54 protein-coding genes and 1 tRNA gene (2 of these 55 running past the window's edge) are annotated in these 55,448 nt (G+C 66.6%); 32 read left to right on the top strand and 23 right to left on the bottom strand.

Features of this window, described 5'->3' with window-relative positions:
- The 4 genes in view from ACZ1I5_RS14940 to ACZ1I5_RS14925 are tightly spaced (each overlapping or abutting the next) and all read left to right on the top strand, a layout consistent with a single transcriptional unit that may run on beyond the window.
- A protein-coding gene (locus ACZ1I5_RS14940) for an endonuclease domain-containing protein (RefSeq protein WP_465170030.1) crosses the window boundary here: on the top strand, positions 1-279 show its 3' portion. It extends 138 nt beyond the left edge of the window; the window shows 279 of its 417 coding nt (coding positions 139-417); its start codon lies off the left edge, out of view; the stop codon is at positions 277-279.
- Positions 264-1,178 (top strand): ABC transporter permease, encoded by a 915-nt coding sequence (locus ACZ1I5_RS14935; protein WP_465170029.1) that lies wholly within the window; start codon positions 264-266, stop codon positions 1,176-1,178. The genes ACZ1I5_RS14940 and ACZ1I5_RS14935 overlap by 16 nt, the downstream gene beginning before the upstream one ends.
- A complete protein-coding gene (locus tag ACZ1I5_RS14930; RefSeq protein ID WP_465170028.1) occupies positions 1,175-1,957 on the top strand; it encodes an ABC transporter permease in 783 nt (260 codons plus the stop codon). The genes ACZ1I5_RS14935 and ACZ1I5_RS14930 overlap by 4 nt, the downstream gene beginning before the upstream one ends.
- A complete protein-coding gene (locus tag ACZ1I5_RS14925) occupies positions 1,954-3,549 on the top strand; it encodes an ATP-binding cassette domain-containing protein (protein WP_465170027.1) in 1,596 nt (531 codons plus the stop codon). The genes ACZ1I5_RS14930 and ACZ1I5_RS14925 overlap by 4 nt, the downstream gene beginning before the upstream one ends.
- Here the strand turns inward: ACZ1I5_RS14925 and ACZ1I5_RS14920 are convergent.
- From ACZ1I5_RS14920 to sseA, 3 genes are all read right to left on the bottom strand, one after another.
- Positions 3,546-4,289 (bottom strand): TorF family putative porin, encoded by a 744-nt coding sequence (locus ACZ1I5_RS14920; protein ID WP_465170026.1) that lies wholly within the window; start codon positions 4,287-4,289, stop codon positions 3,546-3,548. The genes ACZ1I5_RS14925 and ACZ1I5_RS14920 overlap by 4 nt on opposite strands.
- Positions 4,290-4,740: 451 nt before the next feature.
- The gene (metC, locus tag ACZ1I5_RS14915) at positions 4,741-5,940 is read right to left on the bottom strand and encodes a cystathionine beta-lyase (protein ID WP_465170025.1); all 1,200 of its coding nucleotides are present in this window, start codon (positions 5,938-5,940) and stop codon (positions 4,741-4,743) included.
- Positions 5,941-5,949: 9 nt separating this feature from the next.
- Positions 5,950-6,798 (bottom strand): 3-mercaptopyruvate sulfurtransferase, encoded by an 849-nt coding sequence (gene sseA / locus ACZ1I5_RS14910; protein ID WP_465170024.1) that lies wholly within the window; start codon positions 6,796-6,798, stop codon positions 5,950-5,952.
- Positions 6,799-7,024: 226 nt separating this feature from the next.
- On the opposite strand from sseA, the gene queF reads away from it, so the two are divergent.
- From queF to ACZ1I5_RS14895, 3 genes are all read left to right on the top strand, one after another.
- Complete coding sequence (gene queF, locus ACZ1I5_RS14905; protein WP_465170023.1) at positions 7,025-7,471, top strand: preQ(1) synthase; 447 nt, start codon at positions 7,025-7,027, stop codon at positions 7,469-7,471.
- 144 nt (positions 7,472-7,615) lie between these two features.
- Positions 7,616-9,889 (top strand): glycosyltransferase family 4 protein, encoded by a 2,274-nt coding sequence (locus ACZ1I5_RS14900; protein WP_465170022.1) that lies wholly within the window; start codon positions 7,616-7,618, stop codon positions 9,887-9,889.
- Between the two features lie 44 nt (positions 9,890-9,933).
- Positions 9,934-11,211: a glycoside hydrolase family 130 protein gene (locus tag ACZ1I5_RS14895; protein ID WP_465170021.1), complete on the top strand. Its 1,278-nt coding sequence runs from the start codon at positions 9,934-9,936 to the stop codon at positions 11,209-11,211.
- A 30-nt stretch (positions 11,212-11,241) separates the two neighbouring features.
- On the opposite strand, the gene ACZ1I5_RS14890 is transcribed toward ACZ1I5_RS14895, so the two are convergent.
- Complete coding sequence (locus ACZ1I5_RS14890) at positions 11,242-13,191, bottom strand: OPT family oligopeptide transporter (protein WP_465170020.1); 1,950 nt, start codon at positions 13,189-13,191, stop codon at positions 11,242-11,244.
- A gap of 420 nt (positions 13,192-13,611) precedes the next feature.
- Positions 13,612-14,028 (bottom strand): hypothetical protein, encoded by a 417-nt coding sequence (locus tag ACZ1I5_RS14885; RefSeq protein ID WP_465170019.1) that lies wholly within the window; start codon positions 14,026-14,028, stop codon positions 13,612-13,614.
- A 114-nt stretch (positions 14,029-14,142) separates the two neighbouring features.
- Here ACZ1I5_RS14885 and ACZ1I5_RS14880 point away from each other — a divergent pair, with 114 nt between their 5' ends.
- Together ACZ1I5_RS14880 and ACZ1I5_RS14875 are read left to right on the top strand one after the other, a co-directional pair.
- Positions 14,143-14,583 (top strand): MarR family winged helix-turn-helix transcriptional regulator, encoded by a 441-nt coding sequence (locus ACZ1I5_RS14880; RefSeq protein ID WP_465170018.1) that lies wholly within the window; start codon positions 14,143-14,145, stop codon positions 14,581-14,583.
- A gap of 16 nt (positions 14,584-14,599) precedes the next feature.
- Complete coding sequence (locus ACZ1I5_RS14875; protein ID WP_465170017.1) at positions 14,600-15,865, top strand: MFS transporter; 1,266 nt, start codon at positions 14,600-14,602, stop codon at positions 15,863-15,865.
- Positions 15,866-15,974: 109 nt separating this feature from the next.
- Here ACZ1I5_RS14875 and ACZ1I5_RS14870 read toward each other — a convergent pair whose 3' ends face one another.
- The 3 genes from ACZ1I5_RS14870 to ACZ1I5_RS14860 form a co-directional block, all read right to left on the bottom strand.
- The gene (locus ACZ1I5_RS14870; RefSeq protein WP_465170016.1) at positions 15,975-18,698 is read right to left on the bottom strand and encodes a M1 family metallopeptidase; all 2,724 of its coding nucleotides are present in this window, start codon (positions 18,696-18,698) and stop codon (positions 15,975-15,977) included.
- A 68-nt stretch (positions 18,699-18,766) separates the two neighbouring features.
- On the bottom strand, positions 18,767-19,984 hold the full coding sequence (locus ACZ1I5_RS14865; protein ID WP_465170015.1) for a M20 metallopeptidase family protein: 1,218 nt from the start codon (positions 19,982-19,984) through the stop codon (positions 18,767-18,769).
- Between the two features lie 85 nt (positions 19,985-20,069).
- Positions 20,070-21,086 carry a phytase gene (locus ACZ1I5_RS14860; RefSeq protein ID WP_465170014.1) on the bottom strand — a complete coding sequence of 339 codons (1,017 nt, stop codon included), beginning with the start codon at positions 21,084-21,086 and terminating at the stop codon, positions 20,070-20,072.
- Between the two features lie 114 nt (positions 21,087-21,200).
- Here ACZ1I5_RS14860 and ACZ1I5_RS14855 point away from each other — a divergent pair, with 114 nt between their 5' ends.
- Complete coding sequence (locus tag ACZ1I5_RS14855; protein WP_465170013.1) at positions 21,201-24,005, top strand: TonB-dependent receptor; 2,805 nt, start codon at positions 21,201-21,203, stop codon at positions 24,003-24,005.
- Between the two features lie 197 nt (positions 24,006-24,202).
- Here the strand turns inward: ACZ1I5_RS14855 and ACZ1I5_RS14850 are convergent, their stop codons facing one another.
- From ACZ1I5_RS14850 to hflK, 4 genes are all read right to left on the bottom strand, one after another.
- On the bottom strand, positions 24,203-25,867 hold the full coding sequence (locus tag ACZ1I5_RS14850) for a helicase HerA-like domain-containing protein (RefSeq protein ID WP_465170012.1): 1,665 nt from the start codon (positions 25,865-25,867) through the stop codon (positions 24,203-24,205).
- A gap of 102 nt (positions 25,868-25,969) precedes the next feature.
- The gene (locus ACZ1I5_RS14845; RefSeq protein WP_465170011.1) at positions 25,970-27,511 is read right to left on the bottom strand and encodes a Do family serine endopeptidase; all 1,542 of its coding nucleotides are present in this window, start codon (positions 27,509-27,511) and stop codon (positions 25,970-25,972) included.
- 111 nt (positions 27,512-27,622) lie between these two features.
- Positions 27,623-28,498 carry a protease modulator HflC gene (gene hflC, locus ACZ1I5_RS14840; RefSeq protein WP_465170010.1) on the bottom strand — a complete coding sequence of 292 codons (876 nt, stop codon included), beginning with the start codon at positions 28,496-28,498 and terminating at the stop codon, positions 27,623-27,625.
- A complete protein-coding gene (gene hflK, locus ACZ1I5_RS14835; protein WP_465170009.1) occupies positions 28,495-29,637 on the bottom strand; it encodes a protease modulator HflK in 1,143 nt (380 codons plus the stop codon). Before hflK ends, hflC begins: the two co-directional genes overlap by 4 nt.
- A 70-nt stretch (positions 29,638-29,707) precedes the next feature.
- Between hflK and ACZ1I5_RS14830 the strand changes: the two genes are divergently transcribed.
- The 5 genes from ACZ1I5_RS14830 to ACZ1I5_RS14810 all read left to right on the top strand — a co-directional run bounded on the left by ACZ1I5_RS14830 (position 29,708) and on the right by ACZ1I5_RS14810 (position 32,432).
- Positions 29,708-30,670 carry an Mrp/NBP35 family ATP-binding protein gene (locus tag ACZ1I5_RS14830; protein ID WP_465170008.1) on the top strand — a complete coding sequence of 321 codons (963 nt, stop codon included), beginning with the start codon at positions 29,708-29,710 and terminating at the stop codon, positions 30,668-30,670.
- A gap of 1 nt (position 30,671) precedes the next feature.
- Positions 30,672-31,103, top strand: coding sequence for a CoA-binding protein (locus ACZ1I5_RS14825; protein ID WP_465170007.1), 432 nt, complete (start codon positions 30,672-30,674; stop codon positions 31,101-31,103).
- 71 nt (positions 31,104-31,174) lie between these two features.
- Complete coding sequence (locus tag ACZ1I5_RS14820; protein WP_465170006.1) at positions 31,175-31,648, top strand: hypothetical protein; 474 nt, start codon at positions 31,175-31,177, stop codon at positions 31,646-31,648.
- On the top strand, positions 31,645-31,989 hold the full coding sequence (locus ACZ1I5_RS14815) for a hypothetical protein (protein WP_465170005.1): 345 nt from the start codon (positions 31,645-31,647) through the stop codon (positions 31,987-31,989). Before ACZ1I5_RS14820 ends, ACZ1I5_RS14815 begins: the two co-directional genes overlap by 4 nt.
- Positions 31,990-32,054: 65 nt before the next feature.
- Positions 32,055-32,432, top strand: coding sequence for a hypothetical protein (locus ACZ1I5_RS14810; RefSeq protein ID WP_465170004.1), 378 nt, complete (start codon positions 32,055-32,057; stop codon positions 32,430-32,432).
- A 7-nt stretch (positions 32,433-32,439) separates the two neighbouring features.
- Here ACZ1I5_RS14810 and ACZ1I5_RS14805 read toward each other — a convergent pair whose 3' ends face one another.
- From ACZ1I5_RS14805 to ACZ1I5_RS14795, 3 genes are all read right to left on the bottom strand, one after another.
- Positions 32,440-33,729 (bottom strand): homoserine dehydrogenase, encoded by a 1,290-nt coding sequence (locus tag ACZ1I5_RS14805; RefSeq protein WP_465170003.1) that lies wholly within the window; start codon positions 33,727-33,729, stop codon positions 32,440-32,442.
- 135 nt (positions 33,730-33,864) lie between these two features.
- Positions 33,865-34,818: an isopenicillin N synthase family dioxygenase gene (locus ACZ1I5_RS14800; protein WP_465170002.1), complete on the bottom strand. Its 954-nt coding sequence runs from the start codon at positions 34,816-34,818 to the stop codon at positions 33,865-33,867.
- Positions 34,819-34,912: 94 nt separating this feature from the next.
- Positions 34,913-35,947: an aldo/keto reductase gene (locus ACZ1I5_RS14795; RefSeq protein WP_465170001.1), complete on the bottom strand. Its 1,035-nt coding sequence runs from the start codon at positions 35,945-35,947 to the stop codon at positions 34,913-34,915.
- Between the two features lie 119 nt (positions 35,948-36,066).
- Between ACZ1I5_RS14795 and ACZ1I5_RS14790 the strand changes: the two genes are divergently transcribed.
- Positions 36,067-36,690, top strand: coding sequence for a TetR/AcrR family transcriptional regulator (locus ACZ1I5_RS14790; protein WP_465170000.1), 624 nt, complete (start codon positions 36,067-36,069; stop codon positions 36,688-36,690).
- Positions 36,691-36,779: 89 nt separating this feature from the next.
- On the opposite strand, the gene ACZ1I5_RS14785 is transcribed toward ACZ1I5_RS14790, so the two are convergent.
- Positions 36,780-37,301 carry a hypothetical protein gene (locus ACZ1I5_RS14785; RefSeq protein ID WP_465169999.1) on the bottom strand — a complete coding sequence of 174 codons (522 nt, stop codon included), beginning with the start codon at positions 37,299-37,301 and terminating at the stop codon, positions 36,780-36,782.
- Positions 37,302-37,422: 121 nt separating this feature from the next.
- Here ACZ1I5_RS14785 and ACZ1I5_RS14780 point away from each other — a divergent pair, with 121 nt between their 5' ends.
- The 6 genes from ACZ1I5_RS14780 (at position 37,423) to ACZ1I5_RS14755 (ending at position 41,703) form a co-directional block, all read left to right on the top strand.
- The gene (locus tag ACZ1I5_RS14780; RefSeq protein ID WP_465169998.1) at positions 37,423-38,649 is read left to right on the top strand and encodes a multidrug effflux MFS transporter; all 1,227 of its coding nucleotides are present in this window, start codon (positions 37,423-37,425) and stop codon (positions 38,647-38,649) included.
- Between the two features lie 92 nt (positions 38,650-38,741).
- Complete coding sequence (locus ACZ1I5_RS14775; protein WP_465173978.1) at positions 38,742-39,074, top strand: DNA primase; 333 nt, start codon at positions 38,742-38,744, stop codon at positions 39,072-39,074.
- Between the two features lie 72 nt (positions 39,075-39,146).
- Positions 39,147-39,740 carry a YdeI/OmpD-associated family protein gene (locus tag ACZ1I5_RS14770; protein ID WP_465169997.1) on the top strand — a complete coding sequence of 198 codons (594 nt, stop codon included), beginning with the start codon at positions 39,147-39,149 and terminating at the stop codon, positions 39,738-39,740.
- A gap of 129 nt (positions 39,741-39,869) precedes the next feature.
- A complete protein-coding gene (locus ACZ1I5_RS14765; protein WP_465169996.1) occupies positions 39,870-40,313 on the top strand; it encodes an ExbD/TolR family protein in 444 nt (147 codons plus the stop codon).
- 83 nt (positions 40,314-40,396) lie between these two features.
- Positions 40,397-41,332, top strand: coding sequence for an MliC family protein (locus ACZ1I5_RS14760; protein ID WP_465169995.1), 936 nt, complete (start codon positions 40,397-40,399; stop codon positions 41,330-41,332).
- Between the two features lie 35 nt (positions 41,333-41,367).
- Complete coding sequence (locus ACZ1I5_RS14755; protein WP_372849261.1) at positions 41,368-41,703, top strand: DMT family protein; 336 nt, start codon at positions 41,368-41,370, stop codon at positions 41,701-41,703.
- A gap of 272 nt (positions 41,704-41,975) precedes the next feature.
- Here ACZ1I5_RS14755 and ACZ1I5_RS14750 read toward each other — a convergent pair whose 3' ends face one another.
- Together ACZ1I5_RS14750 and ACZ1I5_RS14745 are read right to left on the bottom strand one after the other, a co-directional pair.
- The gene (locus ACZ1I5_RS14750) at positions 41,976-42,182 is read right to left on the bottom strand and encodes a hypothetical protein (RefSeq protein ID WP_465169994.1); all 207 of its coding nucleotides are present in this window, start codon (positions 42,180-42,182) and stop codon (positions 41,976-41,978) included.
- 60 nt (positions 42,183-42,242) lie between these two features.
- A complete protein-coding gene (locus ACZ1I5_RS14745) occupies positions 42,243-42,425 on the bottom strand; it encodes a hypothetical protein (protein WP_465169993.1) in 183 nt (60 codons plus the stop codon).
- A 69-nt stretch (positions 42,426-42,494) separates the two neighbouring features.
- On the opposite strand from ACZ1I5_RS14745, the gene ACZ1I5_RS14740 reads away from it, so the two are divergent.
- Positions 42,495-43,202, top strand: coding sequence for a Crp/Fnr family transcriptional regulator (locus tag ACZ1I5_RS14740; protein WP_465169992.1), 708 nt, complete (start codon positions 42,495-42,497; stop codon positions 43,200-43,202).
- 37 nt (positions 43,203-43,239) lie between these two features.
- Here ACZ1I5_RS14740 and ACZ1I5_RS14735 read toward each other — a convergent pair whose 3' ends face one another.
- Positions 43,240-43,920 (bottom strand): RBBP9/YdeN family alpha/beta hydrolase, encoded by a 681-nt coding sequence (locus ACZ1I5_RS14735; RefSeq protein ID WP_465169991.1) that lies wholly within the window; start codon positions 43,918-43,920, stop codon positions 43,240-43,242.
- A 251-nt stretch (positions 43,921-44,171) separates the two neighbouring features.
- Here ACZ1I5_RS14735 and ACZ1I5_RS14730 point away from each other — a divergent pair, with 251 nt between their 5' ends.
- From ACZ1I5_RS14730 to ACZ1I5_RS14705, 6 genes are all read left to right on the top strand, one after another.
- Complete coding sequence (locus ACZ1I5_RS14730; RefSeq protein ID WP_465169990.1) at positions 44,172-44,939, top strand: TlyA family RNA methyltransferase; 768 nt, start codon at positions 44,172-44,174, stop codon at positions 44,937-44,939.
- The gene (locus tag ACZ1I5_RS14725; RefSeq protein WP_465169989.1) at positions 44,936-45,493 is read left to right on the top strand and encodes a TspO/MBR family protein; all 558 of its coding nucleotides are present in this window, start codon (positions 44,936-44,938) and stop codon (positions 45,491-45,493) included. Before ACZ1I5_RS14730 ends, ACZ1I5_RS14725 begins: the two co-directional genes overlap by 4 nt.
- 23 nt (positions 45,494-45,516) lie before the next feature.
- Positions 45,517-45,795, top strand: coding sequence for an accessory factor UbiK family protein (locus ACZ1I5_RS14720; RefSeq protein ID WP_465169988.1), 279 nt, complete (start codon positions 45,517-45,519; stop codon positions 45,793-45,795).
- A gap of 112 nt (positions 45,796-45,907) precedes the next feature.
- Positions 45,908-46,408, top strand: coding sequence for a type III secretion system chaperone family protein (locus ACZ1I5_RS14715; RefSeq protein ID WP_301087995.1), 501 nt, complete (start codon positions 45,908-45,910; stop codon positions 46,406-46,408).
- 7 nt (positions 46,409-46,415) lie between these two features.
- Positions 46,416-47,219: a pyrroline-5-carboxylate reductase gene (gene proC / locus ACZ1I5_RS14710; protein ID WP_465169987.1), complete on the top strand. Its 804-nt coding sequence runs from the start codon at positions 46,416-46,418 to the stop codon at positions 47,217-47,219.
- 170 nt (positions 47,220-47,389) lie between these two features.
- Entirely contained in the window at positions 47,390-49,126 is a 1,737-nt protein-coding gene (locus ACZ1I5_RS14705) for a di-heme-cytochrome C peroxidase (RefSeq protein ID WP_465169986.1), read from the top strand.
- A 15-nt stretch (positions 49,127-49,141) separates the two neighbouring features.
- Here ACZ1I5_RS14705 and ACZ1I5_RS14700 read toward each other — a convergent pair whose 3' ends face one another.
- On the bottom strand, positions 49,142-49,630 hold the full coding sequence (locus tag ACZ1I5_RS14700) for a MarR family winged helix-turn-helix transcriptional regulator (protein WP_465169985.1): 489 nt from the start codon (positions 49,628-49,630) through the stop codon (positions 49,142-49,144).
- Between the two features lie 72 nt (positions 49,631-49,702).
- Between ACZ1I5_RS14700 and ACZ1I5_RS14695 the strand changes: the two genes are divergently transcribed.
- Both ACZ1I5_RS14695 and ACZ1I5_RS14690 read left to right on the top strand, forming a co-directional pair.
- A complete protein-coding gene (locus ACZ1I5_RS14695) occupies positions 49,703-50,827 on the top strand; it encodes a branched-chain amino acid aminotransferase (RefSeq protein WP_465169984.1) in 1,125 nt (374 codons plus the stop codon).
- Positions 50,828-50,913: 86 nt separating this feature from the next.
- Positions 50,914-50,988: transfer RNA gene (locus tag ACZ1I5_RS14690), tRNA-Gln, on the top strand.
- 27 nt (positions 50,989-51,015) lie between these two features.
- Here the strand turns inward: ACZ1I5_RS14690 and ACZ1I5_RS14685 are convergent.
- From ACZ1I5_RS14685 to ACZ1I5_RS14675, 3 genes are all read right to left on the bottom strand, one after another.
- Entirely contained in the window at positions 51,016-51,759 is a 744-nt protein-coding gene (locus ACZ1I5_RS14685) for a 2OG-Fe dioxygenase family protein (RefSeq protein ID WP_465169983.1), read from the bottom strand.
- Between the two features lie 161 nt (positions 51,760-51,920).
- Positions 51,921-54,122 carry an Ig-like domain-containing protein gene (locus tag ACZ1I5_RS14680; RefSeq protein ID WP_465169982.1) on the bottom strand — a complete coding sequence of 734 codons (2,202 nt, stop codon included), beginning with the start codon at positions 54,120-54,122 and terminating at the stop codon, positions 51,921-51,923.
- Positions 54,123-54,177: 55 nt separating this feature from the next.
- The gene (locus ACZ1I5_RS14675) at positions 54,178-54,927 is read right to left on the bottom strand and encodes an outer membrane protein (protein WP_465169981.1); all 750 of its coding nucleotides are present in this window, start codon (positions 54,925-54,927) and stop codon (positions 54,178-54,180) included.
- A gap of 191 nt (positions 54,928-55,118) precedes the next feature.
- Between ACZ1I5_RS14675 and ACZ1I5_RS14670 the strand changes: the two genes are divergently transcribed.
- Positions 55,119-55,448 carry the 5' end (the start) of a sensor histidine kinase gene (locus ACZ1I5_RS14670; protein WP_465169980.1) on the top strand. Its footprint extends 1,050 nt past the window's final position, so the window shows 330 of its 1,380 coding nt (coding positions 1-330); the start codon lies at positions 55,119-55,121; its stop codon lies beyond the right edge, outside the window.

The following is a 55,448-nucleotide window of genomic DNA, read 5'->3' as shown; positions in this document are numbered from 1 at the left end:
GGTACCTTCATCTGCGACTTTGTATCGCGTGCGGCCAAGCTGATCGTCGAGGTGGACGGTGGCCAGCATGATTCAAATGCGTCGGCGGATGCGGCACGAACACGATACCTTGAAGCACGGGGCTTCAGGGTGATTCGCTTCTGGAACAACGAAGTGCTGCAGCAGATCGAGGGTGTAGTAGCTGAGATCGAGCGCGCGCTTGCGGACATGCCCTCCCCCGACCCCTCCCGCGAGCGGGAGGGGAGTAGTATCGCGCCCGAACCATGCGCGCGATCCTGATCCGCAGGCTCGCGACCGCGGTTCCGACGCTGCTGGCGGTCATCCTGCTGTCGTTCGTGCTGATGCGGACCGCGCCGGGCAGTCCGTTCGATGGCGAACGGCCGCTCGATTCCGCCACCCGCGCCGCCTTCGCGGCTGCCTATGGGCTCGACAAGCCCCTGCCCGAACAGGCGGCGCGCTACCTGGGCGGCGTGCTGACCGGCGATTTCGGACCGTCTCTGGTCTATAAGGACTTCACCGTCGGTGCGCTGATCGGGCAGGGCCTGCCGGTGTCGCTCACCCTCGGCGGCCTCGCGCTGCTGCTGGCGCTGGCGCTCGGCATCGGCGCAGCGACCCTTGCCGGGACTCATGCGGGCGGCCGGATCGACCGTGTGATCATGAGCGCCGCGACGCTGCTGACGGCGATCCCGACCTTCGTGACCGGCCCGGCCCTGGTCCTGGTCTTCGCGCTTTGGTTTCAGGTGTTGCCGGTTTCCGGCCTGGACGGCGCCGGGTCACTGGTGCTCCCGGTGGTCGCGCTGGCGTTGCCGGTCGCCGGTGCGATCGCGCGGCTGGCCCGCGCGGGGCTGGCGGTGGCGCTGGCGCAGGACCATGTGCTGACCGCCCGGGCGCGCGGCCTCGCGCCGCGCACGATCCTGTGGCGCCATGCCCTCAGGCCGGCGCTGGTGCCGGTGGTGAGCTATCTCGGCCCGGCCGCGGCCGGGCTGCTGACGGGCGCGGTGGTGATCGAGACGGTGTTCGGCCTGCCCGGCCTCGGCCGCTATTTCGTGCAGGGTGCGCTCAACCGCGACTACCCGCTCGTGCTCGGGGTGGTGATCCTTTATGCGGGCCTGATCCTGCTGTTCAACCTGATCGCCGACCTTGCCTATGGCTGGCTCGACCCGCGAGTGCGCGGATGAAGGTCGCGGGGTGGACCATCGCCGCATTGGTGCTGGCGGCGTTGCTGCTGCCCTTTGCGCTGCCCTGGGGCTATGACCAGATCGACTGGCAGGGCGTTCGCGCCGCGCCCTTCACGCATGGCCATCTGCTCGGCACCGACAGCGTCGGGCGCGACCTCCTGGCCAGGACCCTGATTGGCACCCGGATCACGCTGACGGTCGCGGCGGCGGCGGCGCTGGTCGCATTGCTGATCGGCACTGCCTGGGGCGCGGTCGCCGGCTGGGTCGGCGGGCGGGTCGACGAGGCGATGATGCGCGTGGTCGACGCGCTCTATGCATTGCCCTTCATGTTCGTCGTCATCCTGCTGATGGTCGTGTTCGGCCGGTCGATCGTGCTGGTCTTTCTCGGCATCGGCGCGGTCGAGTGGCTCACCATGGCGCGGGTCGTGCGCGGGCAGGTGATGGTGCTGCGCCACCGGCCCTTCGTCCTCGCGGCGGAAGCGGCGGGCGCCCCGCCCGGCGCGATCCTGCTGCGCCATGTCCTGCCCAATGTCGCCGGCGTCGCGCTGGCCTATCTGCTGCTGACGGTGCCGCAGGTGGTGATGGTCGAGAGCTTCCTGTCCTTTCTCGGGCTCGGCGTGCAGGAACCGCTGACCTCGCTTGGCATCCTCGTCCATGACGGCGCGGAGGACATGGACGTCGCGCCGCTCGCGCTGCTGGTGCCGGGCGGTGTGCTCGTCGGTCTGATCCTTGCCCTGACCGCGCTGGGCGAGCGGCTGCGCGATCGGCTCGCGCGGTGACGCTCTACGCGGTCGAGCGGCTGGGCGTGGCGATCGGCGAGGTGCCGCTGGTCCATGACATGAGCTTCGTGGTCGAGCCCGGCAGGTGCACCGCGCTGGTCGGGGCGTCAGGGTCGGGCAAGAGCCTGTCCTGCCTTGCGCCGTTCCGCCTCAGCCCGGGCGTCGCGAGCGGATCGGCGCGGTTCGAGGGGCGCGAACTGATTGGCCTTGGCGAGGCCGATCTCCGCCCGATCCGGGCGCGGGCCGGCTTCGTGTTCCAGCATCCGCTGACTGCGCTGACACCGCATCTGACGATCGGCGCGCAGCTGACCGAAGCCGCGACGGCGCTGGGCGGGGCGCGGCCCGATCGGACAAGGCTTGCGGCGATGCTCGACCGGGTCGGGCTCGCCACGCCCGACGCGAAGCTAGACACCTATCCGCATCGCCTGTCGGGCGGCGAGCGCCAGCGCGTGCTGATCGCCGCGGCCATCGCGCACGGGCCGTCGCTGCTTGTCGCGGACGAGCCGACCAGCGCGCTCGACGCGCATCTGCGCCACGCGATCATGGCGGTATTGGCACGGCTGCGCGATGACGGGCTTGGCCTGTTGCTGGTGAGCCATGATCTCGGACTGGTCGCACACCATGCCGACACGATCGTGGTGATCGAGGCGGGGGCGGTCGCTGAAGCAGGCGCCACCGATGACGTCATGACGCACCCCAATAGCGCCGCGGCCCGCGCACTGATCGCCGCCAGCCCGAAGCTGGACGATCCGGCGCCGGATCCGCCGGCGACGGGCGGGACTCTGGTCGAGGCCCAAGGGATTCGTGTCGGCTTTCGCGCGCCGGGCTGGCGCGGCGGGCGGATCATGGCGGTCGACGGCGCGTCGTTCGCGCTCGCCGAAGGCGAGGCGCTGGCGATCTTCGGCGCCTCGGGATCGGGCAAGTCGACCCTTGCTCGGGCGGTCGGGCGGATCGGACCGTGCGACGGCGGTGGAGTGCGGTGGCGCGGCGAGGAACTGCCTCCACGTCGGGCGATGCGGCGCGAGCACCGCGCGCGGATGCAGGCGGTGTTCCAGGATCCGGCGGCGAGCCTCGATCCGCAATGGACGGTGGCACAAAGCGTCGCCGAACCATTGCGGCATCTGATGCCCGAACTGACCGCCAGCGAGCGCCGGACACGCGCGATCGAGGCACTGGAGACGGTCGACCTGGGCGCGGATTTCGCTGACCGCCGCCCGGCGGGTCTGTCCGGCGGGCAGGCGCAGCGCGTCGCGATCGCGCGGGCGCTGGTCGCGTCGCCCGATCTGCTGATCCTCGACGAGGCGACCTCGGCGCTGGACGTGCTGGTGGCCGGGCGCATCCTCGAGCTGCTCGAACGGCTGCAACGGACGCGCGGGCTCGCGATCCTGATGATCACGCATGATATCGCGGTCGCGCGCCGCCTGTGTCACCGGATTGCGGTGATGGAGGCGGGACGGATCGTCGAGGATGGGCCGGCCGATGCAATCGTCGCGGCACCGCGATCGCCGGCGGCCAAGGCGCTGATCGCGGCAAGCGGGCAAGGAAAAGGGGACGGCGCAGGCCGTCCCCTTCCGCCCGTGACGATTGCTTAGAAGGCGGCGCCGACCGAGAACACCACGCCCGATCCGCTCAGGTTGCGGTTGCCGAGATAGACGTCCTTGTTGGTGTCGACATAGCTCGCACCGAAGGTCAGGTGGTTCCAGGTGACGGTCGCGCCAAGGCCCCAATCGGTATATTCGTCGCCGATCGAGATATAGCTCGGCCCGAAGGTGTGGCCGAGATGCGCGGTGAGGCCGATCGGCGTGTTGGGAATGCCGGCCGACAGATCGCCGGCGAGATAGAGATTGTCCTCCTTGCCGTTGCCGACACTGAGCGCATCCGCCTTGGGCGCATAGTTCGCGGTCACCTTGCCGGTGACCGGTCCCGACGTTGCGGAGACCGAGATATAAGGCTCGACGAAGTCGGTCGGCGCATGGCCACCGCCCGGATAGTAATAATAGAGAACGCCGCCATCGAGCTTCACGCCATTACCGAAGGTGTGCGAATAGCCCATGATCAGGTCGAGTTCCTGGTCGCTGCCGGCAGCGACATAGTCGTCGATCGAGGAGCCCCAGACGGTCGCGTAGAGGCCCGACTCGTGGCTCACGGTGAAGGTGCCCTGCAGCGCCACCTTCTTGTCGGTCTGCGAGATGCCGCGGAAACGGTAGTCCGACACGACGGTCGCGCCGCCGGAGACGGTGAAGGCCGGCGGCGGCGCGGTTTCTTCCTGCGCGAAGGCCGGCGTGGCGGAGGCGAGCATCAGCGCGCAGAGGCTGATCGTGGAAAAGCGCATGGGTGTCCCTTTCGATTGAAAACGGGTCCCCACCTGCAGCCGACCAGACCAGGCATCTATGGAAGGTCGTGCAACGACCCGTGCCAATGTTTCCGTTCGGTAAGGAAAGATTGCCGAAACACGCTGCAGCGCACAACATAATTCTGTCACACGCCCGCCGGTTTGCGGAGCATGTTGCACCAGCGCAACAGTGTGAGGCATCAGATCACCGGTTTTGCGGGCGATGAATAGTTGCTGACATGTATCTGACGATGCGCAAACGGGATCTGGATTCCATGTTCCCTGAACAGCCGCAAGAACCGGTTGAGCACGTCGGAGCGGACCCTGCCGATCCCGCTTTTCGGGCTCGCTGATCCAGGCGAGGACGATGCGTGCAACCTGTCATTCACGCCCGGAGCTCATTTGCCGGATTCTCGCCAGCCCTGCGCATTCGACCAGGCCGCGGCAGGATTTATGCGAGCGCGGCCCGGAAGCGTTCGAGCCCGGCGGCGAGATCATGGATCAGGTCGTCGGGATCCTCGATGCCGATCTGCAGCCGCACCAGCAGCCCCGGATCGCGGCGCTTGGTCGCGGTCCGGTAGCGCGCCGGATCGACCGGCAGCGCCAGGCTTTCGAACCCGCCCCAGCTATAGCCGATGCCGAAATGCTCGAGTCCGTCGATCAGCGCGGCACGGGCCTCGTCGGTCGCGTCCCTGAGGGTGAAGGAGAACAGCCCGGTCGACCCCTTGAAGTCGCGCAGGAACAACTCGTGGCCCGGACAGTCGGGCAGGGCCGGATGGAAGACGGCGGCGACCTCGGGTTGCTCCTTCAGCCAATGGGCGATCTTCAGCGCGCTCGACTGGTGCTGGGCAAGACGGATGGCGAGCGTGCGCAGGCCGCGCGAGCCGAGCCAGCAATCGTCCGGGCTGGCGATCTGGCCGAGCTGGAAGCTCGTATCGCGCAGTTTAGTGAAATGGCCGGGTGCGGCGGTGACCGATCCGAGCATCACGTCCGAATGGCCGACGATATATTTGGTGCAGGCGAGGATCGACAGGTCGATGCCGCGTTCGATTGCCTGGAAATAGAGCGGCGTTGCCCAGGTATTGTCGAGCAACGTCACGATGCCACGCGCCTTGGCCGCGGCGACGATGGCGGGGATATCCTGCACCTCGAAGGTCAGGCTGCCCGGGCTCTCCATGAGGATCGCACGCGTCTTGTCGCCGATCAACTCGGCGATGCCGGCACCGACCATCGGATCGTAGAAGCGTGTCGCGATGCCCAGGCGCTTGAGCAAGCCGGTGCCCATCGACCGGGTCGGATCATAGGCGCTGTCGGGCAGGAGCAGCTCGTCGCCCGGCGACAGCACCGAGAGCAATGCGGCGGCGATCGCCGCGACCCCCGAGGGATAGAGGAAGGTCGCTTCGGCGCCAGGCTCCAAGTCCGTCAGCGCGTCGGCGAGCGACCATTGGGTGGGGGTGCCGCGCCGGCCGTAGAACAGGCGGTGATGCGTATCGCGCCCGCCCGCCGCGCGGAGCTCCGCGACCGAGCCGTAGAGGATCGTCGATGCGCGCCACACCGGCGCATTGACGATCCCCTGGGTCCATTCAGGCCGACGGCCAGCGGAGACGACGCGGGTCGCGTCGCCCTTGGTGTGGCCGTCCTTCTCACTCATTCGATACGCTCACGCTGTTCCCATTGCCTTGGGGGTTGACCGGTCGGCGCCCCATTCGGACCAGCTGCCGTCATAGATGGCGGCCTCGTTGCCCAGCTGGTGTGCGCCGAAGGCGAGGACAGCGGCGGTGATGCCCGATCCGCATGTCGTGACGAGGGGCCTGGCCAGATCGATACCCGCTGCGTCGAATTCAGCCTTCAGCGCCTCGCCCTGTTTCCAGGTCCCGTCAGCGTTGAACAGCTTGCCATAAGGCAGGTTCTTCGATCCCGGAATGTGTCCGGCATGGGTGGCGGCACGTGGATCGGGTTCCTCGCCGGTGAAGCGCGCCGCGGAGCGGGCGTCGAGCACCTGCTCGGCGCCACTGTCGAGATTGGCCTTCATCTGGTCGAGGTTGCGCACGCTCTTGTCGTCGGCCCAGACGGTGAAGTGGCGATGGCGCAGGCTTTCCTTGCCGGTGGCGACTTCACGCCCCTCGGCTTGCCATTTGGCGAGGCCGCCATCGAGGATCGCGACGTCGTGCGCGCCGAACAGGCGAAGCATCCACCAGGCCCGGGCGGCGGTGTGGTGCGGTGAATTGTCGTAGAGTACGACGCGGCTGCCGTCGCCCAGGCCGAGCGACTGCATGCGGCTGGCGAATTTCTCGGGCGGGGGCAGCATCGAGGGGAGCGGGTTCGACGTGTCGGAGAGGTCGGCCAGGTCCATGAACACCGCGCCGGGGATGTGCGCCGCTTCATATTCCGCCGCCGCATCGCGCGGCGCTTCGCCGGGCAGGGTGGTGAAATAGGTGGCGTCGACGATCCTGAGGTCGTTCGCGCCCATCTCGTTCGCGAGCCATTCCGTCGTAACCAGCGAGTCCATGTGTTCCTCCTAAATAGTCCGCTCGGGGCGAGCATCCGGTGACTCCCCTCCCTCCACCGTCCCGGGGAGGAAGAACGACCCAAGGCCGGAGCGCTGGGCGGAAGGAAAGGAATCTCCTGATCTCGTGTCTAGCCAGTGGCGGGGGCGGCGTCGAGCCGGAGCGCGCGATTCCGCCGTTTTCCCGCAATCGTTCCATTTTACGCGCCGGCACCCTAGATAGTCGGTCATGACTCCCAAGCATCTCGGCCAGTCCAGCGCGCTGCCCGCTTCTCCCGAAGAGGCAGTGCTCGATTATGTTCCCAATCCGCGTCCGGGGCGGCCTTATCTGGTGCGCTTCACCGTGCCCGAGTTCACCTCGCTCTGCCCGGTGACGGCGCAGCCGGATTTCGCGCATCTGGTGATCGACTATGCGCCGGGCGAGACGATCGTCGAGTCCAAGTCGCTCAAGCTGTTCCTGGGCGCGTTCCGCAACCATCAGGCGTTCCATGAGGATTGCACCGTCGGCATTGGCGAGCGGCTGACCGCGGAGATGAAGCCGATCTGGCTGCGAATCGGTGGCTATTGGTATCCGCGCGGCGGCATTCCGATCGACGTGTTCTGGCAGTCCGGGCCGCCGCCGGAGGGCCTCTGGCTACCGTTGCAGGACGTCCCGGGATATCGCGGCAGGGGGTGAGCCGTTCATTTCGGCTTAATCTTGACGTAAGTTATCGCGAATCTCTTGTTGCGTTGCAGCAATGGTGCAACCATATTGAAACTTGGCCGTTCGTGGGAGGCAATTTCGGGGCTCCCAGCCCCGTTTCACAAGAGGTTTCAATCGATGGCTCCTTCGGAAAAGGTCGTGACCCCGATCGATCACCTGGCATTGATCGGCAATTTCCTTCCCCGGAAATGCGGCCTTGCAACATATACGACTGACACGTTCACCGCGCTGAAGGGCCGATTCCCCGAGTTGAAGATCGACGTCTATGCGATGGACGACCATCCCGGGCGCTATCACTACCCCGCCGAAGTGACCGCGAGCATCCCGGACCAGGACCGGTTCGCCTATATCGATGCTGCCCGCGCGATCGAGCGCAGCGGCGCGCAGGCACTGTGGGTCCAGCACGAATATGGCATCTATGGTGGGCCGGCGGGCGAGCATCTGCTCGCCCTGCTCGACCGGGTGTCGATCCCCGTCATCGTCACGCTTCACACCATTCTCGAAAAACCCAGCGCCGATGAACGTCGGGTGATGGAAGGGCTCCTGCGCCGGGCCGCCAAAGTCATCGTGATGGCCGAGCGCGGCCGCGAGATCCTGGAGCGCGTCTACAGCGCCAATCCCCGGTCAATCGTGATGATCCCGCACGGCGTGCCGGATCGCGCGTTCGTCGATCCCGCGACGTTGAAGGAGCAGTTCGGCTGGCAGGGGCGCAAGACGCTGCTGACCTTCGGCCTGCTCGCGCCCAACAAGGGCATCGAGACGATGATCGATGCACTGCCGGCGATCGTCGCGGAGCATCCAGACGTGCTGTACGCGGTGCTTGGCGCGACTCACCCCAATCTGGTCGCCCATGAGGGCGAGGCGTATCGCGACCGGCTGAAAGCGCTAGCCGCCGAGCATGGTGTCGGCGCGCATGTCGAGTTCATCGACGCGTTCCTCGAGCATGACGACCTGATCGACTATCTCCAGGCGGCCGATATCTATGTGACGCCCTACAACAACCCGGCGCAGATCACCTCGGGTACGCTGTCCTATGCCGTCGGCGTGGGCAAGGCGGTCGTCTCGACGCCCTATGTGCACGCGACCGAAATCCTCGCGGACGGACACGGCGTGCTGGTCGATTTCGGTGACAGCGCTGCCTTTGCGCGAGAGATCAACGCGCTGCTGGGCAGCGAGGGCGACCGCACCGCCTTGTCGCAGCGCGCTTATGCGCGGGGGCAGACGATGATCTGGCCGCGCCTCGCCGAGGTGGCGATGGGCGAGATCGTCGAGATGGTCGCGACCAAGCCGCGCCGGATCGCATCCAGGGTGCGCCTGACGGTGCTCAAACCGGATATCGCCGCGGTCGAGCGGATGAGCGATTCCACCGGCATGCTCCAGCATTCGATCTATTCGGTGCCGGACCGCCGCCACGGCTATTGCATCGACGACAATGTCCGTGCGCTGATGCTGATGACCGCGATCGACACGCTCGACGAGGGCGTGCGCGACAAATGGATGACGATCTATGCGTCCTTCATCCAATATGCGTGGAATCCGGACAAGCGCCGTTTCCGCAACTTCATGAACTTCGATCGCACCTGGTGCGAGGAATATGGGTCGGAGGATTCCAACGGCCGTACGATCTGGGCGCTGGGCGTGACCGCGCGGCGTGCGACTTTGGTCAAGCATCGCGACTGGGCGGTGCGGCTGTTCGACGAGACCGCGTCGCTTGCCTTCGAGCTGCAAAGCCCGCGCGCGCAGGCCTTCGCCATGCTCGGCGCCGCCGCAATGCTCGGCGCTCATCCCGGGCATGAACTGGCGCTCAACATTCTTGAACGCTTCTCCAACGACCTGCTCGCGCTGGTCGAGGAAGCGCGGCGGCCGGAATGGGAATGGTTCGAGATCGTGCTCGCCTATGACAATGCGCGGCTGCCAGAGGCGCTCATTCGCGCCGGCATGATGCTCGGCCGCGAAGATCTGCTGAAATGCGGTCTCTCGACGCTGAGCTGGATCGTCGCACAGCAGACGTCACCCGAAGGCCGTTTCCGGGCGATCGGCACGGAGAGCTTCGGCCGCGCCTATGAAGAGCCGCTGCCGTTCGACCAGCAGCCGCTCGAAGCGCAGGCGACGATCGATGCCTGCTCTGCCGCGTTCAAGGCGACTGGTGATGCGCGCTGGGTCGAAGAGGCGATGCGTGCCTATCGCTGGTATCTCGGCCAGAACGACCTCGATCTGCCCCTTGCGTCGGCTCAGGACGGGGGCTGTTTCGATGGCCTTATGCCGACCGGTTTGAACCGCAACCAGGGCGCCGAGTCGATTCTGGCGCTTCAATTGGCATCTTGCGCCATTTCGGGGCTTTCAAAGCGGGCCGAAAGCATGGCAGGACCTGACGGACGCGCCGCCGCATAGCCTCGCTAGCGACGTCGCCAGGACGTCATTGCGCGAGGCCATACGTGATAGAACTGTTTCACCACGCACTGCGGCTGCATGCCGATCCTTCTCGTGTCGTGGTGCGTCCCTTTCATCTGGCCTGGGCCGGCAACGGCGGGAGCCGTACCGAGCGACTGGTGAAAGAGGTGATGGAACTCGACACCGCGGCGACGCGGGCCGAGCTCGAGCTGGTGCTCAAGGATTTCGAGGCGCGCCACTGGCAGACCCGGCGTGTGTTCATGACCCGCTATGACGAGATCGAGGAAATGCTCGGTCTCGACGGGACCGAGATCGGGGACGAGAAGCGCCAGCTGATCGGCGCGTATTTCTGCCACGAATACAGCTATGCCGCCGCCGCGCTGATGAACCCGAGCGCCGTGCCGCATTTCGACCAGACCGGCATGCCGGAAGGATCGCTGCGCATCCTGATGTCGCTGCGCGCGGTGGGGGAGGGCCATATCTCGTCGGTCGCCTTCCGCGAAGGCATCATCACCAGCCGGAACGAGCTGAAGCTGGCGCCCGAGCCCCCCTTCGCCACCGCGACCGATGCGGTCGGCCAGGACGAGGAGGAGCTGCCCGAGGGCGAGATCACGGTCTTTCGCCATCGCGATTCCACCCTGTCGGGCACGGTGATCTTCCCGATCACGGCGGCGCAGTCGAAGGGGCTGGAGGATCTGCGCCTCGTCAAGTTCACGCATGACGACGGCTCGGCCGAGTGGCTGGGTACCTATACCGCCTATAATGGTTCATCGATTCAATCAGAGTTGCTGCGCACCCGCGACTTCCGCGCGTTCGATCTGGTGCCGATGACCGGGCCCGCCTCGCGCAACAAGGGCATGGCGCTGTTCCCGCGCAAGATCGGCGGGCAATATATGATGATGGGGCGGCAGGACGGGGAAAACCTGTTCCTGCTCAAGTCGGACACCCTCACCCATTGGGAAGAGGGCGAGAAGCTGTTGACGCCGCATTATCCGTGGGAGCTGGTGCAGATCGGCAATTGCGGACCGCCGATCGAGCTCGACGAGGGCTGGCTGATGCTGACTCACGGCGTCGGCGCGATGCGCAAATATTCGATCGGCGCGGTCTTGCTCGACAAGGACGATCCGTCGAAGGTGCTCGGCCGCACGCGCGAGCCGATCCTGGCGGCGGCACATGAAGACCGCGAGGGTTATGTGCCGAACGTGGTCTATAGCTGCGGCGCGATCCGCCACGGCGACAAGCTGTTCGTGCCGTACGGCGTGGCGGACAGCTCCGTGGCGTTCGCGTTCATCGACATCAAGGTGCTGCTCGCGGCGATGTGAGCCCCTCCCGCGAAGGAGGGGCTTGAAGGGTCAACGCGCCATCGATTTGGTGCGGTTGTAGAGCAGCCAGATCAGACCGGCGAACACGACCGGCGCCGCGAACAGCGCTATCGTCGCGAAGCTCGCGCCGACCACCGCCAATGGCGCGTCCTTGCCCGTGGCGCCGACGATGCCGGCAAAGGCTACGCCGAACAGGCTTTCGCCGACGATCAGGCCGGTTGCCGCGAGCGTGCCCATGCGCTCGGCAAAATCGGGGTTGCTCTGGCGCCTGGCCCATTTGTCGTAGAAATGGCCGATCAGCGCGCCGACCGGGATGAGCAGGGTCAGCGCCATCGGCAGATAGATGCCCATGCCGACGCCGAGCGGGGGCAGGCGCATCTTGCCGGCGCGGCCGAGCATCTCATCGAGGAAGATCACCACCACGCCGATGCCGGCGCCGACGCCGATCAGCCGCCAGTCGAGATCGCCGCCGAGCACGCCCTTGGCGAGGGACGAGATCAGCGCCGCCTGAGGCGCGGCGAGCGCAGTCTCCTTGGCATTGGGTGCGCCCTGGAAGGTGAAGGCGGTGTTGAGCAGGTCGAGCACCGGCGGGATCACGAGCGAGCCGAAGATCACGCCGAGCACCAGCGCGAACTGCTGCTTCCACGGCGTCGCGCCGACCAGCTGGCCGGTCTTGAGATCCTGCAGATTGTCGTTGGAGATGGTCGCGACCGAGAAGACGATCGCGGTGGTGAACAGGGCATAGGCGATCAGCGCGTTGGTGCGTGCCACGTCCGTGCTGTGCCCATAGATCGCGACGAGCAGCAACGAGGCGCCGAGCACGGCGAGGATGCCGACGCCCGAAACCGGGCTGTTCGACGCGCCGATCAGGCCGGCCATGTACCCGCAGACCGCGGCGATCACGATGCCGATGACGAGGATGTAGAGGATCGTGCCGAGGATCACCGCAAAGCCGTGATCGTGGATCGGGCCACCCGCCGAGAAGCTCCACAACAGCCAGGCGATCGGGGGCAGGGTGCCGAGGATCGACAGGCCGACAATGCCGATCGGCAGGTCGCGCTCGGTCAGTTCGAGGATCGAGCCCGCCTGGCGGGCGCGCGACGCCGCCATGGCGGAGCGGATGCCGCCGATGATCGGGCCGAGGATCTTGAGCAGGGTCCAGATCGCCGCGACGCCGATCGTGCCGGCGCCGATGAAGCGCACTTCGGAGCGGAACACGGTGCTGACCACCGTGTCGAGCTCGCCCGGTACGCCGCTGGTGAGATAGGGCATCAGGCCGCCCCAGGCGATCACCATACCGAGGAACATCGCCGCGCCGACCGACAGGCCGACGAGATGGCCGACGCCGATCAGCGCCATCGAGAAGCTGGTCGACGCGCCGGTCGCGCTGCCGCCGATGCGGAAGTTCTTCACCGCTTCGCCCGCGACGAGCTTCATCGCGGCGAGCAGGGCGAAGCCGGACGAGACGAGCGAGCCGAGGATGATGACCTTCAGCCCCTTGGCATTCTCCTCGTCGCCATCTTCCGCGGCACCGACCTTGAGCACTTCGGCCGCGGCGACGCCTTCGGGATAGGGCAGGTCCGATCCGGTGACGAGCGCGCGGCGCAGCGGCACCGAGAACATCACGCCGAGGATGCCGCCGACCGCGCAGACCGCTGCGGTGGTCCAATAGGGGAAGCCGGTCCACCAGCCGACCAGGATCAGGCCAGGCAGCACGAAGATGATCGCGGCCAGGGTTCCGGCGGCGCTCGCGATCGTCTGGACGATGTTGTTCTCCAGGATATTGGCATCCTTGAAGAAGCGCAGGATCGCCATGGAGATGACCGCCGCGGGGATCGAGGTGGCGAAGGTCAGCCCGACCTTGAGGCCGAGATAGACATTGGCGGCGGTGAACAGGACGGTGATGAGCCCGCCCAGGATGATGCCGCGGATGGTCAGCTCGGCGAGCGGACGGGCGGCTGGGGTCGTGGATGCTTGCATGGCATATCGTGGCATAATCGGGCGGGTTTGGGACAGTGGTTTCTGTCGAAACCTGTCTGCCGCGCAGGATGGCCCGCCCGTAAGCGCGGGAGAGGCCGCGTCCGATTCTGGCGCCGCGCATCGCTGTTATCGACCCCATAACAGCGAAGAACAGGGAAGAATTTTATCTTTTCCGTTTTTTCGTCCGTTTTGTTGGAAATATTATCTTTATTATATAACGGCTTAATGGCCTTTATCGCTGTAATTCCATAACAGGGAAACCTGTGCGCGGAACAGCGAAAGGCCGCGACCAGAACAGGGAAAGGCGAGTCCGACGGGGTGACGACCAGGCTGACGCAGTGTTCATGCGGCGGATCGTGATCCATCGTGGGATAAAGTTGAATCGAGGTCGCCGGGGCTAACGCGCGCCATGCCGCCAGGTCAGGCCCGCGCGTATCGCCGCAGATACAGACGGCCGCCGAGCCATACCGACGGGAATGCCGTGACTGCCAGCGCAATCGGGTACCAGCGCGGGGCGAGGTTCAGGTTCCAGCTCGCCAGCACGCCGGCAATCCCGCCCAGTGTGCCGATCACTGCCAGGATGATCACGTGGCGCATCCGCGCGCGCGGGGCGAGCCAGGCAGTGACGAAGCCGCCCGCCACGCTGAAGAGGCAGCGATAGGCAAGGGCGAGGAGGTTGTGCCACGGGTTCCACATCGCGCCGCGTGGAATGATCCCGGTGGCATGCATGATCTCGTCGGTGCCGATGTGAGTCATCACGATGAGGATGAAGCCGGCCAGCACGGCGGCAACGCTGCGCAGATAGAGCCATGGCATGCTGGCTGGTCGATCGGTCATGCGCGCTCCCCCGGTAGTCCGTCGATGATGCCACAGCTCGCGGAAGCTGGACAGGCCGCCCACCCGTTCATTCCCGCCGTTGACCGGCTATCATGATGCATATACATCATGTGCGTGACCTCTCTCCCTTCCGATTCTCCGTGCGCGTGCACCTCCCTGCGCAAGGCCGCGCGCGCCGTGTCGCGCGTCTATGACGAGGCGCTGAGCGGAACGGGGATGACGATCGCGCAATTCTCGGTGCTGCGGCACGTCGCGCGCGGCGGGGAGACGCCGCTGAGCCGGCTGGCCGAGGCGCTGGTGATGGACCGGACCTCGCTGTACCGCGCGCTCGCGCCGCTCGAGCGGCAGGGCTGGATCGAGGTCGCGCAGGCAGCGAGCGGGCGTGCCCGGATCGCCTCGCTCACCGACGCAGGGCGCGCCGCGATGGAGGGCGCCACCGTCCCGTGGCGCGACGCGCAGGAGCGGCTGATCGGCGCGTTCGGCGCGGACGACTGGACCCGGCTCGAAACCCTGTTGCGCGGCGTGGTCGATGTGGCCGGCCCAACTCATGACTGACCTGCGAGGAACCCGCATGCCCCTGACCCGACTGGCCGGCCGAGCGCCCTATATCGTCGTCGGCGTGACCTTCCTCGCGCTGCTCATCTCCGCCGGGCTGCGATCGGCGCCCGGCGTGATGATGGTGCCGCTCGAACTGCATTTCGGCTGGGACCGGGCGACCATTTCCTTTTCGGCGGCGGTCGGGATCTTCCTCTATGGGCTGGTCGGTCCGTTCGCCGCGGCGCTGATGATGTCGCTGGGGATCAAGCGGACCATGCTCGGCGGCCTGTTGCTGATGTCGGCCGCGACCCTGGCCAGCCTGTGGATGACCGTGCCGTGGCACTATGTGCTGACCTGGGGCGTGCTCTCGGGCGTGGGCAGCGGCGCCGTCGCCTCCGTGCTCGGCGCGGCGGTGGTCAATCGCTGGTTCGCGACGCGGCAGGGACTGGTGATGGGCATGCTGAGCGCGAGCACCGCGACCGGTGCGCTGGTGTTCCTGCCGCTGCTGGCCTGGCTGTCGAGCGCTGGCGCGTGGCAACCGGTGGCCGTGGCGGTCAGCGTCGCCTGCCTTGCCCTGGTTCCGCTCGTCCTGTTCTTCGTGCCCGAAAGGCCGGGCGATGTCGGCATTCGTCGTTTCGGCGAAACCGATGCGAGCGCGCCGCCGCCGCCGCTGAAACAGGCCGCGACGCCGATGCTTGCCTTCGACGCGCTGTTCCGTGCCGCGCGCACCCCGATCTTCTGGCTGTTGTTCGGCACCTTCTTCGTCTGCGGCCTGACCACCAACGGGCTGGTCGGCACGCATATGATCGCCTTTTGCGGCGATCACGGTATCGCGCCGGTCGCGGCGGCGGGGCTGTTGTCGATGATGGGGCTGTTCGACCTGGTCGGCACCACCGCCTCGGGCTGGCTGACCGACCGCTACGATCCGCGCAAGCTGCTCTGCGTCTATTACGGCCTGCGCGGCCTCTCGCTGATCGCTCTGCCCTTCATCGATTTCGGCGCCGTGAGCCTGACGGTGTTCGCGATCTTCTACGGCCTCGACTGGATCGCGACGGTACCGCCCACGGTGAAGCTGGCCAATATGTCGTTCGGCGAGCGCGATGCGCCGATCGTCTTCGGCTGGATCATGGTCGGGCACCAGATCGGCGCCGCCACCGCCGCATTCGGCGCGGGCGTGATCCGGGAGCAGACGGGCACTTATCTGCCGGCCTTCCTGATCGCGGGCGGGTTCGGGGTGGCTGCATCAGTGCTGATCGTCGCGACTGGGCTGGCGGGGCGCCGAGTCGCGCGGGCGATCTGAGGGCACATTGTTGACAGGAGGCCTTGTGTCTCCTTGTGCTCCCGCGAAGGCGGGAGCCCAGCCTGGGCTCCCGCCTTCGCGGGAGCACAAGGAGGCTGGACGGCATGGCTTATTTGGCCAGCGCCGCCGCGATCTCCGCGCCCTTTGCCGCCTTCAGGTCGCCGCAGTGGCGGATTGATTCCACGGTGCGCTCGAAGTCGAGCACGCCGGCGCCGGCTGCCTTCACCTTAGGGCCCAATATCGTCTCGATCCGATCGGCGCGATCGGCGCCGCATTGGAAGATCAGCGCCTGGGGCAGGCGGCTGGTGATGAACACGCCGTTGCCGCTGGCGAGCAGCGAGTCGTAATGGGCGAGGATCCATTCGCCGGCATGCTCGACCGTTCCCTCGGTGGTGGCGAGGGTCTGTATCACGATGAGCTTGTCATAGGCGCGCAGCCGCGTGTCGGTGAGGCCGAGCAGATAATCGGCGACGTCGGTGCGGCCGCTCGCGGCCGCGGCGCCCAGCGCCGCGCTGCGCAGGACCGGATCCTCGCTCGCCAGACCGGTCTCGACCAGTTTCCGTGCGGCGGGAACGCCGCCCTTCAACACCGTCACGGACAGCGCCGTGGCAAGATAGGCCTGGTCGAGCGCCTGTTTGTCGCCCGCCAGATATTTCTCCGCCGCGGCCTGTAGCGTCGCGGTCAGCGCCGCATCATGGCCTTCGCGCACGACATAACCGACCAGGCCCTGGCGCAATTGCTGCTTGCCGGGGCTGTCACCCTTGTGCGCGCCCGCCGACGGATCGAAGCCGATCGCGGCGAGATGCGGGGCGTAGGTCGTGGCCATCAGCCGGCGATAGGCAGCGTCGGATTCGGGGGGGATCAGGCCGCGCAGCTTGAGCCCGGCGAGGCGCGCGGCACCGTCGACGCTCACCCCGGCATCCGGGTTGGCGGCCAGGTTCCTTGCCGCGGCGATCAGCCAGTCGGCCGGGGCCTTGCCGGCACGGAACGCGGCCCAGAGGCTGTCATTGGCGGCCAGGCCTTCTGCCGGCGCGATGGTGGAGAAGGTGCCGATCAGCGCGTGCCAGTCCGCGGCCGCCAGGTTGAAGCGATAATAGCCGGTGCCGCCGACATTGGGCATGATCACGCCCTTACTGGCGGTGGCGAGCGTGGTGACGGGCTTGTCGAGCAGGGTGCAGCTCTTCGTCGTATCGACGCGCACGCACAGCGGGATGGTCCATTGCTCGGGCTTGGGCGTGCTGCCGAGGAACGCGTAGCGCGATTGGGTCGCGACCAGCTGGCCGCCCTTGTGCGCGATGTCCACGACCGGCACGCCCTGCTGATCGACGAAACTCTTCATCGCGGTCAGCACGCGCGGGTCCTTCGCGCCGTCGGCGAGCGACTGGAAGAATTGCTCCGAGGTCGCATTGCCATAGGCGTGGCGCTTCAGGTGGAGCCGCACGCCGGCCTGGAACTTTTCGTCGCCGAGATAGGCGGCGATCATCGAGATGACGTGCCCGCCCTTGCCATAGGTGATGTTGTCGAACGCGCCGTCGATCTGGCTGTTCTCGGTGATGGCCTGGTGGATCGGACGGCCGACCTCCAGCGCGTCGGTGTTCATCGCGCGGAAGCCTTCATCGAGCGCGCCGACACCGATATTGAGCTCGGGCCGCCATTCGTTGCCGATGCGATAGCCCATCCAGTTGGCGAAGCTCTCGTTCAGCCAGATATCGTCCCACCATGCCGGGGTGACGAGATCGCCGAACCATTGGTGCGACAGCTCGTGCGCGACGATCATGCCGAAATCCTGCTTCTGGCCCGTGGTCGCGCCCGCATCGAGCAGGATGATGCCGTCGCCATAGATGTCGGCCCCGGCATTCTCCATCGCGCCCGGCATCACCGGCGACGCGATCTGGTCGAGCTTGGGGAAGGGAAAGGGCTCGCCGAAATATTTCTCGAGCAGGCTGACGATGCGCGGCGTCTCCGCCATGACATAGCCGAGCTTGCCGGCATGCGCGCGGGTCGCGACGGCGCCGAGCGGCAGCGGGGTGGCGCGTTCCGGCGTCGGCGGGACCACGCCCTTTTCGTGCAGGAACGGACCAGTCACGACCGCGACGAGATAGGTCGGGAGCGGCCTGGTCGGTTCGAAATCATGCCGTGCCATGGCGGCGGGCAAGGTCGCGCCGGTCGCGCGGGCGTGCTTCGCCGCGGCGGAGTCCGGGTCGATCGCGATCGGTGTGACCCTGGTCTCGCGCGTGTTGGTGACGACCTCGTTACCCGCCGCGGTGAGGACCGATACGGTGAAGGGCGTCTTGAAGCCGGGCTCGTCGAACGACGGGAAGGCGGCGCGGGCGTCGATCGATTCGAACTGAGTCCAGCTATACCATTGGTCGGCGACCTTGATGCGATAGAGGCCCGAGGCGCCGTCGCCGAAAGTGCCGTCGTAATCGAAGCTGAGGGTCGACTTGCCGGCGGGCAGGTCGCTCGCGAAATCGAGCCGGGCGACGCCCGTGGCATCGACCTGAGTCCAGCGCGCCGGGATCTGCTTGCCGCCGACGGTCGCATAAGCGCCCTGCACGCGGAGATCGCGGCCGTGCAGGTAGAGCGTCCGGGTCGCCGCCTTCACCGTGACGTCGATCTCGTCATGGCCGGAGAAAGTCGGTTGATCGGGCAGGATGGTGAAGGTCAGGCGGTACGCGCTCGGTATCGCGGCATCGGACAGCTTGCCCTTGGGCGCGGCGGCGTCCGCGACGATCTGCGTCGCGGCAGGTGGGGCAGCGGGCGTCGCAGCGGTCTGGGCGAGCGCGCTGGTGGACAGGAGCGACAGGCAGGTCGCGGCAAAGACGGCACGCATCGGAAAATCCCCCAAAAGGTGAGGCTTGGCTAATAGAAGGTCAGCTCGGCGGCAAGCGGCCCGGCGAGTCAATCGAGCCCATTGTCGAGGAATCGTTCGGCGACGGCGCAGTGCATCGCCACACCGCGCGCCATGACCTCTTCCTCGATCGTCATGCGCGTATTGTGCAGCGGCGGGTTGGTCGGGGCATCGCTGCCTTTGGGCGCTACGCCGAGAAAGGCCATGGAGCCGGGAATTTCGCGCAGGACATAGGAGAAGTCCTCGCCGCCCATGATCGGCGCCTGCATCGTGCGCCAGGCGTCGGACCCGCCCAGCTCCTCGGCGACGCTGCGCATCAGGCCGAGCGCGCGCGGATCGTTCATGGTGACGGGATAGCCGTCGTCGATCACCACCTCGGCGGTGCAGCCATGAGCGAGCGCGATATGCTCGGCGATGCGGGCAAGGCCCTCGCGCGCCTTGGCGCGGGTGGCGTTGGACAGCGTGCGCAAGGTGCCCTTCATCTTCACCTCGTCGGGCACGATATTGTAGGCGGAGCCGGCGTTGATCTGCGTGATCGACAGCACCGCCGGATCGCTGACCGGAATGTGGCGGGCGACAAAGGCGCTGAGCGCGGTGACGATCTCGCAGGCGACGGGGATCGGATCGATCCCCTCATGCGGCATGGCGGCATGGCCGCCCTTGCCGCGGACGGTGATGTTGAGCGCATCGGTCGAGGCGAGCAGCGCGCCCGGGCGGCTCCAGAACATACCGGCCGGCGCGTTGGGCATGATGTGGAGGGCGAAGGCCGCTTCCGGCCGGGGCTCGTCGAGCAGGCCGTCCTCCATCATGTAACGGGCGCCGTGATAGCCCTCCTCGCCGGGCTGGAACATGAAGACCACCGAGCCCGACAGCCGGTCGCGCCGCGCGCAGAGCGCACGGGCGGCACCGACCAGCATGGCGCTGTGCGCGTCATGGCCGCAGGCGTGCATCGCCCCGGGCACCTGCGAGGCGAAGGCCAGGCCGGTTTCCTCCTGCATCGGCAGCGCATCCATGTCGCCGCGCAACAGCACGGTGCGGCCATTGTCGCGGCCGCCGCGCAGGATGGCGACGAAGCCGGAGGTGCTCGTGCTGTCGCGGAGTTCGAGCGGGAGGCCGGCGAGAGCGGCCTTCAGCTTCTCGGTGGTGCGGTCGCAATGCAGCCCGATCTCCGGGTCGGCATGGATCGCGCGTCGCAGCTCGACCACATCGGCCAGCTCGGCCTCGGCCGCGGCGCCCCAATCCTGATGAAGATCGAGAGTGGCGTCCATCGTACGAGTCCTTTGCTGCATTGCCGAAGGGTGAGCCTACGCCTCGGGCAGCGCCGCTTACAAGCCCAGCCCTACAAGCCCAACCCTACAAGCCCAGGGCCGCCTTGATCTGCCCCCAACGCACCAGCTTGAAGTTCTGCGCCCGGGGCGGGTTGACCCCGTCCTGCGCGATCATGATGCCGTCGGGGAAAGCCGGGCCGAAATCGCCGGTCGCGATCTCGACGCCGTCAGTCTCCTCGGTCGCGCCGAAAATGCCCGGCGCGATGCGATAGCGGCCGACATAGCTATCGTCGGCGAGGCGATAGACGGCATAGGCATTGTCGCCCTGGCTGGAGACGACGAGATAGCCGCCATCGCCTTCCTGGGCGATCGCCACGCCTTCGGCATCCGCCACGATCTGTTTACCATCGGCGGCGGCGATCTTCACTGGCTCGACCGGGCCGTCGGCGCGCGCGTCGAAACGCCAGAGACCGACATCCTCCTCGGCGACATAGAGCCGCGCGGTGCGCGGATCGACGACACAGCCTTCCGACTGAGTGGCGAGCTTCATGGTGCGGACGATCACTGCCTTTGGCGTGGGGCCGGTCACATCGAGCGCGAGCTGGCGGATCGTGCCGTCCTTCGCGACCATGAAGGCATAGAGCGCCATGGGCGCGCGATAGAGGCACATGCCGTACGCCTCGCCCGCGCCGGCCGCGACACGCCCGAGCGCGGTCAGCTTCGCGGACACGGGATCGAGCGTGAACAGCGCGACCTGCGCGTTGAGCGGATCGTTGCGGTCACTCGCCGCGACGATGATCCGGCCATCATGCTCGGCGAGCGCGACATTGTTGACCCGGCCGGCGTCGTGGAAGTCCCGGACCTTGCCGTCCAGGCCGTAGACATAGAGCCCTGCCTTCTTGTCGGTGCCGACGATCAGGCTTGCCGCCGGGGTGGCCGCATTGCGCCAGATCGCGGGGTCATCGGCCGCGTCCGCATTGGCGGTGGCGACCGCTTCGGTCTCTCCCGATGCCTGGACGGTCGCTGCGGGAAGGGCGTTCGCGATGCGCGTGGCCAGGCTCGTCTCCGTCGCCGTGCAACCAGATAGCAACAAAAGAGTCATTGAAATGTAACGGATATCGCACTTCCAGGTCATGTTCGACTCCTACCGGCGGCTTCGAGGCGCCCGTTCGCACGCGCCGCATAACCGGTCAATTCAGCACAAAGGGGGTCCGTCATGGTTCGCAGGGGAACATTTCTAGGGGGCTGCGCGCTTGCCGCGCTCCTGACACCGATCAATGTCGCGGCAGCGCAGGATGTGCCGGGCGCAGCACCGGCGCGGGGCGAACCGGCATCCGACGACACGAACGATATCGTCGTCACCGGCTCCCGCCCGATCGCGGAATCGGAAGCGTCCGCGCTCGCGGTGCAGAAGAATTCCGTATCGCTCGTCACGGTCGCCGCGGCCGACAGCGTCGGTCGCCTGCCCGACCAGAACATCGCCCAGGCGACCGGACGCCTGCCCGGCGTGGCGGTCGAGCGCGACCAGGGCCAGGCGCGTTACATCTCGCTGCGCGGCGCCCCCAATTACTGGACCACGCTATCGTTCGACGGGATCAACATCGTCAGCCCCGAAGGCCGCGATGCGCGGTTCGATTCCATCCCCTCCGCGATCGCGTCGCAGATCGTGGTATCGAAGGCGGTGACCCCGGAAATGCCGGGCGAGACGGTGGCGGGCAATGTCAACGTCATCACCCGCTCCGCCTTCGACTATTCGGGCGCGCATTTCGCGGGCAAGGCCGGGTTCGGCATCGCCGAGCTCGGCAACCGCAAGCAATATGAAGGGTCGGCCGTCGTGTCCGACCGCTTCAACCTGGGCGGCGGCGAAGTCGGCGTGCTGCTCTCGGGCAGCTATTACCAGCGCGAAATGGTCACCGACAATTTCGAGAATGATTACGAGCGTGTCGCGCAGGATACGCGGCCCGGCAATGCGACGCGTTTCTGGGCGCATGAGACGGAGAACAAGCTGTACCGCCTCACCCGCCGCAACTGGTCGGTGTCCGGCCGCGTCGACTACAAGCCCGATTCCGACAACACCATCTCGCTGCGGTCGATCTACACGATCTTCACCGACGATGAGGCGCGCGACAATTACCGTTTCGATCTCGACGACCGCCAGGGCGACCTCGTCGCGAACAGCGCCGCCTGCCCGACGACGGTGAACACGACCCCGACGACCAGCGGCTATGCCGATATCTGCATCGGCAACACGCCGCAAAAGGGCACGGTCTACGGCATCGATATCCGCCAGCGCTCGACCCTGCGCGCCTTCCGCCAGTCGATCTTCACCAACACCATCGCCGGCGATCATGATTTCGGCGACAGCTGGCACCTCGCCTGGGTGGGCAACTATACCCAGTCGAAGGACGATCGTTCGGTCGTCGGCGAAATCGCCTGGGACAGCCCCAGCACCCGCACCCTGCGCCCCACGGTCAGCTATGATTTCAGCGACCCGAATTTCTCGCGCCTGACGCTGTTCACCACCACGCAGTTGAGCGGCCCGACGCGCTATCAGGCCGGCACGCAAGTGACCGCGATCGACAGCTTCACCAAGCCGCCATCGTCCTTCACCGTGCTCGATGCGGTCGACACGACCGATGCCTATACCGGCAAGCTGGTCCTCTCGCGCGAAACCGCGTTGTTCGGCGGCGACGCCGTGTTCAAGGCGGGATTCCAGTTCGATCAGCGCACCAAGACCGCCGACGAAGAGCAGATCCTGCTCAGCACGGCGGCGCAGTTCGCCACGGTCGGGCTGCCCAACGACTTCAACCAGTTCGCGCTGAACGATCCCTTCGCGGGCAAGATTCCGCTTGGCTACAGCTTCCATTATTTCGACACGGACAAGATGCGCGCCGTTTCCGAGGCCGCCCGCGCCAATTTCACTTTCGCGCCCAACACGGCCAACAACTACAAGGTTCGCGAGCAGGTCTATGCCGGCTTCGTGATGGGCACGGTGAAGTATGACTGGGGTTCGGTCCTCGGCGGCGTCCGCGTCGAGCATCTGAAGAACCGCGGTGAAGCGATCAAGCTGGTTGGCACGACTCCAAGCGGATTGGTGACCGCAGAGTCGAGCCAGACGTTGGTCTTCCCAAGCCTGCACTTCAATTTCAACGTCGATGACACCAAGAAATTGCGTCTCTCGTTCAACTCGGGCGCCGCGCGGGCTGATTATGATCAGCTACGTCCAAACATCGTCATCAGCGACCCCAACCAGACGATTTCGAGCGGCAACCCCGACGTGAAGCCGGAACGCGCCTATGGCGTTGACGCCTATTTTGAATGGTATGTGCGGCCGCAGGGCTATCTGATGGCCGGCCTGTTCTACAAGAAGGTCAAGGATGTCCTGTATCGTCAGACCCGGAAGTTCGGCTCAAACGAGTTGGACAGCGGCGCGAATATTCGTTCGGGCTATGACTTTTCCAGGATCACCAATGGCGGCGACGGGCGCGTGTTCGGCGCGGAGGTGGCGGCCCAGCTCCAGATCGAGCCCTGGACCAGCGATCTCGGCCTGCCCGGCTGGATGGGCGGCTTCGGCATCTCCGCGAACCTCACGGCCAATGACAGCGAAGTGACCAAGCCGGCGATCGGCACCATCCCGGCGCGCAAGGTACGCCTGCCCGGCACGTCCGACCTGATCTACAATGTCGGCGCCTATTACGAGAAATATGGCTTGTCGCTGCGCGTGCAATATCAGCGCCGTAGCGCCTGGCTCGACGGCATCGCCGACGACCTGACCGATGCCGGCGACACCTATTGGGCGGCGGACGACGAAATGGACATCTCGGCGCGCTACGCGATCACGAAGAATTTCGAGATCTATGCGGACGTCTCGAACGTGCTCAACCAGCCGGGCCGCCGCTATTCGGAGCCTGGCAATCTTCTCACCGCGACCGGCACGCCGAGCCCGACCAGCACGATCCAGACGATCGAATGGGAGCGGTTCGGCCGGCGCTATTCCGGCGGGGTGCGAGTCAACTTCTGAAGCATGTCTGCTTCAGGATGAGCTGATGTGACCTTGTGGTGCCGTCTCCGCATGTCGGAGACGGCATCAATATCTTTCTTACCCGGCGAAGGGGCAGGGGTGAGGTGCGCTGGTAATCAGGGGCCCCGCTTCCTTACCGGAGCCTTCCCAACTGGACCCCGGCCTTCGCCGGGGAGCGCAGGGGTAAGGGAGGTTCCTCAGCGCCCCTTGAACAGCCCACCGAGAATCCCGCGCACCAGGCCGCCGACGATGCCGGCGCCCGCGCCGCGCGACGAGCCGAACACGGCCTTCGACACTTCGGTCGCGACCGAGCGGCCGACCGCCGAGGAGGCGGAGCGGGTGGCGGAGGTGATGGCGCGGTTCCAGGGCGAGTTGGCGGCGGCGCGTTCGGCCTCCTTCTGCTGCTGGGCGGCGAGCTTCGCCTGGCGGTCCGCCTCGCGCTGGTCGGCGATGCGCTGGCGCTCGGCTTCCTTGGCGGCGCGGGCGTCTTCCTTGGCCTGGAGCGCGGCGGCCTTGTCCGCTTCCGTTTTTGCGGCGGCCTCGGCGGCGGCGGCGCTGGCTTCCTGCGACTTGGCGGACAGGATTTCCTCGGCCGATTCGCGGTCGATCAGCGTGTCGTATTTCGACCCGATCGGGTCGGTCTGGATCATCACGCCGCGCTCGACCGGGGTGACCGGGCCGACGCGCGAGGCCGGCGGCTTGATCAGGGTGCGCTCGACCGGCGCGGGCGCGCCATCGGGCAGGAGCAGCGAGACCAGGGCTTCGCCGACCTTCAGTTCGGTGATCGCCTTTTCGACATCGACGCCGGGATTGGCGCGGAAAGTGGTGGCGGCCGACTTCACCGCTGCCTGGTCGCGCGGGGTGAAGGCGCGCAGCGCGTGCTGGACGCGGTTGCCGAGCTGGCCGGCGACGGTATCGGGGATGTCGATCGGGTTCTGGGTGATGAAATAAACGCCGACGCCTTTCGAGCGGATCAGGCGCACGACCTGCTCGATCTTCTCGAGCAGCGCCTTGGGCGCGTCGGCGAAGAGCAAATGCGCTTCGTCGAAGAAGAAGGCGAGCACGGGCTTGTCGGGGTCGCCGACCTCGGGGAGATGCTCGAACAGCTCGCTCATCAGCCACAGCAGGAAGGTGGCGTAGAGCTTGGGGCTCGCCATCAGCTTGTCGGCGGCGAGGATGTTGACGATGCCGCGGCCCTTGTCGTCCACGCCGATGAAATCGCTCATCGTCAGCGCCGGTTCGCCGAAGAATTTGTCGCCGCCCTGGCTGCGCAGCTGGAGCAGCGAGCGCTGGATCGTGCCGATGCTCTGCTTGGAGACATTGCCCAGCGTCGTGGTGAGCTCGTCGGCGCGCTCGCCGCAATTGACCAGCATCGCCTGGAGATCGTCCAGGTCGAGCAGCAGCATGGCCTCCTTGTCGGCGACATGGAAGGCGATGGTCAGCACGCCTTCCTGCACTTCGTTCAGGTCCATCAGGCGCGACAGGAGGAGCGGGCCCATCTCGCTGACGGTGGTGCGGATCGGGTGGCCCTGCTCGCCATACAGGTCCCAGAACTGCACGGGATTGTCGGCGTAATGCCAGTCGTCATAGCCGATCTCCTTCGCGCGGGCGGCGAAGATCTCGTGCATCTTGGAGGTAGGGGAGCCGGCCATGGCGAGGCCGGACAGGTCGCCCTTCACATCGGCGACGAAGCACGGGACGCCGGCGGCGGACAGGCCGTCGATGATGCCCTGGATGGTGACGGTCTTGCCGGTGCCGGTGGCGCCCGCGATCAGGCCGTGGCGGTTGGCGCGCTTTAGCTCGAGCTGCTGGCGCTGCCCGTTCGCATTGCTGCCGATGAAGATGCTGGTGCCGTCCGCCATAAGGTCCTCCGGAGTTGGGCCGGCGGTATTGCGCGATTCAGCGCGGGACGGAAGGTGCGGCCGTTAAATTCCTCCCCATCGCCGATGGGGAGGAAAAGAGGCTTACTTGATCTTGACCGCCAGGAAGCGGCCGGGATTCTTGCCGCGCTGGACCAGCAGCGCGATCGAGGTGCGGCCGGCCGCCTTCGCCTGAGTGATGACCCCGGCGAGATCGGCGGCGGTGCGGGTGGGCACGCGGTTCGCCGAGATGATCACGTCGCCGCGCTGCAGGCCCTTGGTCGCCGAGTCGCTCGACTGGTCGACATCGACGATCACCAGGCCCTGCACCGTCGGATCGAGGCTGAGGCTGCGCGCGATGTTCGGGGTCAGCGGCTGGACCGACAGGCCGATTGCATTCGCGCTGGCCTGCTGGCTTTGCGTGCCGCTCTCGGGCAGGCCGTCATCGTCGTCGCCGCCGTTCAGGCTGGCAAGCGTCTCTTCCGATGGACGCGTGCCGACCAGCGCGGTGAGCGTCTGGCGCTTGCCGTCGCGGATGATCTCGAGCGGGACGCGCGTGCCTGGCGCCGTGTTGGCGACGAGATAGCTGAGCGTCTGATCGGGAGTGACATCCTTTCCGCCGACGCGGACGACGACGTCGCCCTGCTTCAGCCCGGCCTTGTCGGCGCCTTCGCCCGGCTCGACCCGCGCGATGATCTCGCCCTGGTTGGCGGGGAGGCCGAACGCACCGGCGATATCCTCGGTGATCGGCTGGATGCCGACGCCGAGATAGCCGCGCTTGACCGCGGTGCCCTTCATCAGCGTGTCGATGATCGGCTTGGCTTCCTCCGCCGGAATGGCGAAGCCGATGCCGACATTGCCGCCGGTCGGCGACAGGATCTGCGAGTTGATGCCGATGACGTTGCCGCCGAGATCGAACATCGGGCCACCGGAATTGCCCTGGTTGATCGACGCGTCGGTCTGGATGAAGCGGTCATAGGCGCCGCCCTGGCCGGTCACGCGGTGCAGCGCCGAGACGATGCCGGCGGTGACGGTCGAGCCCAGGCCGAACGGATTGCCGATCGCGACGACCCAGTCGCCGACACGGGCGCGGGCCGAATCGCCGAACTTCACGAAGGGCAGGCCCTTGGCCTCGATCTTGAGCAACGCAAGATCCGACGCGGGATCTCGGCCGATCAGCTTGGCGGTATATTCCTTGCGGTCAGTCAGGGTGACCTTGATCGATTCGACCGTGGCGCCCTTGGCGCCGGCCGCGATCACATGGTTGTTGGTCACGACATAGCCGTCGGGCGAAATGATGAAGCCCGAGCCGAGCGACTGCGCCTCGCGCGTGATCGGCTGGCCGTTATTGCCCTGGCCCTGACCCTGACCCTGGTTGAACTGGCCGAACAGGTCGCCGAACGGGGTGCCGGCAAACGGATTGGTCTGCTGCACGGTCACGCGCTGCGTGGTCGAGATGTTGACGACGGCCGGCTGGAGCGTGGCGACCATGTCGGCAAAGCTCATCGGCGCGCCGGCCTTGGGGGCGGTGGCGGCGATGGTGCCGGGTTCGTTCTGCGCGACCTGACCTGCTGGCGGTTCCAATGTCATGGCGGCGGCGGCGCCGCTCAGCAGCAGGGCACCGGTAATGGCGTAAGCATAGCGCACTTGGGTCGTTTCCTCTCGTCTGCCGTATCGCGACAACCGCCCGTTTTGCGGATGGTTGCTGAACGGCGATTGAATATGAACCGTCTGAAAGCTTCCGGGGAAGATTCAGACTCAGCGGCTCCCCTTGAATTCCTTCAGATAGGCATTGTCGGTCGACAGGACCATCGACGTCGTGCCCTTGGTCGTCGGATCGCCGTCAGCGCCAAACGTGTGCCGATAGGACTGCATCGCCCGGTAGAAGTCGTAGAAGCCCGGGTCCTTGCTGAAGCTCTCGGCATAGATGCGCGCGGCGTTGGCGTCGGCTTCGGCGCGGATGATCTGCGCCGCCTTCTGGCCCTGTGCGATGGTCGAGGCGCGTTCCTGCTGGCGCGCGGTGCGCATCCGGGCGAGCGCGCTTTCGAGCGGGCTGCCGTCGGGCAGGTCGGCATGCTTGATGCGGACGTCGACGATCTGAACGCCATACTGGCCGGCGAGGCGCTGCAGGCCGGCCTGGATATTGTCCATCACCTGGCCGCGTTCCGGGCTGAGCAACGCCGCGAACGGACGCTTGCCGAGCTCGTTGCGCAGCGCCGAGCCGAACAGCGGCTGCAGCGCGTCGATCACGCGCTGTTCGGTGTTGGACGAACTGCCGGTCGAAACCACTGCCTTGAGCGGATCGACGATCCGGAAACGGGCATAAGCGTCCACCTCGAGCCGGAGCTGGTCAGTGGAGATGACCGGGGTATTCTCCAGATCGACGTCGAGCACACGCTTGTCGACCCACACGAGCCGGTCGATAAAGGGCACGCGCGCGATCAGGCCGGCGCCGGTGCTGCCGAACTTCTCGTTCGGGCGCCAGCGGTTGATCGCGTCGCCGACCGGCTGTTCGAAGCGCAGGATCACTGCCTGCTTGGTCTCGGGCACGATCGCGAACGTGCTCGCGGCGAGGATCACCAGCAGCATCAGCGAAATGCCGATCGCGACCGGGTTGCGGAAAAGGGCGTTCATTGGCCGCCTCCCTGCACTGGCGCGGGGGTTGTCGCGGTCGCCGCTGGAGCATCCGGCAAACGGCGGGCGGTGCCCGACAGCGGCAGATAGGGAACGACGCCCGAGGCTTCGACGATCGTCTTGTCGGTCTTGGCCAGAACCTGCTCCATCGTCTCGTAATACATGCGCCGGCGAGTCACCTCGGGCGCCAGCTTGTACTGTTCGTACACCTTGTCGAACGCGGCGGCTTCGCCCTGGGCGTGGGCGAGCACCTGCTGCGCATAGCCGCGCGCCTGGTTGGTCATGCCCTGCGCTTCCTGCTGGGCGGCCGACACCGATTTGAAATCGTCCATCACCTGCGACGGCGGGGCGGCCTGCTTGATCGCGACGCCCTGGATGCGGATGCCGGCATTATAGCTGTCGAGGATCTGCTGCATCGTGTCCTGCACGCGCAGCTCGATCGCGTTGCGGCCCTGGCCGATCGCGTCGTCGAGCTCGGTCGTGGCGATCACGGCGCGCATCGCGCTCTCCGCCGTCGCGCGCACCGTCTCGACCGGATTGGCGATCTGGAAGGCGTAATCCTGCGGATTGCTGATGTCCCAGCGCACCGAATAATTGAGGTCGACGATGTTCTGGTCGCCGGTCAACATCAGATTCTCGCCCGCGCCGCCTTCGGCCGGGAAGGTTTCCGTGTTGATCTTGCGCACGTCGACCTTGGTCACGCTGGCGAAAGGCGCCGGCGGGGTGAGGCGGATGCCCGGCTCGATCGTGCCGGCATAACGGCCGAGATAGGTGACGACGCCGCGCTGCTGCGGGCCGATCGCGTGGAAGCTGGTGAAGACCAGCCAGGCGAGCACGACCAGGCCGATGCCGATCGTCCACAGGGTCCTGCCGTTCGGCGTGCCCGGGATGCGCGGGCGGCCGCCGCCCGATCCATTGCCACCACCGCCGCCGCGGGCACGGCGCAGAAACTCGTCGAGCGCGCTGGGAGCGGCGCCGCGCGGCCGGCCCTGCGGCGGCACCGACCAGGGGTTGCGCGGGCCGCCGTCATTGCCGTCGCCCGAACCAGCCTTGTCCGGACCACCGCCGCCCCAGGGGCCTTTCGGATTATCGGACTGAAGGATGGTGAAGCGCTGTAGCCAGCGGGGAAGGGTCGTCATGACTCCTTTATAGGACCGTAGCGGCGGAAAAACAGTGGCAAGCGCCGTTAACGCCCCTATCTGCGCAACGATGACCGATATCGCCGCCCTGAACGCCGCTCTCGACCCCATCGCCGGAAAGCGCGCCACCGCGCGGATCGAAGGCGACAAGGCGAGCATCTTCCTCGACGTGACCGGGCTGGACGAGGCGGGCCGCGAGGCGATGGAGGCGACGGTGCGCGCCGCTGCCGAGGGCGTCCCGGGGGTCGCGACCGTCCGGATCGCGCTGACCAGCCAGCGCACCCGCCGCCTGCTGATCGCGGTGGCGAGCGGCAAGGGCGGCGTGGGCAAATCGACCATCTCGGCCAATCTCGCCATCGGCCTGCAGGCATTGGGGCGGCGGGTCGGGCTGGTCGACGCCGATATCTACGGGCCGTCGCAACCGACCCTGATGGGCGTGCAGGGATCGCGGCCGACCGCCAAGGACAAATTGCTCGAGCCGGTGGCGACGCCGTATGGCGTGCCGCTGCTTTCCATGGGGCAACTCGTCGCGCCCGACCAGGCGATCGCGTGGCGCGGGCCGATGGCGGCGAACGCGCTCGGCCAGCTGATCGATGCCGACTGGGCGGCGCAGGACACGCTGGTGATCGATCTGCCGCCCGGCACCGGCGACGTGCAGCTGTCGATGATCCAGAAGCACAAGCCGGCCGGCGCGGTGATCGTCTCCACGCCGCAGGACCTGGCGCTGATCGACGCGCGCCGCGCGATCGACCTGTTCGCCAAGGCGGGCGTGCCGGTGATCGGCATCATCGAGAATATGGCGGGCTACATCTGCCCGCATTGCGGCGAGGTGTCGGATCCGTTCGGCCGGGGCGGCGCGGAAGCCGCGGCGGAAGAGCTGGGGATCGAGTTCCTCGGCCGGATCCCGCTCGACATGGCGATTCGCTCGGCCTCCGACGCGGGCGTGCCGCCGGCCAGCGGGAACGGTGTCGAGTCCCTGGCGTTCTCGGGCATCGCACAGCGCGTGTTCCACTGGATCGAACAAGGACGATAGCATGCCATTGACCAGCGATGCAGAGATCAAGGCGCTGCTCGAGAGCGTGCGCACCATTGCCCTGGTCGGCGCCTCGGACCGGCCCGACCGGCCATCCTACCGGGTGATGCAGTCGCTGCAGGTGCATGGATACCGCGTGATCCCGGTCAATCCGCAGATCACCGGCGAGCATGTGCATGGCGAGTTCGTGTTTCGCGAGCTGGCGCAGCTCGGCGATCCGATCGACATGGTCGATATCTTCCGCAATGCCGCCGCCGCCGGCGACGCGGTCGACCAGGCGATCGCCGCGGGGGCGAAATCGGTGTGGATGCAGCTCGGCGTGGTCAACGAGGAAGCGGCGGCCCGCGCCGAGGCGGCGGGGCTGAAGGTAGTGATGGACCGCTGCCCCGCGATCGAGATTCCCCGGTTGGGCGTGGCGCCGATCGCCGATTGAACGGCGCTGGTCGCGCTTGCGCGCGGGAGGGCCACACTGCATGATGACCGCGACTTCGGGAGTCGCGGATCATGCTGGCATTGCTCACGATTCTGGCGCTCCAGGCGGCGCCGGCCACCAGGGCCGAGCCGGAGCGATGGTCGATCCTGGTGCCCGTGGCGGACGAACCGTGCCGGCCTTCCCGCAAGACCGATAGCGAAGACGGGAACGGCGCGGCCCAGACAAACAGCAACGGCGATGTGGTGGTATGTGGCGACGCGCTGCCGAGCCAGCGCCTGCCGCTTCCCGGAGAAGCCGTTTCCGACGGCCCGGTGCCGGTCAATCGCGACCTGACCGGTCGTGGCGCGCTGGCCGCGGAAGGGACACCCTGCGCGGTGCGGCAGGGCGGATGCCAGTCGAGCTTCGGGCCGCCGATCATCCCGATGATCGTCGGCGCGGCCGGGCTGTTGAAGGACGCGCTGAGGAAGCGCCCCGACAAGACGGGCCGGATTCCGATCCCGCTCGACGATCCCCAGCCACCGGCAACCGCCGCGCCCGCGAAATGATCGGCACCGCGCTGCTGATGCTGCTTCAGGCCGCCCCGGACGAGGCGCTGGTGCGCTACCGCGCGAAGACCGCGGCCGGGCCGCGCTGCGCCACCGCGGCTGACCCGGCCGAGGTGACGGTGTGCGGGCGGCGCGACGCCGATCGCTACCGGGTACCACTGATCGAGCGCGACCCGGCCGACCCGAAGAATGAAGGCGTGCCGATGGAGCGCGAGCGCCTGTTCGCCCGCACCTCCAATTGCGAGGAAAAGTCGGTCTTTCTGGTCGGCTGCGGGAAAGTGGGCGTTTCGGTCGGCACCAATGGCTTCCACCTGGCCGGGGAGCGTCCGCTCGCGCCCTGACAATGCGCGCAACCTATTGATGGTCCGGCAGTTGTGTTTCCCGCAGGCGAACAGGGAACCCGACCATGATTGTGCTCACCATGTTGTTGATGGCGGCTCCACCGGTTGCGGATCACGTGCGGGTGAAACGTCCGGCGGTGGTGCGCACGGTGAAGGCCAGGCGCAAGGTGCGGCGCCCGCGCAGGCCGATCTCGATGTCGGTGATCAAGCCTCGGACGCTCGGCTGTGCGGGCGACCCGATCTGCGTCACGGGGAATTCCCAGTCGCGCTATCGCCTGCCCCTGCCGCAGACGCCCGAACCGACGACCAAAGATATGGCGCTGGCCGAGGACGGCACGCGGTGCGCGCTGATCGGCCAGACGATCTGTCCGCGCCGGACCCGCACCATCATCCATATGGGCGAAGCAGCGCCCGGGGTGCCGGCCTCCGCCGTGATTAAATGACCGCGTCTCAGCCGAGGATGTGCATCCACATCGGCTGACCGGCGAGGCTCTGCGACCCGCGCAGCTTCTCCAGCGCCTGGGCTACCGCGCGCTCCGGCCCTTCATGGGTGACGATCGCGACGAGCACGGTGCCGTCTGGCATCGCGCCGCGCTGCATCAGGCTTTCGATCGAAACCCCCGCGTCGCGCATCGCCGCGGCGATCTCGGCGAGCACGCCGACCTTGTCGGCGACGGTGAAGCGGACATAGGCGCGGCCGCGGCGTTCGCCGGTATCGGCGGGCGTGTGCACCGCCAGCGCCCTGGCGGGCATGGCATAGGCCGGGCCGAACTCGCCGCGCGCGATGTCGATCAGGTCGGCGACCACGGCCGAAGCCGTCGGGCCGTCGCCCGCGCCGGCGCCCTGGAACAGCAGGCGGCCGACGAAATTGCCCTCGGCCACGACCGCGTTGGTCGCCCCGGTGACGTGCGACAGCGGGTGGCTGGTCGGCACGAGATGCGGATGGACGCGCTGGAACAGCCCGCCCGGACCGTCCTCGGCGATGCCGATCAGGCGCACGCGGTAGCCAAGCGCCGCGGCCTCGGCGATATCCGCGCCGAGCAGGTGGCGGATGCCGCTGGTCGCGACATCGGCAAAGGCCGGGCGCGTGCCGAAGGCGAGGCTGGCGAGGATCGACAGCTTGTGCGCGGCGTCGACGCCGTCGATGTCGAAGCTGGGATCGGCCTCGGCAAAGCCGAGCGCCTGCGCTTCGGCCAGCACTTCGGCAAAGTCGCGGCCCTCAGCCTCCATCTTGGACAGGATGAAATTGCAGGTGCCGTTGAGGATGCCATAGACGCGCGCGATCTCGTTCGCGGCGGCGCCTTCGCGCAGGCCCTTGATCACCGGGATGCCGCCCGCGACGGCCGCCTCGAACTTCAGCGCGACCTTGGCGGCTTCGGCGGCTTCGGCCAGCTCGAGCCCGTGATGGGCGAGCATCGCCTTGTTCGCGGTGACCAGGCTCTTGCCGCCGGCGAGCGTCGCGCGGGCGAGGGCGAGGGCAGGGCCATCCGACCCGCCGACCAGCTCGACCACGACATCGGCATTCTCCTGATGGGCGAGCGCGCTGGTGTCGTCGACCCATTCGAACCGGCCGATATCGACGCCGCGATCCTTGGCGCGGTCGCGCGCGGAGACCGCGACGATCTCGATCGGCCGGCCGGCGCGGCGCGCGATCAGCGCGCCGTTCGCGTCGATCAGCCGGATCACGCCGCCGCCCACGGTTCCAAGCCCGGCAAGTGCGACGCGTAGCGGTTTGGTCATGTCAGCCCCAATTCGTCATGCTGAACTCGTTTCAGCATCCATGCGCGATCATTCGCCGCGCGCGTGCGGCCTATGACCGCGCTTGGACCCTGAAACAAGTTCAGGGTGACGTTGATTTTCTTGAGGCCGCCCCGGTTACTTCTTCACCAGGCCGATCTCGACCAGGCGCTCGTGCAGATAGTCGTGCGCGGTGATCGGCGTCGGATAGCGGTTGGGATTTTCCGGCGTGATGCAGCCGGGCAGCGTCTCGATCAGGAAATCGGGCGCAGGGTGCAGGAAGAAGGGCATGGAATAGCGCGAATGACCGCGGCGCTCGGGCGGCGGGTTGACCACGCGGTGGGTGGTCGAGGGCAGGACATGATTGGTCAGGCGCTGCAGCATGTCGCCGACATTGACCACCATCGCACCTTCGGGCGGGCGGATCGCGAGCCAGCGACCGTCGCGGTCGAGCAGTTCGAGTCCGGCCTCCTCGGCGCCGAGCAGCAGGGTGATGAGGTTGATGTCCTCATGCGCGCCGGCGCGGACACCCTCGGCTTCGGCGGGGATCGGCGGATAATGCAGCAGGCGGAGGATCGAATTGCCGTCCTCGACCGCATGATCGAACCAGTTGGGCGCGAGCCGCAGGTGGCGCGCGATCGCCGACAACAACCGGTCGCCGGCCCGGTCGAACGCGGTGAACAGTTCGAGAAAGGTCGCGGTGAAGCCTTCCGGCCGGGCGGGCCAGATATTGGCGGGCATGTCCGCGGCGAAACGGTGGCCGGTGGGGAGCTCGCGGCCGACATGCCAGAATTCCTTCAGGTCGACATGCTTCGCGTCCTTGGCGATCTCGGTCTTGAACGGCGTGTAACCGCGCTGGCCGCCACCGGCGGGCGTGAAATAGCCGCGCTTTTCCTCCTCGGGCAGCGCGAACAGTTCGGCGGTCTCTTTCCAGGCGCGCGCGATCAGTTCCTGCGAAATGCCGTGATCGGCGATGACCGCGAAACCGAAGCGTTCGAACGACCCGCCGAGCGCGGCGGCAAAGGCATCGGGATCGGCCGCTTCATCCTTGAGCGACAGCGCGGGGACCTGGGCGGAAGGGGTATCGAGCATGACTGGTGTCCGTGATGGGGGATGAGCCATGATAGCGCCATCCCCCGGACACGAACAGTGCGCGGAACCGGAGGTTCCCCGACGCGCCGATCCGTCAGGCGGCCGCGCGCTCGGCGACAGGCCGGCGGCGCAGGGCCGCCTGCACGATCGGCGGCGGCGAATAGGCCGCGCTTTCCAGCGGCGCCACGTCGATTCCCGGCGGCACGATCGCGTCGATGCGATCGAGCAGCTCGTCGCTCAGCACGACCCCCGCGCCCTCGAGCAGGCCGTCGAGCTGCTCCATGGTGCGCGGGCCGATGATCGCCGCGGTGAGCGCCGGGTGCGCCACGACAAAGGCCAGCGCCATGTGCATCAGCGAGATGCCGGCGCTCTCCGCCAGCGGGATGAGTTCCTCGACCGCATCGAGGCTGCCCTCGTCCGACATCGCCTTGGGAAAATAGCGCGTGCGGATCGAATCGGGCATCGGCGCGCCCTTGCGATATTTGCCGGTGAGCATGCCCTTTGCCAGCGGGCTCCACGCCATCACGCCCATCCCGTAGCGCTGGCAGGTGGGCAACACCTCGCGCTCGATCGAGCGGTTGAGGATCGAATAGGGCGGCTGTTCGGTGCGGAACCGCGCCAGCCCGCGCCGCTCGGCGATCCACTGCGCCTCGACGATATCGGATGCCGGGAAGGTCGACGCGCCGATCGCGCGCACCTTACCCTCCCGCATCAGATCAGTGAGCACCGACAGCGTCTCTTCCACGTCCGTGTCCGGCGCGGGGCGGTGGATCTGATAAAGGTCGATATAGTCGGTTTGCAGCCGGCGCAGCGAATCCTCGACCGCCCGGGTGATCCAGCGCCGCGAATTGCCCTGCATGTTCGGATCGTCGCCCATCGGCCCATGAACCTTGGTCGCGAGCACGATATGCTCGCGCCGACCTTTCAGCGCCTTGCCGACGATCTCCTCGGATTCCCCGGCGCTGTAGCGATCGGCGGTGTCAATGAAGTTGATGCCGAAATCCACGGCCTTGTGGATCATGCGGACGCACTCGTCGTGATCGGGATTGGCCAGTTGCCCGAACATCATCGCGCCCAGACAATAAGGGCTGACCTTGATCCCGGTCCGGCCGAGGGGGCGGTATTGCATTTGTCTTCTCCTTCATCACGCGCTGGCGGATTGCCGGTCGGCGCCCTATAAGCATCAATCGGAACCTGTTTCCGTTTATACGGAACGTTGTTCCGTTTATCAAGGGCGGATGGAGAAGCGTGAGCAAGGACAGTTTCGACATGGTGCAAGCGACCGCTGAGCAGGGCCGGCCGGTCAGGGCCGATGCGCGCCGCAATCTCGATGCGCTGCTCCGAGCGGCCATGGCCGCGTTCACGGAATTGGGCGTGGACGCGCCGATGCGGGAGATCGCGGCGCGCGCGGGTGTCGGGGTCGGAACGCTGTACCGCCACTTTCCCCAGCGATCGGACCTGATCAAGGCGATCATCCGGCAGGAAGTCGATGCCTGTGTCGAGGCCGGCGCGGTCTTCGCGGCAACGCAGGCGCCGGGCGAGGCGCTGACCTCCTGGATGCTGCGCCTGATCGATTTCGTCGCGACGAAACGGGGCCTGGGGCCTGCGCTTCATTCGGGCGACCCGGCCCTTCAATCGCTTCCCGACTATGTGTTCGGTCGACTGACGCCGACGCTGCGCGGCTTGCTCGATGCCGCGGCGGCGGCCGGCCTGATCCGTGCCGATGTGGACGCCGGCGAGCTTCTGCTTGCCGGCCTCCAGCTGGCAACGCCGATCGCCGGCGGCGACACCGCGCAGGCGCGGCGCATGATCGCCCTGCTGGTCGACGGCTTGCGTTACGGCGCGAGTGGGCCCGCGCAAAGCAAAGGCTAGTGTCCCGAGTCGGAAGGTCGTTGCATTAGAAATCCGCCGTCAGCATGACGGAAGTAAAATATTTACCAGCGACCTTCCGATTCAGGGCATTAGTTGACCGTGATGACGCCCTTCGACTTGTCGCTGCCGTCGCTGGTCAAGTCGAGCTTGAACGGCTTCTTCTCGTCGGTGGTGCCGGTCAGGCCGTTGCCGTCCGGCACGACGGTGAAGCCCGCGCCGTTGAGCTTCTGCTGGAACCAGTCGCGCACCGTCGCCGGGGCGGCCGGGCTCTGGAAGGAGACACGCACGCGGCCATTGTCGTCCTCGCGGGACTTGCCCCCGTCATGCGCCTCCACATTCATCCCGGAAATGGTCGAGCCCGGATAAAGATGGACGCCGTTCATCTCGAAATCGTCCGCATCGAGATGAATCTTGGGCAGGTTGAGCTTGCCCGAGAAGCCCGGCACGTTGATCGCCACCGCACCGGTATTGCCGTCCATGCTCGCCACGACATTGCCGTCGGAATCGGTGCTGTTGATCGAGATCGAGGTGCCGGTCTTCGAATCGTCGCAGGCGGCAAGCGTGGCGGCCAGAGCGATCGCTGCCAGCGGCGCGGCCAGGGAACGAAGCATGGGGCAGTCTCCAAGGGTGAATTAGTTAAGTAACACACTAATTCCTGACGGGGGCGGCGTCAAGCATTTCCGGCGAAACTTGGGGGTGACCTGCGTCGGCGCATCTGCGACAGGCCTCCGCATGACTGCCGCTTCGTCCCCCGACTCCCGCAACATGGCGCCGTTCGGCTTTCGCGAATTCGTCGTGATGGTCGCCTCGCTGATGGCGCTGGGCGCGATCGGGGTCGACACGATGCTGCCCGCGCTGCCGGCGATCGGCGAGCGGCTGGGCGTCACGACCGAGAATGAGCGGCAATATGTCATCGCGATCTATCTGATCGGGCTTGGCGCCGGACAGCTGATCCATGGTCCGCTGGCCGACCGGTTCGGCCGGCGGCCGGTGATGATGTGGGCGCTGTTCCTCTACGGGGTCGGCAACGCGGTGGCGGCGGTGTCGGGCAGCTTCCAGCTGCTGCTGCTCGCCCGGCTGCTCGGTGGCGTCGCGGTCGCGGCGACCCGGGTGGTGACGATCGCGATCGTGCGCGACTGCTATTCGGGCCGCCCGATGGCGCGGGTGATGAGCCTCGCGATCATCGTCTTCATGATCGCGCCGGTGCTGGCGCCGACCCTGGGGCAGTTTATCCTGTTCTTCGGATCGTGGCGGCTGATCTTCAGCGTGATCGCGGTGCTGACCGCGATCGTGCTGGTCTGGTTCGCATTGCGCATGCCCGAAACACTGGCCGGCGAACGCGTGCCCTTTTCGGTCGGGCGGCTCGCCGAGGGTTACCGCACGACGCTCACGGATCGCTGGTCGCTCGGCTATACGCTGGCGGGTACCGCGCTGCAGGGCGCGCTGTTCGGCTATATCACCTCGGTGCAGCAGATCGTGACGACGGTGTTCGATGCGGAGAAGCATCTGAATCTCGTCTTTGCCGGCACCGCGGGCATGATGGCGGCGGCGAACCTGCTCAACTCGCGCCTGGTGATGCGGCTCGGCTCGCGCTTCCTGTCGCACAGTGCCGTGGTCTTCCTGATCCTGATCTCATCGGTGAACGTCGCCAACTGGTTCCTCGGCGGCGAGAGCCTGATCCTGTTCGTGATCCTCCAGGCGCTGACCATGGGCTGTTTCGGCCTGGCCAATGCGAATTTCAACGCCATGGCGATGCAGGATATGGGCGATATCGCGGGCACGGCCTCCAGCATTCAGGGTTTCATCAGCGTGACCTTCGGCGCGGTGATCGGCATGTCGATCGGCCAGTCCTTCGCGGGTACGACCCTGCCGTTGCATATCGGTACCTTGTGCTGCGCGCTGATCACCCTGGTCATCATCGCGGTCACCGAGCGCGGCAGGCTGTTCCGGCCGCATTGAATTGCGCTTCGTCGCAGACGGCGGAACCGCTTTGATGTAATCTCGTTCGCCTGATGATCCGCGATTCCGCGGCTGGGAGACGGACGATGAGCATGGGTGGCTATCAGGTACCTGGCGAAGGCACCGGCGACGACGGGTTCGACGAGGAAGGCTATGACGAGAGCCAGCGCGCCGAGATCCTGGAGGTCACGCGCGACGGACCGACCGACGGCACCATCCTGACAGATCTCAATCCGGACATCGGCGACGAAGACGATGACGACGACGATGTCGAGATGGAGAGCGACGAGATCGGCGACGAAGACCCGGATGCGGATGAAGACGAAGACGACCTTGTCGAGGACGAGCTCCAGGAGGATTTCGAGGACGACGATGTCGACGAGGACGATCTGGGGGATGCGGACGACGCGACGCTCCGCCCATGAGGTGGCGCGGGAGGGCCGGATTGACGGGCCCTCCCGCCGCTGAATAGGATCGTCGGCGCAAGGAGTTCCGCCATGCCGACCGATCCCCGTATCGACGCCTATATCGAGAAGCAGGCCGAGTTCGCGAAGCCGATCCTGCGCCACATCCGGACGCGGATGCATGCCGCCTGCCCGGACGTGGTCGAGACGGTGAAATGGAGCCGCCCCTTTTTCGATTACAAGGGCAGCCCGCTCGCGATCATGTCCGGGTTCAAGGCGCATGCGAGCTTCGGCTTCTGGCGCCGCGATGCGCTGGCGACTGGCCAGGAAGGCGAGGCGATGGGGCAGTTCGGGCGGCTGACCTCGATCGCGGATCTGCCCGGCGATGCCGAGCTCGACGCCCTGATCCGCGAGGCCGCGGCGCTGGTCGATGCGGGCGAGGGGGCGATCAAACGCAAGCCCAGGCCCGCCAAGCCTGAACTGGAGGTGCCACCGGAACTGGCCGACGCGCTCGCGGGCGACGCCGTCGCGAGCGCCACGTTCGACGGTTTCCCGCCAAGCTGCCGCCGCGAATATGCCGAATGGATCGCGGACGCCAAGCGCCCGGAGACGAAGGCCAAGCGCGTTGCCGAAGCGATCGGGATGCTGCGCGAGGGCAAAAGGCGGAACTGGAAATATGAGCAGTGATGCGTGGCGCAGCCAGGCGGCGGCCTCCGGCTGACCTTGCACTATCTCCCGTAATATTTCGCGACCGGTCGCTTGCCGTGTGCGGCTCCCATGTTATGGTGTAACGTCACCATTGCGAAGGAGGACATGATGAGCGCACGAGCCCTGGCCTATCGGCAACCCCGCATCGACCATTCCGAGCCGCTGTCGGCGTTGAACATCACGCCGCTGATCGACGTGCTGCTGGTGTTGATCGTGACCCTGATCCTCACCATCCCGATGATGACGCACAAGGTGCCGATCGACCTGCCGACCGGTGTTCCCGGACCGACCCAAACCAATGTGATCCACCGGATTGACCTGAACGCGGCGGGCCAGATCGCGCTCGACGGCACCCCCGTCGATCTGGTCGAGTTGCGGACGCGGCTCGATGCGATCCGGGCCGATCCCGATGCGCAGCTGCAATTCAGCACGGACGGCGCGGCGCGCTACGAGCGGTTCGACCAGATACTCGCGGTGATCAAGCGCGCCGGCATCACCAGGCTCGGCTTTGTCGGGAACGAGAAGTTCCGGAACTTCGACGCGGTCGAATAGCGACCAGCGACGGGATGCCGGGGAACGTTGCCGCGTGGCGCGGCGTTGGGGCGTTCCCCTGCAACCGACAAGGTCTTCATCCCATGCGCTATTTCATCGCGCTTCCGCTGCTGCTCGCGGCGGGCTGCTCGCCCGACAAGTCGGGTAGCAACTCGGTCGACATCAATACGGCCGCCGAGCAGGCGCAAGGCAGCGTCGATGCCTATGCCAACAGCCAGGGGGCCAACAGCCAGGGGAACGAGACCGCGCCGGTGACGGAGGTGGCGCCCGGCGCGGCGGCGACACCCGCGCCGCTGACGCCGCCCGAACCGGGAACCCCCGGCGGCCTGCCCGACGATCGCACCCCGATCTCCGAGGCGCCTTTCACGCCCGACAGCGCGCAGGGCGCGGCGAACGTGGTGCAGACCTATTATGCGCTGCTCGGCGAGGGCAAATACCGCCAGGCCTGGGCACTGTGGGACGATGGCGGCAAGGCATCGGGGATGAGCGCCGAGGCGTTCGCCGCGAGCTTCGCCAAATATACCGAATATCACGCCAATGTCGGCGCGCCGGGCGAGATCGACGCAGGCGCGGGGCAGCGCTATGTCACCGTGCCGGTGCAGGTCTATGGCCGGCTGAAACAGGGTGCGGCGCCGGTCTATATGCTGGGCAGCGTCACCCTGCACCGCGTCGGCGACATCGACGGTGCTACCGCGGCGCAGAAGAGCTGGCATATCCGCAGCGCCGACATCAAGCCGCGCCCGGGCGGCAAGCCGACGCCGGTCGCGAGTGTCCCCGCGACGGGCATCGTCACCGCCACCTATCGCTGCGTCGACGGCAGCCGGATCAATGTCCGCTTCGACAAGGGCGCCGATACCGCCACCTTGCGGTCGGGCGGCAAGCTGGTCGCGGTGCTCAAGGGACAGCGGCCGGCCTCGGGCATCTGGTATGCCGCGCGCGGATACGAGCTGCGCGGCAAGGGGCAGGACGCTACCTTCACGCAGCCGGAGATGCCGCCACTGGCATGCCGCGCGAACTAGGCTAGTCGTACCGGGACTTTTGACGGATCCCGCTCATGCCGACTCTGCTGCTTCTCGTTGCCTCCAACTGCTTCATGACGATCGCCTGGTACTGGCATCTCAAGGGCGGGATGACGAAACCGCTGATCTGGGTGATCCTGATCAGCTGGGGCATCGCGTTGTTCGAATATTGCCTGGCGGTGCCGGCCAACCGGCTCGGCTATGCCTCGGGCTGGAGCGGCGGTCAGCTGAAGGTCGCGCAGGAAGTCATCACCCTGCTGGTGTTCGGCGTCTTCATGGTCGCGGTGCTTGGCGAGCCGCTGAGCTGGCGGCATGCCGGCGCGTTTCTTTGCCTGATCGGTGCCGCGGCATTCCTGTTCGCCGGCCGCTAGAGGAGCGACGGCGTTGACGTTCCATATCTCCGGTGCCTCGTGCAGTCAGATGTCCGATATTTATATCTATTTGATATATAAGGATATTATATGAGATTCGCACTGGCCAGGCCAGACAAGATATGAGACAGGCTGGTGTCCCATATCTCCCGTTGGCGCGCACGGCACGGTCGCTGCCGGCGATTCAACCATGAGGCCGGATCTGGCATTGCAGCCATGCCGAACCCTTGCCGGCCCGCTCTTTCTTATCGTCGGAACAGATTTGCCAGGCGCTAACGCCCATTCAGCGCGGCGGCGAGGGCAATGAGGTCGCTGTTCTGAATGGCCTCCCCGGTCGCATCGGTCGGCACGGCAGCGGCGGTTTGATGGCCCTGCCGTGGGGCAGGCGCGTAGCCGGCGACGTCAATGGCGGTCCACAGGATGCCGCCCGCCCAGATCAATGCCGCCCATCGGCTTCTGAACAGTTTGGCGAAGGGCATTGTCCGTTGATGGATCGAGAGTAGTTAAGACCGTCCTCGACGTCATGGTAAATACGGCAGCTATTTCGGCCGCTTCTCCATCGACTGAAGCTGCGCGAGCCTTGCCGCCTCGGCGATCGCGCTCGCCGATTTCGATGCCGCGTCCGGCGTGAAGGAAACGGCGAGGCCATCCGGCCCGTCGAGCATCACTTCCCCTTCTTCCGCCGTCACCGTGGTGGGAATGTCATGGACTTTTATCGACATGGCGAAATAACCTTTCCCGGATTAACAAAAACGCAGGCGCGACCGCGTCGGTTCCGATAAGGTTTGGGGATGTACACACGAAATTTCCTGAAAACCCACCCAACACCGAAACTTAGCGACGCCGAAGCGGCATCGCTCGAGGCGGCGGTGGGCCGCACCGCGGAGTTTCGCGCGAAGCAGATCATCGTGCGTCAGCAGGTTCCGCTGAGCCAGTGCACCCTGCTGCTGGAGGGATTCGTCGAACGCTACAAGGATACGCCGGAGGGGCGGCGCCAGATCCTGGCGATCCATGTGCCGGGCGATTTCGTCGATCTGCACAGCTATCCGCTGAAGCGGTTGGAACATTCGGTCGCCGCGCTGACCGCGGTGAAGGTGGCGCTGTTCCCGCATCCGGCGATCCGCGCGCTGACCGAGCAATCAGCGACGCTGACGGAATTGCTGTGGCGATCCACCCTGATCGATGCGGCGATCAACCGCGAATGGATCGTGTCGGTCGGGGCGCGTTCGGCGGCGGTGCGGCTCGCGCACCTGTTCTGCGAGATGTACATGCGGCTCGACCGGGTCGGCCTGACCGACGGCCTGCGTTTCACCTTCCCGCTGACCCAGATCGACCTTGCCGATGCCACCGGGCTGACGCCGGTCCATGCCAACCGCATGCTGCGGCAATTGCGCGAGCAGGGGCTGGTCGAATTCCGCGCGGGCATTGCGACGATCCTCGACTGGGATGGCCTGCGCAGTTTCGCGGAGTTCGATCCGGGATATCTGTTTCTGGAATGATCTTCGCGCCCCTCCCCCGAAAGGGAGGGGCCTGGGATCAGCGGGCGTCGCCGCCGAGATAATGCCCCTGCGCCGCATCCGTCGCGTTGACCGCGAGGATCGAGCGGGCATCGCCCGGCGCACGGGGACGGCCCTTGCGGTCGCCGGCGGCGTGGATGACGCGGTCGAGCAGTTCCTGCCCCTCGCTCCACCAGCCGATCCCGCTGGCGGCGTTGATATGCCCCTGTTCGCCCGCATCGACGAAATGGCTGCCCCAGGTCGCCGCGAGGCTGTGCGCGCGCTCGATGGTGATCCACGGATCGTCGCGGCTGGCGACGAGGATCGAGGGGAAGGGCAGCGGCGCGACCGGCGTCGGCGCGAAGGCATGCAGATCGACCTGGGCATCCGGGCGATCGACATCGGCCGGCGCGACCAGCAGGGCGCCGGCGACCGGCCAGCCATAGGGCTGGCGCGTCAGCTCGGCCCACCAGGCGACGGCAAGGCAGCCAAGGCTGTGCGCGGCCAGGATCACCGGCGCCTGGGCCGAGCGAATCGCCTGGTCGAGCTTGGTCACCCAGGCATTGCGATGCGGGGTGTTCCACATGCCGAGCTCAACGCGGACAGTGTCGGGCCGGGCGCTTTCCCACAGGCTCTGCCAGTGCGAAGGCCCCGATCCCCCCAGACCGGGAACGGTCAGGATGGTCGGTTGGGCCGGGTCGTGGGGCGAAAAGCTTCCCATGATACGCACTCCTTGAAGAGGGGAGAGACGTGGCCGCGCGAAGCTCTAGGGGACGCCGAGCGACCACGCCTCCCGAGGTGAAAAGCTATTCCTACTATTCCGATAGGCAATAGGCCCTGCGACCAACCGCGCAGGCGCTGCGACAGTCCGAAATGGCGGCATGATCCGGTCGCAAAAGGGGCCGGATTCGTCGTGTCCAACCGGACCGGGAATGGGCTATCGCGGTGCGACTCGGCTTGGTAGGGCAGGGCATGGCCAAGCTTCGCGCCGATCAGATGCTCGTCGATCGCGGCCTCGCCGAGAGCCGGACGCGCGCACAGGCGCTGATCATGGCGGGGCTGGTATTCGCCGGCGACCGCAAGATCGACAAGCCGGGGCAACAATTTCCGGATGATGCGGTGCTCGACGTGCGGGGGCGCGATCACCCCTGGGTATCGCGCGGCGGGATCAAGCTGGCGCATGGGCTCGATCATTTCGGCTGGGACGTGACCGGCACAGTGGCGATCGACGTCGGCTCCTCGACCGGGGGGTTCACCGATGTGCTGCTCACCCGCGGTGCAGCGAGAGTCTATGCGGTCGACAGCGGCACCAACCAGCTCGCCTGGAAGCTGCGTCAGGACGCGCGCGTGATCGTCCATGAACAGACCAGCGCGCGCATCCTGACCGCGGCGCATATTCCCGAGCCGGTCGACCTGATCGTGTGCGATGCGAGCTTTATCGGGCTCGCCAAGGTGCTCGACGTGCCGATGGGTTTCGCCAGGGACGATGCGCGCCTGCTCGCGCTGATCAAGCCGCAGTTCGAGGCGGGGCGCGAAGAGGTCGGCAAGGGCGGGGTGGTGCGCGATCCCGCCATCCATGCGCGGGTATGCGCCGAGGTTTCGGCCTGGGTCGACTCGCGCGGCTGGCATGTCGAGGGGGTCGTGGAAAGTCCGATCACCGGGCCCGAAGGCAATGTCGAATTCCTTCTGGCGGCGACGCGTTCGGTGGCGGAGCGGAAGCTGAAAGGGCTGGAAGCGTGAGGGACATCGCATCGAAGCAGCCGCGCGGGCTGGCATTCCTGCGCACGGCGATCGTGACCGTTCCAGCCATCCTGCTGCTCGGGTTCGTCTCGGCGCGCCTGGCGCCCGGCGGATCCGGCAACAGCTGGTATGCCGCGCTCGCCAAGCCGCCCGAAAACCCGCCGGACTGGGTGTTCCCGGTGGCCTGGAGCGCGCTTTACGTCCTGCTCGGCCTGGCGCTGGCGATGGTCATCCAGGCGCGCGGATCGCGGTGGCGTGGCGCGGCGATCGCCCTGTTCTCGGTCCAGATGGCGGTGAACCTGATCTGGTCGCCGCTGTTCTTCGGCCTGCATCAGGTGCGCTGGGCGCTGGTCGCCATCGTCGTGATGCTGGTTCTCGCCGGCGCGACGACGCTGGCGTTCGGACGCGTCAGGGCTGTCGCGGCGTGGCTTTTGGCGCCGTATCTGCTATGGCTGGCCTTTGCCGGTTTGCTGACCTATCGCATCGCGGCGCTCAACCCCGGGGCCGAAACCCTTGTGCCGTCGTCCTCGACGTCCCAAATCAACTCCATCTGACACGAATTTTACGGGATCATCCGATGCAGTCCGACAACAAGATTTTCGACGATTTCGCGAAGTTCGTAAACGGCGCCGCGGGCACGCTGGCCGGCATGGGCCGCGAGGCCGAACAGGGCGCCAGGGCCAAGGCGAAGGAATGGATCGGCGGTCTCGACTTCGTCAGCCGCGACGAATTCGAAGCGGTCAAGGCGATGGCCGCGGCCGCCCGTGACGATGCCGACGCGCTGCGCGCCCGGATCGATGCGCTCGAAGCGGCAGCGGCGCCTGTCGCCCCCAAGAAACCCAAGGCAGGAGCCTGACGATCTTTTCCACAGCTTTTTCTACAGGTCTATCCACGCTTGACTTGTGCGTCCCACCGTATCGGGGCACCACATCTGGTGTCACGACGGCGGCACGGGAAGGGATGGCGTGATGCTTGACGAAGCCGATTACGAACGCGACGACGCGGCCCCCATCGACATGCTCGAAAGCTATTTCGCGGCACATGGGTGGGAGCATGAGCGCCAGGACGACGAAGTCATCGCCAAGGTGAAGGGCAGCTGGACTCAATATGAGCTCCGGGCGCTGTGGCGTGACGAGGACAGCGTCATCCAGTTCCTCGCCTTTCCCGACATTCGCGTCACCGATGAGCGCCGCAGCGCGATCTACGAGGCGATCGGGCTGATCAACGAGCAGCTCTGGGTCGGCCATTTCGAGCTATGGTCGTCGAGCGGGATCCTCCTGTATCGCCACGCCGCGATGATCGAGGGCGAGAACGGCACCATGTCGCTCGGCGCGGCGGAGCTGCTGGTGGAATCGGCGATCGACGAGTGCGAGCGTTTCTACCCGGTGTTCCAGTTCGTGCTGTGGGGCGGCAAGACGCCGAAGGAAGCGCTCGCCGCGGCGATGACCGAGACCCAGGGCGAAGCCTGACCCGGTGATGATCGACAGGATCTGGCTGATCGGCTGCGGCAATATGGGCGGCGCGATGCTGCGTCGCTGGATCGCCAGCGGCGTGATCGCGGCGGACCGGGTCGATGTGGTCAACCGGACCGATCGCGCGCTTCCCGAAGGCGTACGCCAGGCGCGCGACCTGCCCGAGGGGCCGCTGCCCGACATGGTGATGCTCGGCATGAAGCCGCAGCAGATCGACGAGATCACGGCCCGTTACGCCGAACGGCTGGCAGGGGTGCCGGTGCTGGTGTCGATCCTGGCGGGCGTGGAGAGCGCGACCCTGGCCCGGCGTTTCGGCGCGGGCTCGATCGTGCGGGCCATGCCGAATCTGCCCGTCGGCATCGGCAAGGGCGTGGTCGGGCTTTACTCCGACGACTCAGATGCGGACACGCACGATGCCGTCTCCGCGCTGATGACGCCGCTCGGGCTGGTCGAATGGATCGCGGACGAAAAGCTGTTCGACGTCGTGACTGCGCTGGCCGGGAGTGGGCCGGGTTTCCTCTACCGCGTCATCGACGCCCTGGCCGCGGGTGGCGAAGCGCTCGGCCTGCCCGTGGATCAGGCGCAGCGCATGGCGATTGCGACGGTCGAGGGGTCGGCGATGCTGGCGTCGGCGGCTGACGTATCGCCGGCGGTACTGGCGGATCGTGTCGCCAGCCCGGGCGGATCGACGCGCGAAGGGCTCAACGTCCTGGATCGCGACGACGCCCTGAAGACGCTGATGCGCGACACGCTGGCCGCAGCCACGCGCCGCAACGCGGAAATGGCCGCTGCGGCGCGCCAGGCTTAGGCCAGTCGGGGGCGCATCCTTCCGAAATGGTTTCAACTCCGATTGCCCAAATCCGCCGCGCATGATGGTGTCCCGGCCGGAAGCGCGTGACTTGTCCGCCTTCCTGGACTTGCCGAAATCTCGTTCGGCCAGCCGCGTATTGCGTAGGCACTTTCGTCCGGGGATTGGTGATGCGCAAACTCTTCCTGAAAAGCTGTATTTCGGCGTCGCTGATCGCGGCGAGCTTTGCGCTGCCGGTCATGGCGGGCGGCCAGGTGACCTATGTCGACCAGGGCAGTTCCTGGACCGACTCGACGCGCAGCGACTTCTACTCGCGCGACCAGGGATCGCAGATGATCCCGCTCGCCTGGCTGAACGCGCTCACCACCGCCGACGGCCAGCCTTTCCTGGGCGACCAGCTCGCGCGCTATGGCTATCTGCCCAATCCCGGCTCCGACCTGCCGATCGGCTTCACCAAGGCGGGCGCGCCGGGGCAGGAAGTGGCGGGCATGACCTGCGCTGCCTGCCATACGCGGCAGATCGTCGTCGGGACTCAGCAATATCGCATCGATGGCGGCCCGGCGCTGGTCGATTTCCAGGCGTTGCTGACCGATCTGGTCGATGCGGTCGGCCGGGTGCGCGCGACCAATGCCTCGTTCGCGACCTTTGCGACGGCAGTGCTCGGCCCCAATCCGCCAGCGAAGCAGATCAAGCAGCTCCGCTCGGACGTCGATCTGTGGTATCTTCGCGAGAATGCCCTGCGGAACAACGCCTATCCGACCCCCTTGTGGGGGCTCGGCCGGCTCGACGCGGTCAGCATGATCTTCGACCGCCTGACCGGCCTCGATCTGGGCAAGCCGCCCAGCTATCTGATCGAATCGAACATCAAGATCGCCGACGCGCCGGTGCGCTATCCGTTCCTGTGGAACGCGCCGAAGCAGGATTACACGCAGTGGCCGGGCTTTTCCGCCAATGGCAGCGACATTTACGGCCTGGCGCGGAACACCGGCGAAGTGATGGGGGTGTTCGGTACCTTCCGGCCGAAGAAGTCTTTCTTCCACCTGTTCGGCATCGACTTCATCGGCAAGGGCACCTCGCACCAGCAATCGACCGATTTCGATGGGCTGTTGAAGCTGGAGGATCTGGTGCAGCTGATCGGCGCGCCGAAATGGCAATGGCCGGTCGACCCCGCGCTCGTCTCGCGCGGCCAGGAAATCTACAACTGGTCGCAGGCGCAGGGCGGCTGCGTCTCCTGTCACGGCCAGACGCCGGGCAAGAAGCGCCTGCCCAACCAGGCGACCTGGGCGACCCCGCTGCTGGATGTCGGCACCGACTCGCACGAGTATGACATCCTCGCGCGCGAATCCGATCCGGGCGTGCTGAAGGGCGCGCATATCCCGTTCCTGATGCCGCCGATCAAAAATCCGGCGACCTCGTTCAGCCTGCTCGGCGTGTCGGTCGGCGGGTCGATCCTGCAAAGCGGATCATGGGTGCCGGCGATCTGGGGCAATCTGATCGCGAAGCAGCAGAGCTCGAAGGGGCCGATGCCGTCGGACCAGGTGAAGCAGGCGCTGAACGATGCGTTCGACGACGACGCGGCCGCGCCGACCGACGGCAAATACCGTTACGAGTCGCGTGTGCTCTACGGCATCTGGGCAGCCGCGCCCTATCTGCACAACGGATCGGTCGCGACTCTGGCGGACCTGCTCAAGCCGGCGGACCAGCGTGCCGCGTCCTTCCTGGTCGGCCCCTATTACGACACGCAGGCGATTGGCCTTGCTGCTGCCCAGCCCGGGCTGAACGGCGTGCGCGTCACCACGGGATGCGACCAGCGCAATTCGGGCAACAGCCGATGCGGGCATGAATTCGGCACGACCTTGCCCGACGCGGACAAGCTGGCCTTGCTGGAATATTTGAAGACGCTTTGAAGGGGAGAGGGGCGGCTAGTCCCGCAGGCTCTCGACGCGGGGGCGCTCATGCTCCGGGATGAGGCCCTCGAGCACTGCCCAGAAGCCGCTCACCGCTGATTGCCCGGCGCTGGCATACGCAGCGGAGAGCCGCTCGCGCAGGGCCTCGAACAGCTCGTTCTCGAGGCCCCTTCCAGCGTCGGTCAGGCGGAGCAGGCGCTGCCGCCGGTCGCGCTCGCCGGGGCGGGTCTCGACCAGCCCACGATCGCCCAGCTCGGTCAGTACCCGGCCGAGCGACTGCTTGGTGATCGCGAGCAGCGCAAGCAGTTCGCTCACGGTCATGTCGGGCTGGCGGGCGATGAAATAGAGCGCGCGGTGGTGCGCACGGCCAAGGCCCTGCGCCGCGAGCCCGCGATCGATCGCGCGCGTGAGGTGGCTGTTGCCGAAATAGAGCAATTCCATTCCGCGGCGAAGCTCGGGCTCCCGCAGGAAAAGCGGTGAAGCGGTCGTTGACGGGGCTGCCATGTTGACCGGATTTGGCGCCTTCCCTACTAGGCTTCAACCCTAGAAATTGTATCAAATTGTAAGAATGGAACCATGCTCGATATAACGACCGACGGGAGCAAGGGCAGCGGCCTGACCTTCACCCAGGAGCCGCATCCCGGTCTGGTCGACGCGAACGAGCGCGCGCGCCTGCTGGAAAACCCTGGATTCGGGCGGGTTTTCACTGATCATATGGTCACCATCCGCTTCAATGAAGCGCAAGGATGGCATGACGCCCGCGTCCAGCCGCGCGCGCCGTTCCAGATGGATGCGTCCTCCGCCGTGCTGCATTACGCGCAGGAAATTTTCGAAGGCATGAAGGCATATCGCCTCGCCGATGGCGGAACGGCCCTGTTCCGGCCCGATGCGAATGCGGCGCGGTTCCGCAGTTCGGCCCAGCGGATGGCGATGGCTGAATTGCCGGAAGAGCTGTTCCTCGAGTCGATTCGCCAGCTGGTGCGGATCGATCACGACTGGATTCCGACCTCCGACGGCGGCTCGCTGTATCTGCGGCCGTTCATGATCGCGAGCGAGGCGTTCCTGGGTGTGAAGCCCTCGGCGGAATATCTCTATGCGGTGATCGCCTCCTCGGTCGGCGCCTATTTCAAGGGCGGCGCATCGGCTGTCACCTTGTGGGTGTCGGAGGATTATACCCGCGCCGCGCCCGGCGGCACCGGCGCTGCGAAGTGCGGCGGCAATTACGCCACCAGCCTGGTCGCCCAGAAGGAAGCGATCCGTCAGGGTTGCGACCAGGTGCTGTTCCTCGATGCGGCCGAGCGTCGCTGGATCGAGGAGCTGGGCGGCATGAACATCTTCTTCGTGTTCGACGACGGTTCGATCTCAACGCCGCCCCTGACGGGCACGATCCTGCCCGGCATCACCCGCGACTCGATCCTGAAGCTGGCGAAGGACATGGGCCTCACGGCGCGGGAAGAACCCTATGCGATCGACCAGTGCCGCGCCGATGCGGAGAGCGGCCGGTTGCGCGAGGCGTTCGCCTGCGGCACCGCCGCGGTGGTCGCGCCGATCGCGCAGATGAAGATGCGGGGCGGCGATTTCACCATCGGCAGCGGCGGCCCCGGCCAGACGACGCTGCGCATGCTGAACGCGCTGACCGACATCCAGCGCGGCAAGGCGCCCGATCCGCATGGCTGGGTGGAACGGCTCGACCAGGCCTGACGATCACGCCCGTTGCGGGAATCGGTTGGGGTGCCTAAAGGCCTCCGCTCACCGGTTCCCGTCAGGTCGTTCCGACAGGGTCTCACTGGGGCGTCGCCAAGTGGTAAGGCAGCGGCTTTTGATGCCGCCATTCGCAGGTTCGAACCCTGCCGCCCCAGCCAGACCCTTTCCCGAAAATACAGCCTGGATCAGGCGGTCTCCGCCAGCCAGGTCACGACCAGCGCGTCCCGCCATGCCGGCTCGTCCGGATCGATCGGCCGGATCGGCGTGACGCCGTGGCGGATGCGGCGGTCGTCGAGCAGAACGCCGTCGCCGGGCGTCGCCAGGGTGAACTGGCCGATCCGCCGGCCCGCCTCGTCGCCGATCTCGGTCACGCCGTCGGAGACGTTCCTGCGGTCGACCAGCATCACGAACACCCAATCGACGCCGTCCCGGTGAAGGCCTTCGGGTGTCGGCCTTCCGGTCTCGGCCGCTGATGTCTCGATGCGGAACTGGTGAAGCTCGACATGCCAGGCCTGGTCGGCCGGATAGCGTCCCACCGCGCAAAGAAGGGGCGTCCAGGCCGCCAGGATCGCCTGCAGAACGGGATTGGCCAGCGTCTCGGGCAGGACAGGCTCGAACCATCGCTGCACGTCCCCGTTCAGCGGGTTATAGTCGCGGCTCTGGAAATGCGGCTGACGCGGCTTGGGCTCGATCGCGCCGCCGGACATCCTGAGCGCGGCGTGCCGGCGTCGCCGGTACCGGCCGCCATCGGCCATGTACAGATCGGGTCCCAGTGCGTCCCAGGAGCGGGCGAACCCTTCCCACGCCCGACGAGCCTCAGGGCCGAGCCGCGCCAATACCGTATCCGCGGAGAGGCAGACATAGCCCTGTTCGCCAAGTGCTGCCGCCAATGGGTCTGTCAGTCCTGTCCGGTCCGTCGCCTCAGTCAATCATCGCCTCTTTCCCCTGGCCTCAAAGCCTTGGGGAAATCGCTCTATACGCGCGCCGTTGGAACAGAAAGGGGAACGTCCGTGTCCACTCTTCGACGCCGCCGGTGCAGGTAGGGAGCTGCCCGCACCGGCGGCGCCGCGCGCCGCGCCCCTTCGCGGGCTTACGGCCGCACGCCGGTTACCGACGTCGTGCCGCTGCACCGGGTGTTGCCGGGGCCGGTATAGCTGAACGACCCGTTGCCAGTGAGCTGCGTGCTGTTCGGAATGCTGGCGTTGAGCGTCTCGGTGGTCTTGCCCGGCCCGTCGTCATAGGTGACGGTCGTCGAGCCTTTCAGGCCCGCCGCGTCGTCCTTGCTGGACATGGTCAGGGTGATCGGGAAGCCGCCATAGGACGTGGTGTACTGCGTATCCGAGACCTTGCTGACCATGATGGTGAAGCTGTTGGTCTCGTTCGGGCAGAGCCCCGCCTGGGACTGGCTGGTCGTGGTGGAGCGGCTGGTGACGCTCCAGGCGCCGTCGAACTTGCGCTCGATCGTCACCAGCACCGTCGCCGCCTTGGAATAGCCATTGGCGTTCTTGCCGCGATAGGTGAACTTGTCGTCGCCGAAATTCTGGCCGGTCGGCGTATAGATGAAGCTGCCATTGTTTTGCAGCGCGACGTTGCCCTTGGTCGGCCGGTCGACCAGCTCCAGCGTATCCGCGCCGCTTACCTGTACGCTCGACGCGGTCGGCTGGCCCTGCGTCACCTTGATCGCCGCGTCGTTCACCTTGGGCAGCGCCAGCGTCAGCGTGGCCTCGACCGGGAGCGCCTTGCTGTCCGCCGGGGTGAGGGTGAAGCTGAAGTCGATATTCTCCTTGTCCGGGTTCACGGCCTTGAAGCGGAGCGTCAGCACGTCGCCACTGCCGGACGCCGAGCCCGTCACGCCGGACGTGATACCGCTGAGCGCCACGGTCGAGGCGGGCAAGTTCTCGTCATAGCCGCCGACCCTGCTGACCATCTTCGCCAGCGATGCCGGGACATAATTGTTGGCGACGGCGAGCGCGTACAGCTTGTCGGTCGATGACTTGATCGCACCCGCGACACTCGCGAACAGCGATTTATGCTGCTGGACCTGGAAGGTGCGGGGCACGTCGTTCGAGAAGCCAAGGCGCGTGGCCGCCGTGGTCGCGGTTACGTAGCGCAGCGTCTGTCCGGCGATCATGGCGCCGCTGGGCTGGTAGTTATAGTTGGAGAGGCCAAGCTTCTCGATGTCGAAACAATAATCGGCGATCGCATCGAGCGACTTCAGCACGCCCTTGTCGAAGGCGAGATAGGTCAGCAACGCGCCGCCGGCGAAGACGATTGCGCCGAGGCCTGTGCCGATGCCGGCAGCCGCCAAGGTGGTGACCTTCGCCGCCGCAATGGTGGTGACGACGCTGTAGATGAAGATGTCGGCGGCGGCGTTGCACTTCCGGTCGTCGGCCGCGCTCGGCACGAGCGACCGCGCCGCCAGCGTTGACGCGGCCGGGAATTGATTGGCCTGGATGTAGATCGCGGCGTTGCGCAGATCCTCCGCGGAGAAGCTGTCGATCGTGCTGATGCCGGTCTGGAGCTGAGCGATCTTCGCGTTGATGTCCGCCTTCGCCGTCGCGTTCAGGCTCGCTCCCGCCGACGCGAGAAACGCCTGGGCCTCGTTCTTCCGTGTCGTCAGGAAATCGAGCACGACGTTGCGGGCGTTGGCCACTTCGGCCGGCGCCGAGACCTGCACGGTGAAACTGTAGCTGCGGCTGCCGATCGTGACCGTCATCGTCTGCGCGCCGGCCGAAAGGCCGGTCGGCGTGACGAAGACCAACGTCCTGGCGTCGTCGCTGCGATACAGGGTGACGTCCTTGCCGCCGAGCTTGCCGGTGTAGCTGGCCTGTTCGAGGGGCAGGTTCTCGGCGAACAGCGCACCATATTTGCCCTGGGAGAGAGTGCTCGTCCCGGGCGCCTGCTTGAGCGAGACGGTGGTGGGCTGGACGCTGATTGAGGCGGTCGCGCGACCGGTATTGCCCGCCGCATCGGTCGCGCTGGCGGTGCAGGTGATGGTGGTGGCCGCCGTCACCATCGGCGTGACCAGCATCGTGCCGGTCAGCGTGCCACCGTCGCAGGCGATGGTCGGCGTCAGCCCCGTCGTCACATTGTCCGTAGCCGTCGCGGTCAGCGCGAGGGTGAGGCCGCCTTCGACGGTGGCCGGCGCGGCCAGGCTGACAATCGGCGCCTGCGTATCAGCGGTGCTGCCGCCACCACCCCCTCCGCCGCCGCCGCCCGATCCGCCGGAGTCGCCCCCGCTGCATCCGGAAATTGCCCCGAGGATCATCAGGCTGGCTAAGGTACGGCGCATGTGTGGATTCCTTTAACGCGATGACATGCCGCGGGGCCGCTGGGGGCCTGGCGGTTCAGAAGGTGAAGCGAAGACCGGCGCTGCCGCTGTTGGTGCGGATGGCGCCGACATCGGCGCCCGACACGGCGTCGTAGGGCAGCTTGCCGCCCTTGGCCTGGCGGTGGCGATAATCCACTGTCAGCGCGATATGGTCGCTGAGCCGGAGCGCGACGCCCGCGCCGAGCTGCCAGGCGAAGCGTGCCTTGCCCTCGCCATCGATCTCGAACCCGGCCACACCGATGCCGCCTCCGGCATAAGGCGTGATCACTTCGCCGATCGGCAGGTCGAGCCAGATATTGGCGAGCGCCGAAAGCTGGCGCACCCGGCCGCCTTCGCCGAAGGAGATGGTGTTGCCGGAGAGCCCGCAGCCCGACACTTCGAGATAGTCGCACACGTCTGCGACATCGCCCGCGTCGAGCGTGACGGTAGCGCCGTTGACCTTGTCCACGCTCAGCGCGCTGATCTTGTTGCGCTGATAGGCGACCTCCACGTCACCCCGAACCATGCCGAAATCATAGCCGGCCACGCCCTTGAACTCGGCCGCGCTCTTGGTGTGGATGCGTCCATCGACGCTGTCGGATGCGCTGCTGCCGCCAAAGGTGCCGCCGGCGTCGTAATAGCGGATATCGGTTTCCTGCACTGCCGCGATGCCGCCGGACAGGCCGAGATAGAACCCCTTGCCACTATCCTCTCCGTCCTGGGCATAGGCCGCTGTCGAAAGAGAGGATGCGGCCACAAGGCCGGCCAGGATGGTCGAGATACGCATGTGAAACCCCCGATGAACATGTGTCGATCCACCGGCGCTGTTGCGATCCGGCGCGAAACAATTCCCCGGCCCTCCCGAAGAAAGTCGTTGAAACCGCCCGTGAGTTGTTGATTAGACGGGGGACTTGCCCGAACGTATCGGCCGGGTGGCCGAACCGGATGGCCGAGGTGATTTGGGGGACTGACGACCGGATGGCGCTGCGCACTCTGCCCGAACCCGGCGTGAAGCTGCGTCTCGAAGAGATCGAGGAAATGCAGAGCAAGAGCCGGACGACGATCGTCGGCATCGTCGTGATGGCGACGGTGCTGATCTTCATCCATGCCCAGTTCTCCGCGATCGTCGATGCCATGCTGCTGAGGGGCTGGCTCGCCTTCATGGGTGGCAGTGTCCTGTTTCTCTGCCTGTTGCTGGCCGCCTTTGCCGTACCGCGCTGGCGTGCGGCGCGATCGGCGCGCTTCTGGGTGCGCGCGTCGCAGGTCGTGACGGTGAGCTTCTGCGCCGGGATCGCGTCAAGCGTGTGG

The organism is Sphingomonas sp. BL-S-30, from assembly GCF_055521475.1.
Note: the sequence above shows the minus strand (reverse complement) of the source record. Positions and strands in the feature narration are given on the sequence as shown.

Excerpts from the sequence above, each read along its gene's own strand:
- ACZ1I5_RS14700 (WP_465169985.1), bottom strand. The coding sequence starts at position 49,630 with ATGGCAGCCCCGTCAACGACCGCTTCACCGCTTTTCCTGCGGGAGCCC.
- ACZ1I5_RS14675 (WP_465169981.1), bottom strand. The coding sequence starts at position 54,927 with ATGCGTATCTCGACCATCCTGGCCGGCCTTGTGGCCGCATCCTCTCTT.
- ACZ1I5_RS14730 (WP_465169990.1), top strand. The coding sequence starts at position 44,172 with ATGGCCAAGCTTCGCGCCGATCAGATGCTCGTCGATCGCGGCCTCGCC.
- ACZ1I5_RS14745 (WP_465169993.1), bottom strand. The coding sequence starts at position 42,425 with ATGTCGATAAAAGTCCATGACATTCCCACCACGGTGACGGCGGAAGAA.
- hflK (WP_465170009.1), bottom strand. The coding sequence starts at position 29,637 with ATGACGACCCTTCCCCGCTGGCTACAGCGCTTCACCATCCTTCAGTCC.
- ACZ1I5_RS14750 (WP_465169994.1), bottom strand. The coding sequence starts at position 42,182 with ATGCCCTTCGCCAAACTGTTCAGAAGCCGATGGGCGGCATTGATCTGG.
- ACZ1I5_RS14855 (WP_465170013.1), top strand. The coding sequence starts at position 21,201 with ATGGTTCGCAGGGGAACATTTCTAGGGGGCTGCGCGCTTGCCGCGCTC.
- ACZ1I5_RS14875 (WP_465170017.1), top strand. The coding sequence starts at position 14,600 with ATGCCCCTGACCCGACTGGCCGGCCGAGCGCCCTATATCGTCGTCGGC.
- ACZ1I5_RS14825 (WP_465170007.1), top strand. The coding sequence starts at position 30,672 with ATGCCATTGACCAGCGATGCAGAGATCAAGGCGCTGCTCGAGAGCGTG.
- ACZ1I5_RS14890 (WP_465170020.1), bottom strand. The coding sequence starts at position 13,191 with ATGCAAGCATCCACGACCCCAGCCGCCCGTCCGCTCGCCGAGCTGACC.
- ACZ1I5_RS14770 (WP_465169997.1), top strand. The coding sequence starts at position 39,147 with ATGCCGACCGATCCCCGTATCGACGCCTATATCGAGAAGCAGGCCGAG.
- ACZ1I5_RS14935 (WP_465170029.1), top strand. The coding sequence starts at position 264 with ATGCGCGCGATCCTGATCCGCAGGCTCGCGACCGCGGTTCCGACGCTG.
- ACZ1I5_RS14715 (WP_301087995.1), top strand. The coding sequence starts at position 45,908 with ATGCTTGACGAAGCCGATTACGAACGCGACGACGCGGCCCCCATCGAC.
- ACZ1I5_RS14760 (WP_465169995.1), top strand. The coding sequence starts at position 40,397 with ATGCGCTATTTCATCGCGCTTCCGCTGCTGCTCGCGGCGGGCTGCTCG.
- ACZ1I5_RS14785 (WP_465169999.1), bottom strand. The coding sequence starts at position 37,301 with ATGCTTCGTTCCCTGGCCGCGCCGCTGGCAGCGATCGCTCTGGCCGCC.
- ACZ1I5_RS14755 (WP_372849261.1), top strand. The coding sequence starts at position 41,368 with ATGCCGACTCTGCTGCTTCTCGTTGCCTCCAACTGCTTCATGACGATC.
- ACZ1I5_RS14830 (WP_465170008.1), top strand. The coding sequence starts at position 29,708 with ATGACCGATATCGCCGCCCTGAACGCCGCTCTCGACCCCATCGCCGGA.
- queF (WP_465170023.1), top strand. The coding sequence starts at position 7,025 with ATGACTCCCAAGCATCTCGGCCAGTCCAGCGCGCTGCCCGCTTCTCCC.
- ACZ1I5_RS14765 (WP_465169996.1), top strand. The coding sequence starts at position 39,870 with ATGAGCGCACGAGCCCTGGCCTATCGGCAACCCCGCATCGACCATTCC.
- ACZ1I5_RS14795 (WP_465170001.1), bottom strand. The coding sequence starts at position 35,947 with ATGCAATACCGCCCCCTCGGCCGGACCGGGATCAAGGTCAGCCCTTAT.
- sseA (WP_465170024.1), bottom strand. The coding sequence starts at position 6,798 with ATGGACTCGCTGGTTACGACGGAATGGCTCGCGAACGAGATGGGCGCG.
- ACZ1I5_RS14865 (WP_465170015.1), bottom strand. The coding sequence starts at position 19,984 with ATGGACGCCACTCTCGATCTTCATCAGGATTGGGGCGCCGCGGCCGAG.
- ACZ1I5_RS14680 (WP_465169982.1), bottom strand. The coding sequence starts at position 54,122 with ATGCGCCGTACCTTAGCCAGCCTGATGATCCTCGGGGCAATTTCCGGA.
- ACZ1I5_RS14695 (WP_465169984.1), top strand. The coding sequence starts at position 49,703 with ATGCTCGATATAACGACCGACGGGAGCAAGGGCAGCGGCCTGACCTTC.
- ACZ1I5_RS14930 (WP_465170028.1), top strand. The coding sequence starts at position 1,175 with ATGAAGGTCGCGGGGTGGACCATCGCCGCATTGGTGCTGGCGGCGTTG.
- ACZ1I5_RS14805 (WP_465170003.1), bottom strand. The coding sequence starts at position 33,729 with ATGACCAAACCGCTACGCGTCGCACTTGCCGGGCTTGGAACCGTGGGC.
- ACZ1I5_RS14705 (WP_465169986.1), top strand. The coding sequence starts at position 47,390 with ATGCGCAAACTCTTCCTGAAAAGCTGTATTTCGGCGTCGCTGATCGCG.
- ACZ1I5_RS14815 (WP_465170005.1), top strand. The coding sequence starts at position 31,645 with ATGATCGGCACCGCGCTGCTGATGCTGCTTCAGGCCGCCCCGGACGAG.
- ACZ1I5_RS14885 (WP_465170019.1), bottom strand. The coding sequence starts at position 14,028 with ATGACCGATCGACCAGCCAGCATGCCATGGCTCTATCTGCGCAGCGTT.
- metC (WP_465170025.1), bottom strand. The coding sequence starts at position 5,940 with ATGAGTGAGAAGGACGGCCACACCAAGGGCGACGCGACCCGCGTCGTC.
- ACZ1I5_RS14735 (WP_465169991.1), bottom strand. The coding sequence starts at position 43,920 with ATGGGAAGCTTTTCGCCCCACGACCCGGCCCAACCGACCATCCTGACC.
- ACZ1I5_RS14775 (WP_465173978.1), top strand. The coding sequence starts at position 38,742 with ATGGGTGGCTATCAGGTACCTGGCGAAGGCACCGGCGACGACGGGTTC.
- hflC (WP_465170010.1), bottom strand. The coding sequence starts at position 28,498 with ATGAACGCCCTTTTCCGCAACCCGGTCGCGATCGGCATTTCGCTGATG.
- ACZ1I5_RS14900 (WP_465170022.1), top strand. The coding sequence starts at position 7,616 with ATGGCTCCTTCGGAAAAGGTCGTGACCCCGATCGATCACCTGGCATTG.
- proC (WP_465169987.1), top strand. The coding sequence starts at position 46,416 with ATGATCGACAGGATCTGGCTGATCGGCTGCGGCAATATGGGCGGCGCG.
- ACZ1I5_RS14920 (WP_465170026.1), bottom strand. The coding sequence starts at position 4,289 with ATGCGCTTTTCCACGATCAGCCTCTGCGCGCTGATGCTCGCCTCCGCC.
- ACZ1I5_RS14780 (WP_465169998.1), top strand. The coding sequence starts at position 37,423 with ATGACTGCCGCTTCGTCCCCCGACTCCCGCAACATGGCGCCGTTCGGC.
- ACZ1I5_RS14850 (WP_465170012.1), bottom strand. The coding sequence starts at position 25,867 with ATGGCGGACGGCACCAGCATCTTCATCGGCAGCAATGCGAACGGGCAG.
- ACZ1I5_RS14820 (WP_465170006.1), top strand. The coding sequence starts at position 31,175 with ATGCTGGCATTGCTCACGATTCTGGCGCTCCAGGCGGCGCCGGCCACC.
- ACZ1I5_RS14810 (WP_465170004.1), top strand. The coding sequence starts at position 32,055 with ATGATTGTGCTCACCATGTTGTTGATGGCGGCTCCACCGGTTGCGGAT.
- ACZ1I5_RS14740 (WP_465169992.1), top strand. The coding sequence starts at position 42,495 with ATGTACACACGAAATTTCCTGAAAACCCACCCAACACCGAAACTTAGC.
- ACZ1I5_RS14870 (WP_465170016.1), bottom strand. The coding sequence starts at position 18,698 with ATGCGTGCCGTCTTTGCCGCGACCTGCCTGTCGCTCCTGTCCACCAGC.
- ACZ1I5_RS14860 (WP_465170014.1), bottom strand. The coding sequence starts at position 21,086 with ATGACTCTTTTGTTGCTATCTGGTTGCACGGCGACGGAGACGAGCCTG.
- ACZ1I5_RS14720 (WP_465169988.1), top strand. The coding sequence starts at position 45,517 with ATGCAGTCCGACAACAAGATTTTCGACGATTTCGCGAAGTTCGTAAAC.
- ACZ1I5_RS14800 (WP_465170002.1), bottom strand. The coding sequence starts at position 34,818 with ATGCTCGATACCCCTTCCGCCCAGGTCCCCGCGCTGTCGCTCAAGGAT.